Raw genomic sequence first — 55648 nt, 5'->3', positions numbered from 1 at the left:
CGCCGGGCGCAGGAGCAGGTCGATGCCCTCCGGGGTTTCCACCCGATAGCGGGTATCCAGCGGCGGGCACTGCGCTCGGGAGAAACGGGCGACTGGGTCGAGGGGCATTGGCAGACTGCATCGAAGAAAGCCCGATGCTAGCCAGCAGCGGGCAGGGACGCAACCGGGCCGACGAATCGGCCCGGTTGCGCAGGATTCACTGGGCCGGCGGCAGCACGCCGAAAATGGTGCGATAGAGCACACCCATGGCGATGACGAACAGCGGGATGCTCCAGACCAGGCCGATGCCCAGCGGAATGACGCTGACCAGGGTGATCAGGCCGAGCAGCAGGAACAGGCCGAAGGTCTTGAACCAGTGCTGGCTGATGGCCTTGCGCGAGGCTTCCAGCGCCTGCCAGGGCGACAGGCCGCGCTCGACCACCAGCGGAATCGCCAGCATGTAGGCGATGGCCAGGTACAGGCCCGGGATGATCAGCAGGAACATACCGAGATAGATCAGCAGCATCATCACCACCGCGGTGATCACCAGGGGCAGGGTGCGGCCGAAATGGCTGAAGATCTCGTTGAAGCTGATCGGCTGGTCGGCCGCGCGGCGGATGCCGACCATGTTGATCCCGGCCATGAAGGGATAGGCCAGGGCCGAGGCCAGCACACCGATCACCAGCTCGCCGACCATGACCGCGGTCGGGCTTTCGCTGAGGGCGCCGAAGATGCCGAGCATGCCGCCGAGTACAAACGACACGACGAACATCACCGCATAGAACACCAGGAAGCCACCGATAATGATGCCCTTGGTGCCTTTGACGCGCTGCCAGGCTTCGCCGAGCAGTTCGCCGATAGCGAAGTCATAACCGCGGCTCAGGGCTTGCTCGATGCTCGGCGCCTGGCTGTCGTGCGGCGCTTGTTGCAGGCTGCTGGAGGGGGCGGCGTAGGGGTTGGGGCTGGTTGCGTCACTCATGGCGGCGTCCTTGTCTGGGTATAAATGTCCAAGAGAGCATAGTCGCAATGCTGGCAATCGGCCTAGCAAACAAGGCCGTTGCGAGCGCGGCCGGTTGTGCGGCGGGTCAAGGTTTTCAGCCTGGTGGTGTGGGGGCGACGCTTGAAGTGGGGTGCTAGACTGGCGCGGACCCCGCCTCTAGGAAGCCGCCGTGACCTCCAGTCTGTTCTGGTACGACTACGAAACCACCGGTATCGATCCGCGCCGCGACCGGCCGCTGCAAGTCGCCGGGATTCGCACCGACGAAGCCCTCAATGAAATCGGCGAGCCGCTGAACATCTACTGTCGGCCCAGCGACGACATCCTGCCGCATCCGGCTGCTTGTCTGGTCACGGGTATCACGCCCAGTCGGTTGGCGGAGCAAGGCTTGAACGAGGCCGAGTTCATGGCCCGCTTGCATGCCGAAATGGTTCAGCCGGGCACGTGCGGCGTGGGTTACAACAGCCTGCGTTTCGACGATGAAGTCACCCGCTACAGCCTGTACCGCAATTTCTTCGACCCCTATGCCCGCGAGTGGCAAGGGGGCAACAGCCGCTGGGATCTGATCGATCTGGTGCGCGCGGCCTATGCCCTGCGTCCGGATGGCATCGTCTGGCCGGAGGAAGAGGGCCGCGTCAGCCTCAGGCTGGAGCGCCTGACCGCGGCCAACGGCATCGAACATGGCCAGGCCCATGACGCCCTGTCCGATGTGCGCGCGACCATTGCGCTGGCGCGCCTGATTCGCAGTAAACAACCCAAGCTGTACAACTACCTCTACCAAATGCGCAGCAAGCAACGGGTGCTCGAGCAGATTCGTTTGTTACAGCCGCTGGTGCATATTTCCGGGCGCTTCGCCGGTACGCGGCATTACCTGGCGCTGGTATTGCCGCTGGCCTGGCATCCGCGTAATCGCAACGCGCTTATCGTCTGCGACTTGCACGCCGATCCGGCGCCATTGCTCGAGGAAGATGGCGAGTCCTTGCGCCAGCGTCTGTATACCCGGCGCGAGCAATTGGGCGAGGGCGAGTTACCGGTCCCCTTGAAGTTGCTGCACATCAACCGTTGTCCGGTGCTGGCGCCGTTGAATGTACTGCGCGGCGAAGATATTCAGCGTTTGCAGTTGGACATGACCGATCCCTTGTTGCATGTCGATCGACTGGTGGCCGCTCAAGCGCAATGGCGGGATAAACTCGCCCTGATATATGGCGAAGAAGCTTTCGCGCCCAGCGAGGATCCAGAACAACAGCTATATGATGGGTTTGTCGGTGACCGCGACCGACGTTTATGCGAACAAGTGCGCCGTGCCGAACCCGTGCAGTTGGCCCACAATGCCTGGCCGTTCGATGATGCCCGTTTGCCTGAATTATTGTTTCGTTATCGCGCGCGTAACTTTGCTTCCAGCCTGGACGCAGCAGAACAGCAGCGCTGGGTGGGATTTTGTCAGCAGCGGTTAACCCGGCCCGAGTGTGGCGCGCCTAATACCTTGGCGAGTTTTGAGGCGGCGCTCGGTGAAATATTCGCGCAGGCCACGCCCAAGCAACAGGCGTTACTGGCTGAATGGCGTGACTATGCGCAACAGTTGCGCTTGCGTTATGCCCTTTAAATGGGGCTAGGCGGCATATACCGTGGGGCATTGAACTGCTTGGCCTTGACTCGAGGCCTTGATGATTGGCTGTGCCGTCTGGGGTCGGGGGGCGGTATACAGCTCCTGCCGCAGAGCGGTATGGCTATCGCGAGTGGCGCCCCCTGTGCAGGAGCAGGCCGCGCCGGCAAGCTGGACGAGGAGCCCCTTATGTATCGAGCCCGACTGCTCCTACGAAGCACCTCTCGCGCCTGCAGTGCGCGCAACCGCTATTAAATTGGGCATGGCCATAAAAAAACGCCAGCAAGGCTGGCGTTTTTTTATGCGCTGAAATCGGTGACTCAAGCGTAGCGCTTAGTCCAGCAGGGTGGCCCAACCTTCAACAACATCGCCGCCCCACTTGGCTTTCCACTCTTTCAGGGTTTTGTGGTTGCCGCCTTTGGTCTCGATTACTTCACCGGTATGCGGGTTCTTGTACTGCTTAACTTTGCGCGCACGCTTGACCCCGGTGGTCTTGGCGCCGGCGCGCGGTGCCTTGCTGACTTTGGCGTCCGGGTCGAGCATGGCAATGATGTCGCGCAGGGACTTCTGGTATTCGCCCATCAGCGTGCGGAGTTTGCCTTCGAATTCCAGTTCTTTTTTCAGCTTGTCGTCTTGCGACAGATTTTTCAGGCGCTCTTGCAGTTCTTTGATGGCTTCTTCTGTGGCGCGGTATTCGTTGATCAGCGACATGGGGCTTACCTGGGTCTGAGTAGGGGATGGCTAAGTGTCAGTAATAATAGTCAGGCACTTTTAACAAGTAAACCGCTTTGTCAGCATTTGCCACAGTTTATCAAATAAAGATTGCACATCTGCGCGCGCGATAACTCCATGAGTCAACCCGTCGGTAGTTGTCAGTTACCCTGCGAGGTGCGCGCCAGGCCACTATTTTCAACAAGGCCGTATGGAGTGGGGCGGCATGGGTTGTCCGGCAAGACGTGGCGGGCTGGATGTCAGGAATACTGCAGTTTTCTCGCGCTGTGGCTAGAATGAGCGACTTTGCGACTTCTCTGGAGTTTCCCATGCGTACTTTTCGGTTGGTCATCGCCTGTCCGGACCGTGTTGGTATCGTGGCCAAGGTCAGTAACTTTCTGGCTACCTATAACGGCTGGATCACCGAGGCGAGTCATCACTCGGATAATCACAGCGGTTGGTTCTTCATGCGCCATGAGATTCGTGCCGATTCCTTGCCGTTCGATTTGGCGGGGTTTCACCAAGCCTTTGCGCCCATCGCCCGTGAGTTTTCCATGGAGTGGCGGGTCACCGATTCGGCACAGAAAAAACGAGTGGTGTTGATGGCCAGTCGCGAGTCGCATTGTCTGGATGACTTGCTGCACCGTTGGCGCAGCGATGAATTGGACTGCGAGATTGCATGCGTGATTTCCAATCATGACGATTTACGCCGCATGGTCGAGTGGCACGGCATTGCCTATTTCCATGTGCCGGTCGAGCCGCAGAACAAACAGCCCGCCTTCGATGAGGTGGAACGCCTGGTCAACGCGCATGCCGCCGACGTCATAGTACTGGCGCGTTATATGCAAATTCTGCCGGCGCAACTGTGTCGCGACTTCGCCCAGCGGGTGATCAATATCCACCACAGCTTCCTGCCGTCGTTCGTCGGCGCCAAGCCTTATCACCAGGCATCGTTGCGCGGGGTCAAGTTGATCGGGGCAACATCGCACTATGTTACCGAGGAGTTGGATGCCGGTCCGATCATCGAGCAGGATGTCGTGCGCGTCAGTCATCGCGACAGCATCGAGGAAATGGTCCGTCTGGGTAAGGATGTAGAAAAAATGGTGCTCTCCCGTGGGCTACGCTATCACTTGGAGGATCGTCTATTGGTTCATGACAACAAGACAGTAGTGTTCGACTGATTGCCTTATCGGGCATAACCAAGTGCAGGCTGAAGGAGTTCGCTAATGCTCAAATCAATCAAGGTGCGCGATTACATGACTCGTCACCTGGTGACGTTCCGGTCTGACACCGACCTGTTCACCGCCATCAACCGGTTGTTGGAGCATCGTATTGCCGGTGCCCCGGTGGTTGACTCCCAGGGCCACCTGATCGGCCTGCTGTCCGAGGGCGACTGCCTGCGCGGTATCCTCTCGGGGGCTTATTACGAGGCGATCGGTGGTGTGGTCAGCTCCTATATGAACACCGAGATAGAAACCATCTCGCCGGAAACCGACGTGATCGAGGTGTCCGAACGTTTTTTGCGGGGGCGTCTGGGGCGTCTCCCGGTGGTGGAGAACGGGCGCCTGATCGGCCAGATCAGCCGCAGCGATGTGCTGCGTGCGGTCAAGGAGTTCGCCCAGCACGAACAGGGTAAAACCCTTTCGCGTTGAAGGTGTAGCGGCGCCGCGCTGGCCTTGCAGGTTGAGCGGCGAATACCCGGCTGCGCGGTTGGCCTGCCGGCAGCCGCAGGTCGCCCCGACGCCGTGATCTGCAGCCTCGCCTGCGCATTGATTGCGCTGCGGGTAACCTTTGACCCCAGTCGAGGAGCACAGCATGCAAGACCCCCGCGATCGTGCCGCTTCGACGCCGCCTTCTACCCAGGGCGAGGGCTGCGTCAGGCGCTATGACCTGGATACCTTGAGCCCGGAGAGTGGCAGCGAATTTGCCGATGCCGCCGAACTCTGGCGGCAATTGCAGCAGGAAGCTGGCGAGCAGCCGGCAACAGACCCCAGTACATAACAGCTGAAATAAACGGGGCGCCGAATAGGCGCCCTGTTGCTGCCGCCGGTTTCAGATGCGGAAGCTGTCGACCAGTAGCTTCAGGCGCGAGGCCTGTTGTTCCAGGTCGTCGCAGGCGCGCAGTGTGGCCTGCAGGTTTACCACGCCATCCTGGTTGAGGGTATTGATCTCGGTGATGTCCATGTTCAGCGACTCGATCACCGAGGTCTGTTCTTCGGTGGCGGTGGCCACCGACTGGTTCATGCCGTCGATCTCGCCGATGCGCAGGGTCACGCTGCCCAGGCGCTCGCCGGCCTGGTTGGCGATCAGCACGCTTTCTTCGCTGTAGCGCTGGCTCTCGGTCATGGTGGTGACCGACTCGCGCGAGCCGACCTGCAGCTCCTCGATCATCGTCTCGATTTCCTGGGCCGACTCCTGGGTGCGGTGCGCCAGGTTGCGCACCTCGTCGGCGACCACGGCAAAGCCGCGACCGGCTTCGCCGGCACGGGCGGCTTCGATGGCGGCGTTGAGCGCGAGCAGGTTGGTCTGCTGGGAAATGCTCTTGATCACCTCGAGAATCTGGCCGATGTTCACCGTCTTGCCGTTCAGCGTTTCGATGTGGCCGCAGGAGGTGCGGATCTTGCCCGACAGGTCGTTCATCGCCTGGATGGTTTTCTCCACCACCTGGCGGCCATCTTCGGCCTGTTCGCGGGCATCGGAGGCCTGGGTCGAGGCGTCCGCGGCATTGCGCGCGATTTCCTGGGCGGCGGCGCCCAGTTGGTTGATCGCGGCGGCCACGCTGTTGGTGCGGCTGGCTTGTTCGTCGGAGTTGATCATCGAGGAGTTGGAGGCGTTGACCACCAGCTTGGCCACTTCGTTGACCAGTTGGGTGGCCGAGGACACTTCGCGGATCGAGCCGTGAATCCGCTCGACGAACTGGTTGAAGGCTTTGCCCAGGGTGCCGAACTCGTCGTTGGACTGGATCGCCAGGCGTTGGGTCAGGTCGCCGTCGCCCTGGGCGATGTCCTGCATGGTTTTGCTCATCACGGTCAGCGGTTGCAGCAGCAGGCCGATCAGCATGCTCAGCAGGAGGATGATCAGCACCACCGCGATCAGCGTGGCGACCAAGGCCGAGGCGCGGAAGTCGCTGAGCGGCGCATAGGCCTTGGCCTTGTCGATGGACAGGCCGATGTACCAGTTGACCGAGGGCAGGCCCTGGACCGGGGCGAAGGTGAGGATGCGGGTCTGACCGTTGGCGACGGCCTCGCTGAGCTCGCCGCCAATGCGTGGGGTGTTCCCGGGGAAGACATCGGCGAGGCTTTTCATCACCAGGCTCTTGTCCGGGTGCACCAGGATCTTGCCGTCGGCGCTGACCAGAAAGGCGTAACCCAGGCCGTCGAAGTCCAGCGAATTGATGATGTCGACCAGGGTCTTCAGGCTCAGGTCGCCGCCCACCACGCCGGCAGGTTTGGCCGGGGTGGCGATGGTGATGATCAGCTCGCCGGTCGCCGCATCCACGTAGGGCTCGGTGAGGGTGGTGGCGCCGGCAGCCATGGCGTCCTTGTACCAGGGACGCACGCGCGGGTCGTAGTCGTCCGGCATCTTCTCGTCCGGGCGCATGGTGAAGGCGCCGTCTGCGCTGCCCAGGTAACTGAAGGCGAAGGTCGAGGTCAGAGCTTTCTGTTCCAGCAGGCTGACGACCTGCTCGGGGTCGCTGTTTCTGGCAATCGACTGGGCGGCGCTTTCCACCAGCAGGATGCGTCCCGACAGCCAGTTCTGGATGTTGCTGGCGGTGACGCCGCCCATTTCCTGCAGGTAGTTTTCCAGGTTTGCACGGATCGCGTTGCGTTGCAGGTAGTCGTTGTACAGGGTGAACAGGGAGAAGGCGGCGATCACCACCAGCGAAGCGGCCAGGAGAATCTTGTGACTGAATTTCAAATTATTATTCATGGCTTCTTGCGTCCGGTAAGGTCTGGAACCAGTCTTGGGCTGGTGCACGGCACAGGCAGCGCCGGTAAATCGGCGTCAGCAATTATGTCGGCATGGCGCAAGCAAAGCTTTAACTCAGGGGACATATAAATGCCTGCAGCAAACCAGTTGGTTCTTGGCGCCGACCTCGGTGGTCAACCCGTCGGCCAGCTGTTGCGCCTGGCCAATCGTCATGGCCTGGTGGCCGGGGCGACCGGCACCGGCAAGACGGTGACCCTGCAGCGCCTGGTGGAAGAGTTCAGCGATGCCGGTGTGGCGGTGTTCGCCGCGGACGTGAAGGGCGACCTGTGCGGGCTCGGCGCCGCCGGCGCGCCGCAGGGCAAGGTGGCCGAGCGCATCGCCAGCATGCCCTGGCTCGCGCACCGGCCGACGGCCTACCCGGTCACGCTCTGGGATATCCATGGCCAGAGCGGTCATCCGCTGCGCACCACCCTCAGCGAGATGGGCCCGCTGTTGCTCGGGGCCTTGCTGGAGTTGACCGACAGCCAGCAGGCCGCTCTCTATGCGGCGTTCAAGGTGGCGGATCGTGAAGGGCTGCTGTTGCTCGACCTGAAAGACCTGAAAGCCCTGCTGGCCTACCTGAAGAGCAATCCGGCTGTGCTCGGCGAGGACAGCGCACTGTTCACCAACACCTCTGCCCAGGCCCTGTTACGGCGCCTGTCGAGCCTCGAGCAGCAGGGCGGCGAAGCCTTGTTCGGCGAGCCGGCGCTGCAACTGGAGGACATGCTGCAACCGGATCGCGACGGCCGCGGGCGCATTCATCTGCTCGACGCCAGTCGCCTGGTGCATGAGGCGCCGAAGGTCTACGCGACCTTCCTGCTGTGGCTGCTGGCCGAGTTGTTCGAGCAGTTGCCGGAGCGCGGCGATGCCGACAAGCCGCTGCTGGCGCTGTTCTTCGACGAGGCGCACCTGCTGTTCGCCGACACCCCGAAAGCCCTGCAGGAGCGCCTGCAGCAGGTGGTGCGGTTGATCCGCTCGAAAGGCGTCGGCGTCTATTTCGTCACCCAATCGCCCAGTGACTTGCCCGATGCGGTGCTGGCCCAGCTGGGCCTGCGCATTCAGCACGGCCTGCGCGCCTTCACCAGTCGGGAGCAGAAATCCCTGCGCGCGGTGGCCGAGGGTTTCCGCCCCAATCCCTCGCTCGATACCCTGGCAACCCTGACCGAACTGGGCATCGGCGAGGCCCTGGTCGGCACCCTGGAAGACAAGGGCACACCGGCCATGGTTCGGCGCGTGGCCATCGCGCCGCCACAGTCGCGTATCGGCCCGTTGAGCGAGAGCGAGCGCGCGGCGTTGATTCGTCAGTCGCCGCTGGCCGGGCGCTACGATAAACCGCTCGACCGCGAATCGGCCTACGAACTGCTCGGCGCCCGCGCCGCACAAGCCGGTGTCGAGGCGGCGCGGCAGCAAACCACAGCGAGCCCCGCAGGCGGCATCGGCGACATGCTGGGCGGCCTGGCCGGTCAGGTGCTGAAAAGCGCCGTACGCCAAGCCGCCAACCAGTTCGGTCGGCAGTTGGTGCGCGGTCTGCTGGGCTCGTTGCTGGGTGGCAAGGGGCGATAAGGCCATGCACCGCGGTTATCGATTACGCCTGCAGGGCCGTTCTGCAGGGTTCGGTCAGCCGCTGTGCTCGTCGGGTTTGGCTTGCAGGTCTTTCTCGATCTTCTCGATTTCTTTTTCAAATGCTTGGTCAAGAAGGTTGGCCTTCTTGCGCCAGGGCTTGCGCGCGGGATCCGGTTGAGCGGCGTAAGTAATGATTTCTCCGCCTTGTACATCCATGTAACGCTGCGCCTGGCGCTCGAGTTCGGCGCGCAGTTCGTCTTTCGTCACGTGATTACCCGTGGTGTTGAAGGGGGGGGCGATGACAACGTAAGGCATTGGCCTTACTGCTACGGTCATCGATTTATTGGCTGTGGCAATGGCTGATGCAACTCTAGAACAGCGCTCAATGTATTTTCTTGAGAGGGGACATTGTTTAAACAACGGCTTGGTTTGATCGAGCCGCAGCCCTCTGAATATCCATTGCATACAGTTGAATGCAATTATGGCCGACGCCGATTAAAAGTCTAGTGGGGGCTTGAACAGCCCTGGCTAGACGGCTGGCCACTATGAGTTTGATTCGACCGTGAACAAGACCGTTATGTTCAATGCCGCGTTCGATAGTGCAGCAGGCCGGCGTTCAACTGCGGCTCAGTGCTCGGTAGTGCAAGCCGAAGTGCAGGCTGGCGGATTGTCCGTGGCGCAGTAAGCGCAGGCCGGGCCGGCCAGGCAGGTGATGGGCGTTGACCGGATGGGTGACCGGTTCGAAACAGAAGAAGTTCTGCTCGGTTGGACTCTGCTCGGTTGGACAATAGAGCAAGTAATACCGGCTGTCGCTGCAACAGTCGAGTTGGTAGCCGCCATCTTCCTGAATGATCTGGCATTCACCGTTCCAGCCGGCAAAGGCGTTATCCACCTGCTGCGCGGGTAAGTGGCGAGCCTGCTCGAAGTTCCAGGCCGCTGGCAGGGGAGCGAGTTCTGTGGACAAGCGGCGGGGGTCGCAGTGCCAGACCTGTTTTGCCGCGGCGCGCAGGCGGGTGTGCGGGGTGCGCGGGAAGTAGGGGTGCCAGCCCAAGCCATGCCAGGCGGCGCGTTCGTCCAGGTGGGTGACCTGCAGGTCGAGGTCGAGCCGTCCGTCGTGCAGGCGAAAGCGCTGCAGCGCGCGATAGGCAAAGGGTCGCCGGCTGTCGAGTTGCAGGACGATCTCAGTCGCGCTGTGCGCGATCACCTGCCAGGGCTGTTGCCAGGCGCTGCCGTGGATCGGCAAGGGATCGCTGGGGCTGTTGGCGGTCAGGGCGAACCAGCCATCGGGACTGGCAAAGCCGCCGTCGGCGATGCGATTGGACCAGGGCACCAGCGGGTAGCAGGCCAGCCGCCGTGGCGTGGCGGCGTCGAGTGCCTGTTGGTCGCTGGGGCGCAGCAGCGCCTGGCCAGTGGCCGAGACCGACCAGTTGGCGATGCTGCCGCCCAGTTCGGGGGCCAGGCTCAGGCAGGTGATGCCGTCGTCGAGGCTGAGGAGTGTCGCTTTCATGGTGTTCTACCTTCGCCGATAGCGGTCTTGAAAACGCATGTTGTCGTTGTCGCACACGGCCGATGCGTGACCGGGGGTGTCATCGTACAACTGCTGGGATATGATGGCAGCCTAGTCGTCACCCGAGAACGCCCCCGATATGGACACTCAGAACAGCCCACCGCGCGTGCGCAGAAAGCATCGCAGCCTGGCCCAGGAATTGGTGACCGAGCTGTCCCAGCGGATTCGCGACGGTGTGATCAAGCGCGGCGACAAGTTGCCGACCGAGTCGGCGATCATGGAAGAGCAGGGCGTCAGCCGCACCGTGGTGCGCGAGGCCTTGTCGCGTTTGCAGGCGGCTGGCCTGGTGGAAACCCGGCATGGCATCGGCACCTTCGTGCTGGACACGCCAAGCCCCAGCGGTTTTCGCATCGACCCGGCGACCATCGTCACCCTGCGCGATGTGTTGGCGATTCTCGAGTTGCGCATCAGTCTCGAGGTCGAGTCGGCGGGGTTGGCCGCGCAACGGCGCAGTGCGGAGCAACTGACGGCCATGCGTGAGGCCCTGGATGCCTTGAGCCAGAACGTCACCCGCTCCGGCGATGCGGTGGCTTCCGACTTCCAGTTCCACCTGCTGATCGCCGAGGCCACCGGCAACCGCTACTTCACCGACATCATGAGCCACCTGGGCACCAGCATCATCCCGCGCACCCGCCTGAATTCGGCGCGGATCGCCCAGGATGACCAGGAACATTACATGGCGCGCCTGAGCCGCGAGCACGAGCAGATCTTCGAGGCCATCGCCCGCCAGGATTCCGATGCGGCCCGCGCGGCCATGCGCCTGCACCTGACCAACAGCCGCGAACGCCTGCGTCAGGCCCATGAAGCGGCGGAGGCGCAGGCGCTGCACGGTTGATGGCGGCCGATGGTTCAAGTAGGTTCTGCTAGGTTCGGCGCTTGTAAGCCAGCAGGACGATGCCGCTGACCACCAGCAGGCCGCCGAACATCTGCATGCCGTTGAGCAGTTGATCGAGAATCAGCCAGCCGAACAGCAGGCCGGCCACCGGTTCGATATTCATCACCGGGGCATTGCGCGCGATATCCAGGCGGGTGACCAGGATAAACAGCGCGGAAAACGCCACGCCATACAGCAGCACCAGGCAACCCAGGGCGATCCAGCCGGCAGTGGCGTTGGGCAGGTTCATCCCGCCCGGTAGCAGGCCGCCGGCCCCGGTCAGGGCCGATGCGACGAACACCACCAGCATGGTCAGCATGCTGCGCACCGCGCCCGGCATGCCGCTGAGCCGGTATCCGGTGATCCACAGGGCGCAGGCAAATGCCGCCGCCCCGGTCAGGCCGAACAGCACCCCTTCGATCCAGCGCCGGTCGATTGCGGCCGGTCCGGACAGCTGCTGCGGCAGGTCGAGCACGAACACCAGCCCCAGCAGGATCAGCCCCATCAGCCAGGCCGCGCGGCGGGTCGGCCGCGGTCCGCCCAGGGCCCAGGTCAACAGCGCCAGCAGAATGGGCGCCAGGTTGACCACCAGCAGCGCCAGGGCCACCGGAATCCGCGCCACCGCCGAGTAGATGCAGAAACTCTGCACCGCGATCAGCAGGCCCAGCATCAACTGCCAGCCCCAGGTTTGGCGGCGCATCCTCAGCGATTCGCCACGCCATAGCACCAGGGCGGCGAGCGCCAGCAGGGTCACCCCGGAACGGCAGAGCATCGCCAGCAGCAGGCCGGTGTCATGGTCGAAGGCGATCCGCGCGGCAATATGGTTGCCAGCGAAGGAGCAGGCCAGGGTGGCCAGGATCAGCGCGGCGATATGGCGGGGGAAGGGGATGGCGGCAGGCATGGCGGAGGTTATGTCCTTGTACAAGCAAGGAGCCGCCAGGTCGGCGGCTCCAGGGGAACGTGACACATTGCCGCGGCCTGCCAGCCTGTCGGGCTGTCCTACTGTGGAATAGCCGGACTTGCCCTCGCTACGGACGGTCGAGGCCGCCAGGCTACTCGAGCACCACGCTCGGCAGCCACAACGAGATGGCCGGAATATAGGTCACGGCGATCAGCACCATGAACAGCGCGGCATAGAAGGGCAGCAGCGCCTTGATGGTGCTTTCGATGCTGACCTTGCCGATGGCCGCGCCGACGAACAGCACCGCACCCACCGGCGGGGTGATCAGGCCGATGCCCAGGTTGACCAGCATGATCATGCCGAAGTGTACCGGGTCGACACCGATCGAGGTGACTACCGGCAGCAGGATCGGCGTCATGATCAGGATCAGCGGGGCCATGTCCATCAGGGTGCCCAGGCCCAGCAGCATGAAGTTGATGCACATGAGGATCACGTAGCGGTTATCCGACAGGGTCAGGAACAGCGTGGTGATCTTCGAGGGAATCTGCATCAGGGTCATGATGTAGCCGAAGCTGGCGGCGAAGGCGATCAGGATCATCACGATCGACAGGGTGCGCACGGTGCGGTGCAGCAGCTTGGGCAGTTCACTCCACTGGTAGTCGCGGTAGATGAACATGGTGACGAAGAAGGCCCAGAGCACCGCGATGGCCGCCGACTCGGTGGCGGTGAAGATGCCCGAGAGGATGCCGCCGAGGATGATCACCATGGTCATCAGGCCCCAGATCGCGTCAGCGCAGATCTTCAGCGCCTGGCGCAGCGGAATCACTTCGCCCTTGGGGTAGTTGCGCTTTCTGGCGAAGATCAGGCACAGGCCCATCAGGCAGGCGCTCATCAGCAGCCCGGGCATGATGCCGGCAATAAACAACGAGGCGATCGACACGGTGCCGCCCGCGGCCAGCGAGTAGAGCACCGAGTTGTGGCTGGGCGGGGTCAGCAGCGCCTGCACCGAGCCGCTGACGGTGACCGCGGTGGAGAACTCGCGCGGGTAGCCCCTCCTTTCCATTTCCGGGATCAGTACCGAGCCGACCGAGGCGGTATCGGCCAGGGAGGAGCCGGAAATGGCGCCGAAGAAGGTCGAGGCCATGATATTGACCAGCGACAGGCCGCCGCGCACGAAGCCCACCAGTACCCCGGCGAAGGCCACCAGGCGGCGGGACATGCCGCCTTCGGCCATGATCGCGCCGGCCAGGACGAAGAACGGGATGGCCAGCAGGGAAAACTTGTTCACCCCGCCGGCGATCTGGATCATCACGGCGTGGAAGGGGATGTCGATGTACCAGGCCCCGATTAGCGCCGACAGGCCCAGGGAATAGGCCACCGGCACACGGATCAGGATCAGCAGGATAAAGCTGCCGAGGAGCAGTAATGCGTCCATTTACACGGCCTCCTTGCTGTCTTCGAGCAGCTCGAAGTTCACCGCCCGTCTATGGCTCTGGTCGCCGAAAAACAGGCGTTCGAGGATGAAGATCAGGCTGAGGAAACCGCCGATCGGAATGGGCGCGTAGGTCACGCCAACACGCAGGGTCGGCAAGGTGCTCATGAACTGGTTCCAGGTGGCGATGCACAGCTTGATGCCCCAGATGGTCATGAACAGGCAGATGACCGCCATGAGTAGCTGGACCAGCACGCTGATAGTGGGTTGCCAGTGGTCTGGCAGGCGGTCGGTGAAGGTGGTCACCGCCATGTGCGCGCCGGCGCGATAGCTGGCCGCGGCTCCGATGAAGGTGAACAGCACCATCAGCATGATGGACACCGGCTCCGGCCAGCCGGCCCCGCTGCCCAGCACGTAGCGAGCGAAGATGCCCCAGGGAATGATCAGGGCCATGACCGTGATGGCCAGACCGGCGACCCAGATGCAGGTCAGGTAGATCGCGTCGTTGACGCGCAGCAGTGTGTTTTTCATGAGACTTCACCACGCCCGCGGCGCCGGACAAGCGCCCGTCGCCGCGACGTTCTTCAGAGAGACCGGATTACTGGACCGCTTCGATACGCTTGATCAGGGCGGCGTAGGGCGCGCCGTACTTTTCACGGACCGGGGCGGTGGCGTCGTAGAACGGCTTCTTGTCGATCTCGATGAATTCCACACCGGCTTCCTTGAGCTTGGCTTCGCTGCTGGCGGATTTCTCATCCCACAGCTGGCGCTCTTCCAGTTGCGCTTCCTTGGCGTACTTCTTCACCAGCCCCTGTTGCTCCGGGGTGAGCTTGTTCCAGGTGGTCTTGGACATCATCAGCGGTTCCGGCAGGATCAGGTGGCCGGTCAGGCTGTAGTACTTGGCGGACTTATAGTGGTTGTGCTCGAGCATGGTCGGCGGGTTGTTTTCCGCACCATCGACTACGCCGGTCTGCAGGGCGCTGAAGATTTCGCCGGTACCCATGGCGATGCCGTTGGCCCCCATGGCGTTGAGGGTGTCGATAAACAGCGGGTTGCCCATCACGCGGATCTTCATGCCCTTGAGGTCTTCGATCTTGCGCACCGGCTTCTTGGTGTAAAGGTTGCGCACGCCGCCATCCATCCAGGCCAGGCCGACCATGTTGAATTCCGAGTCGGTGATCTTGTCGAGGATTTCCTGGCCAATCTCGCCATCGATGATTGCACGCATGTGCGCGGTGTCGCGGAAGATGAACGGCATGTTGAACACATTGACGTCCGGCACCACCGGGCCGACCGTGCCGAGGCTGACCCGGGTCATCTGCACGGCTCCGATCTGCACCTGCTCGACCACCTCCTTCTCGGAGCCGAGCACGCCACCGGCGAACATGGTGAACTTGAGTTCGCCGTTGCTGGCGGCCTCGATTTTCTTGCCCATGTTTTCCTGGGCGACCACGGTCGGGTAGCCGGCGGGGTGGATCTCTGCGATTTTCAGGGTCATCCCGGCCTGGGCCAGGCCGGACAGGCAGAAGGCCAGGGGCAGGGCGGCGATAAGCAACTTGCGTTTGAAGTTCATGGTGAAGCTCCAGTCTTGTTGTTGTTGGATATGCAGGGTTGCGAAAACCGAGCGCGCGACCGATCGCGAGTCGCCGCTCAGTTGTTGAAGAAGGTTTCCTCCAGACCCTTGACGCCGGGTTGCAGGGCGAACACGCCGCCGGCCAATGGCTGGTCGTCGAGGTCGCCGGCCGGGCGTATCGAGGTGACGAACAGGGTGTCCAGGTCGCGGCCACCGAAGGCGCACATGCTCGGCTTCTGCACCGGTACGGCGAGGGAGCGATCCAGACGGCCGTCCGGGCTGAAGCGGTGGATCAGCCCGGCGTCGTTGCCACAGATCCAGTAACCCCCTTCGCTGTCCACCGCCGCGCCATCGGGGCGGCCAGGGTGCTGGCGCATGTCGACGAGCAGCCGGCGGTTATGCGGTGTGCCGCTGTCGATGTCGTAATCGAAGGCCCAGATGGCCTGTACCGAAGGGTGCGAGTCGGACAGGTACATGGTCCGGCCGTCCGGGCTGAAGGCCAGGCCGTTGGGCACGATAAGGTCGCTGATTTGTCCGGCGAGTGGCTCGCGTTGCCCGGCGCTGTAGCGGTACAGGGCACCGACTGACGCGGCGGCGCTCATGTCGAGCAGCATGCTGCCGGCCCAGAAGCGGCCCTGGCGGTCGCAGCGGCCATCGTTGAAGCGCATACCCGGCCGGGCGTGCGCCACGGCGCTGAGTGGTCGGCTGCGCAGGCTGCCGTCGGCGCCGAGCTGCAGGTGAAACAGGCCGCTCTGCATGCCCGCGATCCAGCCGCCATCGTTGCAGCGGGCAATGCAGGCGAGCATTTCAGGGGCAGTCCAGTGCTGGGTGCGATTGTCCGCTGAGCTCCAGCGGTACAGCTGGCCGGCCGGGATATCGACCCAGTACAGGGCCTGTTCCTCGGCGCTCCACACCGGGCTTTCGCCGGTGGCATTGCGTGCGTCGACAATCAGTTCGGCGTGCATGGCGGCTGGTTTCCCATGGTGGTTCTGCAGCGGATGGGCGCTTCAGGCGTCGCCGAATGGGCCGGCGGCGACGAAGGCACCGCCCTGGTAGAGCATGGCCGGATCGTCGGCGGCGGGCATGGGCTGGTCTTCGACCTGGCTGCGGAACTGCTCGGAGCTGTCCTTGGGCTGGTAGCCCAGGTGCGTGGCGAGGTGGTTGTCCCACCAGACGTTGCGGTTATCGGACATGCCGTAGACCACGGTGTGGCCGACGTTCGGGACGTACAGGGCGCGTTCGATCAGCTGGGTCAGGTCGCTGTAGCTCAACCAGGTGCTGAGCATGCGGCGGTTGTGCGGCTCGGGGAAGGAGGAGCCGATGCGGATGCTCACGGTCTCGATGCCGTAGCGATCGAAGTAGAAGCTGGCCATGTCTTCGCCATAGGCCTTGGACAGGCCGTAGTAGCTGTCCGGCCGGCGCGGCGCGTTGGCGTCGATGAATTCGTTCTGCTTGTAGAAGCCGATCACATGGTTGGAACTGGCGAAGATCACCCGCTTGACGCCATGCCGACGCGCCGCCTCATAGATATGGAACACGCCGCAGATATTGGCCCCGAGGATTTCCTCGAACGAGCGCTCGACCGACACACCGCCGAAGTGCAGGATCGCGTCTACGCCCTCGACCAGTTGATGCACCGCGGTCTTGTCGGCCAGGTCGCAGACCCGGACTTCTTCATGTGCGCCGGTGGCGGGAGCCATCTCGGCGATATCGGACACCCGCAGGATGGTGGTGTAAGGCCGCAGGCGTTCCCGCAGCACCTTGCCCAGACCGCCAGCGGCACCGGTGAGCAGCAGGCGATTGAAGGGAGCTGGGGTGTTGGCTGTTGGGGTCATGGCAGGGCTCTGCTTTGTTGTTATTGGTATGTCATCTGTTGTCGTATGACTTGCATCGATTATCATTAGGCCAGTGGGCAGATGTCAACATGCAAGAGGGGAAGTTGTGATTATTCGTCTGTTCGATGGCAGGATTTGTCAGGCGCTAAACCCCTGGAAATGTGTGGTTTTATTCTGGCATAAGGCCTCTATAACGCCATTCTCAGGGCGGTTTGGCAAGCGCCTGAGCGGCTCTTGCCAGGCTCAGGTCGGTTGTCCGGCAAATGTGCGGTCCGCCACTATCGACTAAAGTTGTATGATAACGTATCTCGCATGAGTCGAGCGGAGGCGCTGGCTAAAGTGCGTGGACTTCCGAGGGGCATGGCATGAGCAGAAAATCTCCCGACTTGCGCGCCGCTGCCGCGCCGACCCTGATCGACGTGGCCAGGGTGGCTGGCGTTTCCCCCATCACCGTATCCCGCGCCCTGGGCCGCCCCGAGGTGGTCAGCGCCGCCACGCGCAAGCGGGTGCTGGAGGCGGTACGCGCCACCGGTTACGTGCCCAACCTCGCCGCCGGTGCCCTGGCCTCCAGCCGCAGCCGCCTGGTGGCGATCTTTCTGCCGACCATCGCCAACTCGATCTTCGCCGATACCGTGCAGGCGCTCACCGACCGCCTGGCTGCAGCCGGCTATCAGACCCTGCTGGGGCTGACCGGCTACGACCCGCAGCAGGAGGAGGTGTTGCTCGAGGCGGTGCTGGGGCGGCGGCCGGATGGCATTGTGCTGACCGGCACCGAGCACACCCAGGCCAGCCGCCAACGCCTGGCGCGGGTGGGCATTCCGCTGGTGGAGGCCTGGGATCTGTGCCCGAAGCCGCTGGATATGCTGGTGGGCTTCTCCCATGAGGCGGTTGGCCAGGCGCTGGCGCACTATCTATTGGGTAAGGGCTATAGGCGTGTGTCGGTGCTCAGCCTCGACGACCCGCGTGGGCTACGGCGTTACCGTAGCCTGGCCCAGACCCTGGCACAGCAGGGTGTCGAGCCACTGGCAGCGCAGATCCTGCCAGCTCCGGCGACCCTGGCAGTAGGGCGCGAAGGTCTCGGCCGACTCTTGCAGGCGGGCCGCGCCGGCGAGGTGGTGGTGTGCAGCTCCGACACCCTCGCCCAGGGCGTGCTGGCCGAGGCCGCCAGTCGCGGCCTGCGGGTTCCGCAGGACCTGGCGGTGATCGGCTTCGGCGACCTGTCCTGCGCGGCACATACCCATCCGCCGCTGTCTACCGTAAGGATCGACGGTCCACGCATCGGCCGCGCCATCGCCGAAGCACTGCTGGCGCGCATCGCCGAACCGGCGCTGGCACGCAAGCCGCTGTGTCTGGATGTGGGCTTCGAGTTGATCGAGCGGGGCAGCGCCTGAGTTTCTAGGGGTTTTTCCCATTTCGGCTCCGGCTCGCGTCAAAAAAGGGAAAAGTTCCAGTGCTTGAATGATTGCGCAATCATCGTAGCCTGACTCGGGCTGTCCCTTTTCCGGCGGCCTTTGGCCGAGCCTGGTTGCGTGATCAGGGCTTGGCCTTGCGGGCCGTCGGCTGTCCATCCCGAGGAGGTTCCATGAATGACCAACCCGCTATCACCCGTGCCGACGACGACCGCATCGCCTGGCTGCGCCTGCGTTCGGTGGCATTGCCGCTGGCCAATCCGATCAGCGATGCCAAGGTGCTCACCGGCCGGCAGAAGCCGATGACCGAGATCGCCATCCTGATCACCGAGATCGAAACCCGCGACGGCCACCAGGGCCTGGGGTTCAGCTATTCCAAGCGCGCCGGCGGCGCCGGGCAGTTCGCCCATGCCCTGGAGGTGGCGCCCAACCTGATCGGCGAGAACCCCAGCGATATCGCCAAGCTATGGGACAAACTGTGCTGGGCCGGCGCCTCGGTGGGGCGCAGCGGCCTGGCGACCCAGGCCATTGGCGCCTTCGACGTCGCCCTGTGGGACCTCAAGGCGCGCCGCGCCGGCCTGTCGCTGGCACGTCTGCTCGGCGCCCAGCGCGATTCGGTGCGTTGCTACAACACCTCCGGCGGCTTCTTGCACACGCCGCTCGATCAGTTGCTGAAGAACACCGAGAGCTCCCGCGAGAAGGGCATCGGCGGCATCAAACTCAAGGTCGGCCAGCCGGACTGGGCGCTGGATCTGCATCGGGTCAGTTCGGTGCGTAAGCATCTGGGCGATGCCTTTCCGCTGATGGTCGATGCCAACCAGCAGTGGGATCGGCCCACCGCGCGGCGCATGTGCCGGCGGCTGGAACCCTTCGACCTGATCTGGATCGAGGAGCCGCTGGACTGTTACGACGCCGAGGGCCACGCCGAGCTGGTGCGCCAGTTCGACACGCCGATCGCCACCGGCGAGATGCTTACCAGCGTCGCCGAGCACTGGGAATTCATTCGCCAGGGTGCCGCCGATTTCCTCATGCCGGATGCGCCGCGGGTCGGCGGCATCACGCCTTATCTGCGTATCCAGACGCTTGCCGAACAGGCCGGCATGACTCTGGCGCCGCACTTCGCCATGGAGCTGCATGTGCATCTGGCGGCCACCCACACGCGCGAGCCCTGGGTCGAGCATTTCGAATGGCTTGAACCGCTGTTCGAGGAGCGCCTGGAGATTCGCGACGGGCGCATGCTGGTACCGAATCGCCCCGGCTTGGGCCTCAGCCTGAGCGAGCGGGTGGCCGGCTGGACGGTGCAGCAGGCCGAGGTCGGCCAGCGCGCCTAGGAGGTCGCAACCCTTAGGGAGGAAGCAAGCCACGCCGCAGGAGTTGGTAGGGTGACGCGGGGCCGCCTAGGTCGTGCGCACCCGTTCTGGCGGCCGATGGCTGGTGCGCGCGGCGCACCCGGGGATGAGCGGCCAGGCGGCGAACAATCGCAGCCTCAACCATCGTATTCGCGGATAAATCCGCTCCTACAAAAAGCATGTCCAGCAGCCTGTCCATCGATCTGTAGGAATGGCGGGGCGGCGAACCGCTGTGCGCATCAACGCCGGTGCCAATGGCTGGTGCCCACGGCGACCCTACGAGCCAGGCGTTAGCCAGGTTGTAGGGGGGACATGCCGAAGGCTGGTCCACCGCTGTGGTCTGTCCGGCGCATGGCGTAGGGTTTTGCGGGGAGGGGCAGGAGGGAGACCCTCACCCCAGCCCTCTTCCGGAGGGAGAGGGGGGAGGAGGGGCGAGCGGTCAGGTACGCAGGATTTCGTTGATCGCGCTCCTCTTCGGCCGCAGGGCGCTGTACACCTGCCACAGCACGAAGGCCAGGGCCAGGCCGAGGAAGGTGGCGGCGATGGGGTTGCCGAGGAAGGCGATGAAGTTGCCGTCCGACAGCATCAGGCCGCGGCGCAGGTTGGTTTCCGCCATCGGCCCTAGGATGAAGCCGATGATAAAGGGCGCCGCGGGCATGCCCGCTTTGACGAAGACGTAACCGAGCAGGCCGAACATCAGGATCGACCAGACGTCGAACAGGCGGCTGGACAGGCCGAAGGCACCGACCACGCAGAGCACCAGGATGATCGGCAGGAGGATGTGCTTGGGCACGTCGAGCAGCTTGATGAATATGCGCAGGCCGTAGAACTCCATAAACAGCATCAGCACGGTGGCCACGATCAGCGCAGCGAAGATGGTGTACACCAGCGGTCCCTGGCTGATGAACAGCAGCGGGCCGGGCTGGATGCCGTGGATCAGGAAGCCGCCGAGCAGGATCGCGGTGACGGTGTCGCCGGGAATGCCCAGGGTCATCAGCGGCAGCATGGCGCCGCCGATGCCGGCGTTGTTGGCCGTCTCGCTGGCGACGATGCCGCCGATATTGCCCTTGCCGTAGGTCTCCGGATTCTTCGCGCGCTTCTTCGAGATGATGTAGGCGACCAGGTTGGAGGTACCTGCGCCGATGCCCGGGAGGATGCCGATACCCAGACCGATCAGGCCGGAACGCCCGGCGTTGGGCAGCTGCTCGCGGAACTCCCTGAGCGAGAAACCGAAGCCCTTGATGTTCTTCATGCTCACCGACTTGGCCTTGCCTTGGTGGGCGTGGCGGCCGCTCTCGGCTACCTTGATGATCTCGGCAACGGCGAACATGCCGATCATCACGGTGAGCATGGCGAAGCCGCCGTTGAGCTCGGCGACGTCGAAGGTGAAGCGGCGGATCGCCTCCACCGGGGCGATGCCCACGGTGGATACGGCAAAGCCCAGGGCGCCGGCGAACAGGCCCTTGACCATGGAACCGGCAGACAGGGTGGCGATCAGGGTCAGGGAGAACACCGCGATGGCGAAGTACTCATGGGGGCCGAAACGCAGGGCGACCTTGGCCAGCTGCGGGGCGATAAACATCAGGGCCACGATGCTGAAGATGGTGCCGAGGAAGGAGAACACGATGCCGACGCCGAGGGCCTTGACCCCATGGCCCTGCTCCATCAGCGGGCCGCCGTCGAAGACCGTGGCGATGGAGGAGGGCGTGCCGGGGATCTTCAGCAGGATCGCCGAGATCAGCCCGCCCGAGGTGGCCCCGATGAACAGCGCCACCAGCAGCGACAGGCCGGCCTGCGGGCCCATGGTGAAGGTCAGCGGCAGGCACAGGGCCACCGCCATGGTCGCCGACAGGCCGGGTACGGCGCCGAAGACGATGCCGACGGCGACGCCGATCACCATCAGCAGCATGATATGGAGCGAGAAGATGGCACCGAAGCCTTGCTGCAATAATTCGAGCATGGTCGATCCTCCTTAGAACGGCAGCAGCCCGGAAGGCAGCATCAGATCGAAGGCCTCGCGGAACAGTAGATAGGTGATGGCCGACGTGACTACGGCGATCAGGGCATAGACGAGGTGGTTGACCCGATGATCGAGCGGGGTCAGCACGATGAACTGCAGGTACAGGTAGATCGCGGTCATGATCGGAAACCCGATCGGGTTGAGCAGGGCGATATAGCCGACGATCAACGCCAGGGTCTTGACCACCGTCTTGATATCGCTGCCGCCCGTCAGCTCGGCTTCGCCATCGGGGTGGTACTCCGTCACGGCTTGAGTACGGTTGCGCACGCTCAGCAGTTGCAGCACGCCGAGCAGGCAGAGCATGGCCGACAGCAGGCTGGGCACGAAGGCCGCGTCGATGCCGTCGTGACGCGGTAACTGGATGGTCATTAACAGGTAGCCGAGACCGGCGCCGAGCATGGCGATGCCGATCAGCAGCTCCTTTTTCTTGGTGGTAGCCATCGGGGAACCTCAGGGGATGGGGCCGGGCACCGGCCAGCAGTCAAGCCGGCCGGCGTCACAGAACCTTACTTGTTGCGCAGAGCATCCTTGTACTGCATGAAATCGTCGCGGGTCTTGCTCAGTACGGCAATGGCTTCTTCGGTGCCATGGTAGGCCACCGGCTGCTTGAAGGACTTCTTCAGCTCCTCGGCGTACTCGGGCATCTCGGTGATCTGCTGCATGATGCCGGCCATCTTGGCCACGATGGCCGGATCGGTGCCTTTCGGGAATGCGACCACATAGGGTTTGTCGATGGTGAAGTCGACGCCCTGCTCCTTGAATGTCGGTACGTCGCCGAGCAGTGCGTTGCGCTCGCTGTTGGGCTGACCGAGGGCGAACATCTGGCCGCCGGTGACGTAGTCCTGCACCGAACCGTAGCTGATCGCGCCCAGACCGATACGACCGCCCAGCAGGGCGACGACCTTCTCCGACACGGTACCGGCGTCGACCATCTTCAGTTTCACCCCGGCCAGCTGTTCGAACATCAGCCCCTGGATATGCGAGAAGCTGCCCATCTCGGTGCCGTAGCTGACGCTGTTGGGGTTGGCCTTGGCCTTGTCGATCAGCTCCTGCAGGGTCTTGATCCCGGCGTCCTGGCTGGCGACGAAGATGGCGCCCTTGTCCACGCCGGCGATGCAGGCAATGTCGAAGGCCTCGAAGCTGTCCTCGGACAGGCCGGCCACCTCGTTGACGATCAACTGGCCGGTGTGGGTGAAGAGGATGGTGTTGCCATCCGGCGCGGCGCCTTTGACCTGCTCGGCGGCCAGGGTGCCGCCGCCGCCGGCGACGTTGGTGACCACCATGTTCTTGCCTGTGATCTGGTTGAAGTACTTGGCCATCATGCGCGCGTTGAAGTCGGTGTCGCCACCGGGGTTGGCGATCACCACCACCTGTACCGGGCGGGTCGGCCAGTTGACGTCGGCGGCGACGGCGGCCGACAGGGCGCTGAGGGCGCCCATGCCGACCAGGGCAGAGAGCAGGGAGGCGCGGATTGTTTTTTTCATTGGAGTTCTCCGGGGTTGAGGGCTGGGTGCTTCAGTTGTCGCGGTCGAGGCTGGGGCGTTTCGGGTGGTACTGCCAGCCTGGAATCAGGTATTGCATGGCCATGGCGTCGTCGCGCGCGCCGCCGGCCACCTTCTTGTACAGCTCGTGGGCGGCCATGATTCGCGGCATGTCGGGCTCGATGCCGAGGCCGGGTTTGTCCGGCACCTCGACCTGGCCGCCGACGATCTGCAGCGGCTCGCGGGTCAGGCGTTCCTTGCCTTCCTGCCAGATCCAGTGGGTGTCGATGGCGGTGATGCGCCCCGGCACGGCGGCCGCGGCGTGGGTGAACATGGCCAGGGAAATGTCGAAGTGGTTGTTCGAATGCGAGCCCCAGGTCAGGCCGAATTCCTCGCACACCTGACCGAGGCGCACGGCGCCCTGCATGGTCCAGAAGTGCGGGTCGGCCAGCGGGATGTCCACCGCCTCCAGGCGCAGCGAGTGGCCCATCTGCCGCCAGTCGGTGGCGACCATGTTGGTGGCGGTGGGGATGCCGGTGGCGCGCTTGAACTCGGCCATGATCTCGCGACCGGAATAGCCGTGCTCCGGGCCACAAGGATCTTCGGCGTAGGCCAGTACCTGGCTCTGGCCCTGGCACAGGGCGATGGCCTGGTCGAGCGACCAGGCGCCGTTGGGGTCGAGGGTGACGCGGGCGTCGGGGAAGCTGGCCTTGATCGCGCGGATCGCATCCATCTCCTCTTCGCCGCGCATCACCCCGCCTTTCAGTTTGAAGTCGGCGAAGCCGTAGCGCGCGTGCGCCGCCTCGGCCAGGCGGGCGATGGCGGCGGGCGTCAGCGCGGCCTGGTGGCGCAGGTGGTACCAGTCGTCGGCCGAGCCCTGGCCGGCCAGGTAGGGCAGGTCGGTGCGTTGACGCTCGCCTATATAGAAGAGGTAGGCGAGCATCGGCACGCGCTCGCGCTGCTGGCCGCTGCCGAGCAGCTCGGCCACCGGCACTTCGAGGTGCTGGCCGAGCAGGTCGAGCAGAGCGGCTTCCACCGCGGTGATCACATTGTCCAGGCGCAGGTTGATCTCGTGCGGCTGCTTGAGCACCCGCGCCTCGGCTTCCGAGGTGACCTGGTGCTGGCTGGTCTGCGGCCCCTTGGCCGGCCCGGCAATGGCCTGGCGCAGGCGGTTGAGCACGCGGTTGTAGCGGCCGACCGGCTGGCCGATAACCAGGTCGCGGCAGCGCTCCAGGGCCTGGCGGATGCCTTCGCCGCCCGGCACTTCGCCGCAGCCGGTGCGTCCGGCGCTGTCCTTGAGGATGACCAGGTTGCGGGTGAAGTAGGGCGCATGGGCGCCGCACAGGTTGAGCAGCATGCTGTCGTGGCCGGCGACCGGGATGACCTGCATGTCCAGCACAACCGGGGTTGTCGTAAGCCCTCGCTCAATCATTGCCATGATGCTCCTGTGACTGGGCGCTATGGCGTCGAGTTGCAGAGCTGATTGCGCTCAGGGGGCTGACGCAGGAGCGGTAGACGGTCTGCGCGTTTGCAGGTCGCCGTGAGTGTGCCGGGGCGGCAGGATGACAGGCCCGTACCTTTGCTCGAGCGTGCAAGACAGAAGGTTGCTGTGTTTCAGCAATACGCAGGGACAGCAGCGGATGCCGCAAGTGCGCGTACGGGCCACCGGTGATGGCGGCGGATAAACAGTGGGAAGGCATGCAAGCCTTGGTGTTCGTAATCATGGCGGGGCCTGATTTTTTGTTTTTAGAGATGTCATACGTTGTCGTATGACTTTGGCGGATTATCAGCAGCGTCTGACAGACTTGTCAACGAGACTTTTGCAGAAAATTGTTGGGGGCGACCGCCGGCATTGCGGCTAAAGCAGGCCGCAGCACCGTGCCCTGCGGCCGTCTTGTCGGTGCTGAAACCCTTATAGCGGTGCGCTTGTGCCTGGGTGGCTAGGAGTGCACGTGTTCGTGCCCTAATCTTCTGGCGTGGATGGCGGCAGAAGGTCAGGTGATAACCGGTCAAGGAAAAGTATGGCATTGCTTAGTGTTGTACGATAACGTATCTCTACAGTTTCGACTGATGCTCCTCTCCACCATTCGCTCTACAGGGTGTTCGCACAATGAATCCACAAGAACTGAAGTCCATCCTCTCTTCCGGTCTGCTGTCTTTCCCCGTGACCGATTTCGATGCTGCCGGCGATTTCCGCGCCGATACCTATGCGCGCCGCCTGGAATGGCTGGCCCCCTATGGTGCTTCGGCGCTGTTCGCCGCCGGCGGCACCGGTGAATTTTTCTCCCTGACCGGCAAAGAGTATTCGGCGGTGATCAAGACCGCCGTCGACACCTGCGCCGGCAGCGTGCCGATCCTCGCCGGTGTCGGTGGGCCGACCCGTCAGGCCATCGAAATGGCTCAGGAAGCCGAGCGCCTGGGGGCCAAGGGCCTGCTGCTGCTGCCGCACTACCTGACCGAAGCCAGTCAGGAAGGCGTTGCGCTGCACGTCGAAGCCGTGTGCAAGTCGGTGAAGATCGGCGTGGTGGTCTATAACCGCAGCGTCTGCCGCCTGACCGCACCGCTGCTGGAGCAGGTGGCCGAGCGCTGCCCGAACCTGATCGGCTACAAGGACGGCATCGGCGATATCGAGCTGATGGTGTCCATCCGCCGTCGTCTGGGCGATCGCCTGAGCTACTTGGGCGGCCTGCAGACCGCCGAAGTCTACGCCGCTGCCTATAAAGCCCTGGGCGTGCCGGTCTACTCCTCGGCGGTATTCAACTTTATCCCCAAGACCGCGATGAATTTCTACCACGCCATGGCCGGTGACGATCACGCCAGCGTCGGCAAGATCATCGATGACTTCTTCCTGCCGTACCTGGCCATCCGCAACCGCTGCGCCGGTTATGGCGTCAGCATCATCAAGGCCGGTGCCAGGATTGTCGGCCATGACGCCGGCCCTGTGCGTACACCGCTGACCGATCTGCTGCCGGAAGAGTACGAGATGCTCGCCGCACTGATCGAAGCCCAGGGCGCGCAATAAACGCCGCTTGACCGATAGCGGCGCGATCACGCGCCGCGCACAGACAGGAGGCTATTCGTGGCCAATCCACAGCGTTACGACAACTACATCGGCGGCCAATGGCTCGCCGCTGCCAGCTATTCGAGCAATATCAACCCGTCCGACCTGGCCGATGTGGTCGGCGAATACGCCCAGGCCGACGCCGCCCAGGTGGATCAGGCCATCGCCGCCGCCCGCGCCGCTTTTCCGGCCTGGTCGACTTCCGGCATCCAGGCGCGCAGCGACGCGCTGGACAAGGTCGGCAGCGAAATCCTCGCCCGCCGCGAGGAGCTGGGCACCCTGCTGGCCCGGGAAGAGGGCAAGACCCTGGCCGAAGCCATCGGCGAGGTGACCCGCGCCGGCAATATCTTCAAGTTCTACGCCGGCGAATGCCTGCGTCAGGCCGGTGAAGTGCTGGCCTCGGTGCGCCCCGGCGTCTCGGTGGAAGTCACCCGCGAGCCGCTGGGCGTGATCGGCCTGATCACCCCGTGGAACTTCCCCATCGCAATCCCGGCCTGGAAGGTCGCCCCGGCCCTGGCCTACGGCAACTGCGTGGTGTTGAAACCGGCCGATCTGGTGCCGGGTTGCGCCTGGGCCATCGCCGAAATCATCTCCCGCGCCGGTTTCCCCGCCGGGGTGTTCAACCTGGTGATGGGCAGCGGCCGGGTGGTCGGTGAAACCATCGTCCAGCACCCGCAGGTCGATGGCGTCAGCTTTACCGGCTCGGTCGGTGTCGGCCGCAGCATCGCCGCCAGTTGCGTGGCGCGCGGTGCCAAGGTGCAGCTGGAGATGGGCGGCAAGAACCCGCAGATTATCCTCGACGATGCCGACCTGAAAACCGCCGTGGAGCTGTCGGTGCAGAGCGCCTTCTACTCCACCGGTCAGCGTTGCACCGCCTCCAGCCGGCTGATCGTCACCGCCGGCATCTACGACCGGTTCGTCGCGGCCATGGCCGAGCGGATGCAGTCGATCACCGTCGGCAATGCCCTGGAGAAGGGCACCGATATCGGCCCCGTGGTGTCCCAGGCTCAGCTGGAGCAGGACCTGCGTTATATCGAGATCGGCAAGCAGGAAGGTGCGCGCCTGGTCTGCGGCGGCGAGCGCGTCAGCTGCGAACAGGACGGCTACTACCTGGCCCCGACCCTGTTTGCCGACTGCACGGCGGGCATGCGCATCAGCCGCGAAGAGATTTTCGGTCCGGTGGCCAATATCATCCGCGTGGCCGATTACGACGAAGCGCTGGCCATGGCCAACGACACCGAGTTCGGTCTGTCCGCTGGTATCTGCACCACCTCGTTGAAGCACGCCAACCACTTCAAGCGTCATGCCCAGGCCGGTATGGTCATGGTCAATCTGCCGACTGCCGGGGTGGATTACCACGTGCCGTTCGGCGGCCGCAAAGGTTCGTCCTATGGCAGCCGCGAGCAGGGCAAGTACGCCCAGGAGTTCTACACCACGGTGAAGACCACGTACGTCGGTTGAGTGCACCTGTAGGAGCGGGCCATGCCCGCGAAGCTTTTCGAGCGCTTGAGCACGCTCCTACCAAGGTTCAGACCCCGGATAACAACAACAGGGCAAGAGCTATGAACACAGAATCCAGGCAAGGCGCCTTCGCCGGCGCCCCGCTGATCACCGAGCTACAGGTCGTGCCGGTTGCCGGCCACGACAGCATGCTGCTCAATCTGAGTGGCGCCCACGGCCCATTCTTTACTCGCAATATCCTGATCCTCAAGGACAACGCCGGGCGCATCGGCGTCGGCGAGGTTCCCGGTGGCGAGGCCATCCGCCAGACCCTGGAAGACGCCCGGCCCTTGCTGGTGGGGCAGTCCATCGGCAACTACAACGGCATCCTCAATAAGGTACGGCAGGCTTTCGCCGATCGCGATGTCGGCGGTCGCGGCCTGCAGACCTTCGACCTGCGCATCACCATCCACGCGGTCACCGCCCTGGAGGCGGCGCTGCTCGACCTGCTCGGCCAGCACCTCGGCGTGCCGGTGGCGGCCCTGCTCGGCGAAGGCCAGCAGCGCGATGCGGTGGAGATGCTCGGTTACCTGTTCTATATCGGCGACCGCGAGAAGACCGACCTCGGCTACCGCAACGAAGCGGATGCCGACGACGCCTGGTTCCGCGTGCGCAACCAGGAGGCGCTGAGCCCCGAGACCATCGTCCGTCAGGCCGAAGCGGCCCATGCGCGCTATGGCTTCAACGATTTCAAACTCAAGGGCGGCGTGCTGCGCGGCGGCGAGGAAGTCGAGGCAATCCGCGCCCTGGCCGAACGCTTCCCCCAGGCGCGGGTGACCCTCGACCCGAACGGCGGCTGGTCCCTGGCCGAGGCCATCGAGCTGTGCCGCGACCTGCACGGTGTGCTGGCCTATGCCGAAGACCCCTGCGGTGCGGAAAACGGTTACTCCGGCCGCGAGGTGATGGCCGAGTTCCGCCGCGCCACCGGCCTGCCGACCGCGACCAATATGATCGCCACCGACTGGCGGCAGATGGGTCACTGCATCCAGTTGCAGTCGGTGGATATTCCGCTGGCCGACCCGCATTTCTGGACCATGCAGGGTTCGGTGCGGGTGGCGCAGATGTGCAACGAATGGGGCCTGACCTGGGGCTCGCACTCCAACAACCACTTCGACATTTCCCTGGCGATGTTCACCCATGTCGCGGCCGCCGCGCCGGGCAAGGTCACCGCCATCGACACCCACTGGATCTGGCAGGACGGCCAGCACCTGACCCGCAACCCGCTGCAGATCGAAGGCGGCCTGGTGCAGGTGCCCAAAACTCCGGGTCTGGGCGTCGAGCTGGATTGGGATGCCCTGGCCAAGGCCCACGAGCTGTACCAGGGCATGGGCCTGGGCGCGCGCAACGATGCCGTGGCCATGCAGTACCTGATCTCCGGCTGGCAGTTCGACAACAAACGCCCTTGCCTGGTGCGTTGAACCGGCGGTCCGACGGCTCGGTGTCTGACGACACCGGGCCCGTTTCACGCGAACCTCTCGATGAGTTGGCCAGATGCAAGCAGTCAAACCAGGCCGGGTGCGTTACTCCATCCTGCTGATGCTGTTCCTCGTCACCACGGTCACCTTTGCCGACCGCTCCAGCCTGTCGATTGCCGGTGCCGCGCTGCAGGCGGATCTGGGCATCGATGCGGTGATGCTCGGCTATATCTTTTCGGCGTTCGGCTGGGCCTATGTCATCGGGCAGATTCCCGGTGGCTGGCTGTTCGATCGCTTCGGTGCCAAGCGCGTCTATCTCATCACGCTGTTCTGCTGGTCGCTGTTTACCCTGTTGCAGGGCCTTGTCGGCATGCTGCCGCTGGCCTGGTCAATCGTCAGCCTGTTTGTGCTGCGCCTGGCGGTAGGCTTTGCCGGCGCGCCGTGCTTTCCGGGCAATGCACGGATCATCGCCGCCTGGTTCCCGACCCGCGAGCGGGCCACCGCCACCGCCATGTCCACGTCGGCGCAGTATGCCGCCACTGCGGTATTTGCCCCGCTGATGGGTTGGGTGGTGCAGGACATGGGCTGGCAGTATGTGTTTTACGTGCTGGGCGGCCTGGGTCTGCTGCTCTGTGGCGTGTGGCTCAAGCTGATGCACAGCCCGCGTGAGCATCCACGTCTGGGCGCTGCCGAGTTCGCCCATATCGAAGACGGCGGCGGTCTGATCGACCTGGCCCCACGGCCTGCCGCTGCGGCGGGCTCGCAGTGGCGCACCCTCAAGTTGCTGCTGACCCAACGCACGCTGATCGGCCTGTACCTGGGCCAGTACTGCAACAACGCCATTACCTATTTCTTCCTCACCTGGTTTCCCGTGTACCTGGTGCAGGCGCGCGGCATGAGCATTCTCGCCGCCGGCTTTGCCGCCTCGCTGCCGGCGATCAGCGGCTTCGTCGGCGGTGTGCTCGGCGGCCTGGTGTCGGACGGTCTGCTGCGTCGCGGCTATTCCCTGACCCTGGCGCGCAAGCTGCCCATCGTCGTCGGCATGCTGCTGGCCAGCTGTATCGTGCTGAGCATCCATGTCGAGAGTGATAGCGCAGTGATCGGCCTGATGGCCCTGGCCTTTTTCGGCAAGGGCTTCGGCTCGCTCGGCTGGACGCTGGTGGCCGACACCTCGCCCCGGCAGATCGTCGGCCTGTCCGGTGGGCTGTTCAATACCTTCGGCAACCTGGCGGCGATCACCACACCTATCGTGGTCGGTTACCTGGTCAGCCACACCGGCTCATTTGACACGGCGCTGATCTATGTCGGTGCCAACGCTTTGCTGGCGGTAATCAGTTACCTGTTTATCGTTGGTCGTATTCAACGGATCGAGTTGAACGATCCGCCAGCCCCGGCTGTTAACGCCGCCGTTGCTGCGCCCAACTCGACACCCTGACCCGTATTAGAGGAGAGCATGTCCATGCAGTTGATTCCCCATCAGGATTCGCCTCGCTATATCCGCCTGCACCCGGCCGACAACGTCGGTGTGGTGGTCAACGAGCAGGGCGTGGCCAAGGGCGGCCGCTTTGCCGATGGCCTGGTGGCCGTCGAAGGCATCCCGCAGAGCCATAAGGTGGCCTTGCAGGACATCGCCTTGGACGGCGAAGTGGTGCGCTACGGCGAGGTCATCGGTTACGCCCTGGAGCCCATCGCCGCCGGGCGCTGGGTCACCGAGGCGCAGCTGCGTATGCCCGAGCCGCCGGCCCTGGACAACCTGCCCAAGGCGACCTTGTCGGCTGTGCCGGTCGAGCCGCTGGAGGGTTACAGCTTCGAGGGTTTCCGCAACCCGGACGGCAGCGTCGGCACGCGCAATATTCTCGGCGTGACCACCACGGTGCAGTGCGTGGTCGGCGTGCTCGACCACGTGGTCGAGCGCGTGCGCAAGGAGCTGCTGCCCAAGTACCCCAACGTCGACGACGTTGTGGCCCTGTCGCACAGCTATGGCTGCGGCGTGGCGATCAATGCGCCAGATGCGGTGGTGCCGATCCGCACCCTCTATAACATCAGCCGTAACCCCAACCTCGGCGGCCAGGCGCTGGTCATCAGCCTCGGCTGCGAGAAGTTGCAGGCCAGCCAGTTGATGGATGGTGACCAGCTGACCAACGGCATGGACGAGGAGGAGTGGCTGTTCCGCCTGCAGGATTCCAGCAACGGCTTCGCCGGCATGGTCGAGCAGATCATGGCGATGATCGAGGCGCGGCTGCAGGTGCTCGATCGGCGTCGCCGCGAAAGCGTGTCGGCCAGCGAGCTGGTGGTCGGTATGCAGTGTGGCGGCAGCGATGCGTTTTCCGGCATCACCGCCAACCCGGCCCTGGGTGTGGCCGCCGACCTGCTGGTGCGCGCCGGGGCCACGGTGATGTTCTCCGAGAACACCGAGGTGCGCGACGGCATCCACCTGCTCACCCCGCGTGCGGCCACGGTGGAAGTGGCCGATGCGCTGATCCGCGAGATGGATTGGTATGACCGCTACCTGCAGCGCGGCATGGCCGACCGCAGCGCCAACACCACGCCGGGGAACAAGAAGGGCGGGCTGAACAATATTGTCGAAAAGGCCATGGGCTCGATCGCCAAGTCCGGCTCCAGCCCCATCGCCGGGGTGGTGTCACCGGGGGAGCGGGTGCGTGGCAAGGGCCTGTGGTTCTGCGCCACGCCGGCCAGCGACTTTATCTGCGGCACCCTGCAACTGGCCGCCGGGATGAATCTGCATATCTTCACCACCGGCCGCGGCACGCCTTACGGCCTGGCCATGGTGCCGGTGATCAAGGTCGCCACCCGTACCCAACTGGCCGAGCGCTGGCCCGACCTGATCGACGTGGATGCCGGGCAGATCACCTCCGGGCGCATGACCCTGGACGAGATGGGCTGGCTCATCTTCCAGCTGTATCTGGACGTCGCCAGCGGCAAGCAACAGACCTGCGCCGAGCGCCTGCGCCTGCACAACGACCTGGTGCTATTCAACCCGGCTCCGGTGACCTGAGATGAGCGGCCTTCCCGAGAGCCTGATCCAGGCACTGCAGGCGGTGGTGGGCGACTCCGGGCTGATCACCGACGCCGAACGCATGCACGGCTACCTGAGCGACTGGCGCAACGCCTACCGGGGCCGCGCCGCGCTGGTGCTGCGACCCGCCACAACCGACGAAGTGGCGCAGGTGGTGCGCCTGTGCCACGAGGCCGGTGTCGCGATCGTGCCGCAGGGCGGCAATACCGGCCTCTGTGGCGGCTCGATTCCCGATGATTCGGGCGCCCAGGTGGTGCTGTCGCTGACCCGCATGGCGCGCATCCGCGCCGTCGACACGGGCAACGAGACCATTACCGTCGAGGCCGGAGTGATTCTCCAGCGTCTGCAGGAGGCGGTCGCCGAGGTCGGCAGGTTATTTCCCCTGTCGCTGGGAGCCGAAGGCAGTTGCACGGTCGGCGGCAATCTGGCGACCAACGCCGGCGGCACCGCCGTGCTGCGTTACGGCAATATGCGCGACCTGGTGCTGGGCCTCGAAGTGGTGTTGCCCGACGGGCGCATCTGGAACGGGCTGCGCGGCCTGCGCAAGGACAACACCGGCTACGACCTCAAGCAGCTGTTCATTGGTGCCGAGGGCACCCTGGGCATCATCACCGCCGCAGTGCTCAAGCTGTTTCCCGCCGTGCGCAGCCTGACCACCGCCTGGGTGGCGCTGCCCAGTGCGCAGGCCGCGGTCGAGCTGATCGGGCAGATGCGCGGCCTGTGTGGCGACCGGCTGACGGGTTTCGAGCTGATGTCGCGCCAGAGCGTGGAGTTCGTGCTGCGGCATGTCGCGGGCGTCAATGACCCCTTCGCCGAGGTGTACCCCTGGTACGTGCTGATCGAGCTGAGCGATACCCAGCCCGATGCGTCGCTGAACGACATGCTCGAACAGGGTCTCGGCGAGGCCTTCGAGCAGGGCGTGGCGCTGGATGCAGTGGTGGCCAGCAGCCAGGCCCAGGTGCAGGCACTGTGGGCGCTGCGCGAGGGCATTTCGCAGGCGCAGAACCACGAGGGGCCGAGCCTCAAGCACGATATCAGCGTGCCGGTCAGCCGCATTCCGGCCTTTATCGAAGCCACTGACCGGCGTTTGCTGAAAGATTTCCCCGGTGTGCGCATCGTGGCCTACGGCCATGTCGGCGACGGCAACCTGCATTACAACATCAGCAAACCGCTGGCCGCCGACGACGCGCCATTCAAGGCGCAGCACGAGGCGATCATGCGGCTTATCTACGACTCGACCGCCACCTTTGACGGCAGCATCAGCGCCGAACATGGCCTGGGGCAGGCCAAGCGCGAGGCGGCCAGACGCTACAAGGACCCGCTGGAGTTGGAGTTGATGCGAGCGATCAAGGCGACGCTGGACCCGACCGGGCTGATGAACCCCGGCAAGCTGCTGTAAACCACGCACTGGAGGCAAGAGTCCCCATGGTTAACTCCCAAGTGTTACAGGTCGGCCCGCTGAGCGAACGCTTCAACGCCAACCTGGCTGGCCGTTACGCGGTTGCGCCGCTATGGCAGCAGCCCGATCCACTGCGCTTTCTCAAGGAGCAGGGCGGGCAGTTCGAACTGCTGGTCTCTTCGGCCCGCTTCGGTTGCAGCGCCGAGCAACTGCAGTGCCTGCCGAACCTGCGTGCCATCTGCAGCTTTGGCGTGGGCTACGACCCCTATCCGCTGGAGCTGCTGCGTGATCGCGGCATCGTCATCAGTACCACGCCGGATGTGCTCAACGATTGCGTGGCCGATCTGGCCATGGGCCTGATCATAGATAGCGCCCGTCAGCTGGCTGCGGCCGACCGCTTCGTGCGGGAAGGGCAGTGGCTCACGGGCAACTACCCGCTGACGCGCAAGGTCAGCGGCAAGAAGCTCGGCATCGTCGGCCTCGGCCGCATCGGCCAAGCCATCGTCCGCCGCGCCGAAGGCTTCGCCATGCCGGTGCGCTACTACAAGCGCCGGCAGGATCCGGGCAGCCCCTATGGCTTCGAGGTGGATTTGTTGGCGCTGGCGCGCTGGGCAGACTTTCTGGTACTGGCCTGCCCTGGCGGTGCGGCTACCCATCACCTGATCGATCGGGCCGTGCTCGAAGCCCTCGGCCCCGAGGGCACTCTGATCAACGTCGCGCGCGGCTCGGTGGTCGATCAGGCGGCGCTGGTTGCGGCGCTGCTGAATGGCAGCCTGGGCGGTGCGGGGTTGGATGTGTTCGGAGGTGAACCCACCGTGCCAGCAGAGCTGTTCGCCCTGCCCAATGTGGTATTGCTGCCCCATGTCGGCAGTGGTACCCACGAAACCCGCTTGCAGATGGAGGAGCTGGTGCTGGCCAATCTGCAGGCTTTTATCGACAAGGGGGAGCTGCTGACGCCGCTCTGACCCCGCCTAAATATGAGGGTTCGCCGCGCGGCGCACCGTCATATCCGGGTCGTTGCCACAAGCGCCGATCCAGTCTCTTACGTCTGTTTAACTGACACCTACGCTGTAGCGGCGCACCACAAGTGCGCCTTTTAAAAATCACCCTACAACAACTATGTAATCACTCTCTGTAAAGAGGGGTAAGCCAACGGGGTCACTGAGGTTTTCATGCTGCTACGTAACTGGAATATCGCCCGCAGGGCCGCGTGTCTATTCGCCCTTCTTGCCCTGATCGTGGCGTCTCTCGGTATGTTTTCCCTGGGAGAAATGACCAGCATCCGCGAGCGCGCTACCACCATTGAGAAGGACTGGGTGCCGAGCATCCGCATCGTCAACAGCATTCGCGAAAATATGCTGCGAATCCGCACCATTTCCCTGCGCATGGCCCTAGATACCGAGATCGGTAGTCTGGACACTTATATCGACCAGTACGAAGTCCGCAACAAAGTGCTGACCGATAACCTCAAGAACTTCGAAGCCTTTATCAACTCCCCGCACGAAGAGCGCCTGTACGGCCAATTCAAGCAAGGCCTCGCCAGCTATCAGCGCGGCATGGCCGACTCGTTTGTGTTGGCCCGTAGCGGTGACAGAGATGCACTGAATAAGCTGTTGCTGGTGGACATGAAACCAGTGGTGGACGGTACCGGCGCGCAGCTGGCATTGCTGGGTGAGATATACGCCAAGGGCATCGAGCAGGAAGGCAAAGCCTCAGCCGAACAATACGACTATTCCCGCTACATCGTTATCGTCTTTATCGTGGTGGCAGCCTTCGCCACAGTGTTGCTGGCCTGGCTGCTGACCCAAAGCATCGTGCGCCCGCTGCGTGGCGCGGTGCAGGCAGCGCAATTTATCGCCGACGGTGATCTGACCAAGCTGATTCAGGTGGATGGCAATGACGAAGTCAGCCAGTTGCAGGATGCCTTGGGCCGTATGCAACAAAAACTGCGGGAAACCCTGGTAGATATCTCTGGCTCCTCCACCCAATTGGCCGCCGCCGCCGAAGAGCTTAATGCGGTCACCGAAGATGCCAGCCGTAGCCTTCTGCAACAAAACAATGAGATCGAACTGGCCGCCACTGCGGTGAATGAAATGAGCGCGGCCGTGGATGAAGTGGCGCGTAATGCAGTGTCCACCTCCGATGCTTCAAAGGCGTCGAATCAATCGGCGCAAGTTGGGAATAGCCGTGTTAGCGAGACCATCAGCGCTATCGGTGGCTTGTCTGCCGAAGTGGAGACTACTGCCGGTCTGGTGCGTCAACTGGCGGGGCAGTCTCAGGATATTGGCAAGGTGCTGGACGTGATTCGCGCCATTGCCGAACAGACCAATTTGCTCGCCTTGAACGCTGCCATCGAAGCGGCCCGTGCTGGCGAGTCCGGGCGCGGTTTTGCGGTGGTGGCGGACGAAGTCAGGGCCTTGGCTTACCGCACGCAGAACTCCACCCAAGAAATCGAGCAGATGGTGTCCACCATGCGCACCGGTGCCACCGAGGCCCTGACCTCCATGCAATGCAGTAGCACCTTGGCGCAATCCACGCGCAATCTGGCCGAGAGTGCAGGCATGGCGTTAGGGGAAATCACCACCGCAATCGGTGAGATGTATGAGCGCAACCTAGTGATTGCCAGCGCGGCAGAAGAACAGGCGCAAGCAGCGCGCGAAGTGGACCGTAACTTGGTGAACATTCGCGACCTGTCTGTGCAGTCAGCTACCGGCGCCCACCAAACGAGCGCCTCCAGCCATGATCTGTCGCGCTTAGCGGCGGATCTGAATCGGCTGGTTAATAGGTTTAGTCTTTAAACGTAAGGAAATCTAAGGTGCAGAGTCGATTAACTTGCTCTCTGACGAGCCCATTTTGCTCAAGCAACTTCTGCGGTCCCTGCATGAACAGGTGTCGGAGAATATAAGCCGATGTTGGTAAAGGGCGTGCAGTCGAGGGCCTGCGCGAGCAAATCACCCTGCCGACACGGCGCCTATTCGGCCGTAAATCCCAGCTCTAGGATGGATTGAGCACAGCGATACCTATCACCCAGCCGCTGGATATCGCTCTGCTCCACTCATCTACAAAACTGGTTGCGGCGCTGCTGGATGGCTGCACTCGGTGGAGGTATTTGCAGACGAGCACCTAAGTGCCGCAAGCACTGTTCGCCTTGCCTAATATCGTGCTCTTGCCCCACGTTGGCAGCGGCACGAAAGAAACCCGCTTGCAGATGGAAGAGCTGGTGCTGACCAATCTGCAGGCTTTTATCGACAAGGGGGAGCTGCTGACGCTGCTCTGACCCCGCCTAAATATGAGGGTTCGCCACGCGGCGCACCGCCATATCCGGGTCGTTGCCACAAGCGCCGATCCAGTCTCTTACGTCCGTTTAACTGACACCTTTGCTGTAGCGGCGCACCACAAGTGCGCCGATTTTTTCGCGTTCCCGCTTGAGCGGCTACAGGCGGATTTTGTCGCCGTTCTCACCAGTACCTGACCAAGCGTTTTTCTGTCATCTGAATCGAGACGCTTTTGCCGGCAGGCGCCATGACTTGCCGGTGAGCCGTCTTGGGGGTGGCATCGACTCGTAGGCTGTGCCATGCGCACCAGGTGCTCACCGCTCATGGCGCGCATACCCCATGGCGCGCGCGGCACAGCCTACGCCGGTCGCTCGGTTGTTCCGCCCCGTTGTCCTCGCCGCCCAGGCGGCCTACGCTGACAGGCGCATCAGCCGAAGGGGGAAACCATGGACGCCGCCGGGGAGCTGCACGAACTGTTGGCCGCTCTTTACCGTGACGAGTCGCGGCGGGTGCTGGCGACCCTGATCCGCCTGCTGGGCGATTTCGACCTGGCCGAAGAGGCGCTGCACGAAGCCTTTCGGGTGGCGATGGAGCAGTGGCCGCGCGACGGTGTGCCGGCCAACCCGCGGGCCTGGCTGGTGTCGGCGGGGCGCTTCAAGGCCATCGACGGCCTGCGTCGTCAGGCCCGTTTCGAACCGCTGGATGCGCGCCTTGCCGACGCCATTGCCGCGTGCGATCAGCCGTTGTGGGGCGGCGACAGCGTCGAGGACGACCGCCTGCGCCTGATCTTCACCTGCTGCCATCCGGCGCTCGCCGGCGACGCCCAGGTGGCGCTGACCCTGCGCGAGATCTGCGATCTCAGCACCGAGGATATCGCCCGCGCCTTTCTCACCCGGCCGAGCACCGTGGCCCAGCGCATCGTGCGGGCCAAGGCCAAGATCCGCGATGCACGCATCCCCTACGAGGTGCCGGGGCGCGGCGAACTGGCCGAGCGTCTGGAGTCGGTGCTGCAGGTGATCTACCTGGTGTTCAACGAGGGCTACTTCGCCAGTTCCGGCGACGCGCTGACCCGCAGCCACCTGTCCAGCGAGGCCATTCGTCTGGGGCGGCTGCTCCTCGACCTGTTGCCCGAACCGGAAGTCATGGGCCTGCTGGCCTTGATGCTGCTGCACGAGGCGCGCCGCCCGGCGCGCACCTCGGCGAGCGGCGAGCCGGTGCTGCTGGACGAGCAGGATCGCTCGCTCTGGTCTGCCGAGCTGATCGCCGAAGGCGACGCCCTGGTGTTGCAGGCGCTGCGCTCGCGGCAATTCGGTGCTTATGCGTTGCAGGCCGCCATCGCCGCCGTGCACGCCGAGGCGCCGGACGCCGCGGCCACCGACTGGGCGCAGATCGTCGGGCTCTACGACGCCCTGCTGCGCATTTCGCCCTCGCCGGTGATCGAACTCAACCGCGCGGTGGCGCTGGCCATGCGCGACGGCCCGGCAGCCGGATTGGCCCCGATCGAAGCCCTGCTCGAACGGGGCGAGCTGGCCGACTACCACCTGGCGCATGCGGCCCAGGCCGATCTCTATCGCCGTCTGGGCCGCAGCGGCGAGGCCCGCGCCGCCTATCGGCGCGCCCTGCACTTGGCCCGGCAGGGGCCGGATCGGCAATTCCTGCAGCGCCGTCTGGACCAGTTGGGCGACGGCTGATGCGTGTTGCGGCCAAGTTTGTTGGTGCGCACGGCGCACCCTAGGAGGTGGCCGTTGGTCGGGCGCGGAAATATTTTTCTGGCGCTGTCGATTGCCGCGCCTGGCGCTCGACTAATCAATACCCAGCCCCATGCAATCTGGAGCACGTCATGAAATACCTCTGCCTGGTCTACTGTAATGAACAGCTGCTGCACGACTCTCCCGACAGTCCGCGGGACGAGGAGTGCTTTGCCTACGCCGAGACGGTGCAGGCGAGTGGCCGCATGCTCGCCGCCGAGGCGTTGCAGCCGGTGCAGACCGCGACCACGGTGCGCATGCGCGGCGGCAAGCTGTCGATCACCGACGGCCCCTTCGCCGAGACCAAGGAGCAACTGGCCGGTTTCTACCTGGTCGATGCCCGCGACCTCAACGAAGCCATCCAGATCGCCGGGAAAATTCCGGCGGCGCGGGTCGGCAGCGTCGAAGTGCGGCCGGTGCGTCAGCTGGACGTGTGAGCGGGCCGCGCCACAACCAATCCATCACTGGGAGTTCACGCCATGAACCGCGATGGCTACCCATTACCCCGTATTGCCAGCCGCGGCGAAGGCTGGGGCGGTATGCCCGATCTGAACGGCCAGGGGCTGAACTGGACCCGCCTGCACGACGAATACCAGCAGCCGGCCGCCCATGCCTGTTGCTCCGTGAATGAAACCTGACCCCCCTGAACAGGAGAGCGACAATGATCATCGATACCCCGCAAAGCCGGATCAAGCAGGCCGTCGACAGCTGGGCGCAGGCCGCACAGTCCAAGGATGTCGAGCGCATCATCAGCCACTACAGCGACGAGGTGGTGGCCTATGACGCCATAGGTCCGTTGCGCTTCGTCGGTCGCGAAGCCTACAAGGCGCACTGGCAAGCCTGCATGGAAATGTGCACGGGCGAGGGCATGTTCGAGGTGCACGATCCGAGTTTCGTGATCGACGACAACCTCGGCGTGGCCCATTACCTGTTGCACTGCGGCGGCACCGACGACAAGGGCCAGACGCAGAGCTGCTGGATGCGCGTCACCCAGTGCTTTCGCAGACAGGGCGAGCGCTGGTTGATCGTCCACGAGCATTTTTCCGTGCCCAGTGACATGGAAACCGGCAAGGCGCTGTTCGACCTCAAGCCGTGACCGCGGCGAAGGGCCGCTAGCCTGCTGTACGGTGTGCGCCTTGCCGCGAACGCCTGGAGGCGGTCTCGCGGCGGTGCTCGTTATGTTCACAGCCGCTGAGCAGTCAATCAGGCCTGGTCGAGCCAGATGTCGCCCCTGGTATTTCATCCGGCGGGTAGACCTGCGATTCTTGCGAGCCCAGGTGCGGCGCACCCTCAGGCTCGCGAGGTATCCATGAACATCGACTGCAACTTCGACAGCGGCAATATCGAGGTGCTCGACGCCAGCAACCCGCAGCAGGTGCTGCTGGCCATGCGCCCCGATCTCAACAGCCATCACTTCCAGTGGTTCCACTTCAAGGTCGACGGCCTGACCCCAGGCCAGCACTACGGCTTCAGCCTGAGCAACGCCGGCCAGTCCGCCTACCGCCATGCCTGGAGCGGCTACAACGCCGTGGCCTCCTACGACCATCGCAACTGGTTCCGCGTGCCCAGCCGTTTCGAGGATGGCGCGCTCAACTTCGCCATCGAGCCGAGCGAGACCCAGGTCTGGTTCGCCTACTTCGAGCCCTACAGCCGCGCGCGCCATGACTGGCTGATCGAGCAGGCGCTGAACCGGGCCGGTGCGGAGCTGTTCGCCTGCGGCAAGAGCATCGAGGGCCGCGACATCCAGTTGCTGCGCGTCAGCCGCAACCCACAGGCCCAGCGCAAGATCTGGATCATCGCCCAGCAGCACCCCGGCGAGCACATGGCCGAATGGTTCATGGAAGGCGTGATCGAGCGCCTGCAGCAGCGCGACGACGCCGAACTGAATGCCCTGCTGCAACAGGCCGACCTCTACCTGGTGCCGAACATGAACCCCGATGGCGCCTTCCGTGGCCACCTGCGCACCAACGCCGCCGGTCAGGACCTCAACCGCGCCTGGCAAGCAGCCAGCGCGACCGAGAGCCCCGAGGTGTTCTTCGTCCAGCAGCAGATGCGCCAGGTCGGCGTCGACCTGTTTCTCGACATCCACGGCGACGAGGAAATTCCCCACGTCTTCACCGCCGGCTGTGAAGGCAACCCCGGCTACAGCCTGCGCCTGGAAAAACTCGAGGAGGAATTCCGCAGCCGCCTGATCACCCTCGGCGCCGAGTTCCAGACCGCATTCGGCTACAAGCGCGACGCCCCCGGCCAAGCCAATACCACCCTGGCCTGCAACGCGGTTGGCCTGGAATTCGACTGCCTGTCCTTCACCATCGAGATGCCGTTCAAGGATCACGACGACAGCCCCAATCCGCTCACCGGCTGGGACGGCCAGCGCTCGATGCGGCTGGGCAAGGATGTACTCAGTGTCGCGGCCGCGATGGTCGGCGGCCTGCGCTCGGGTGAGTAGGGCGGATCGAGCACGTGAGGAGGCTTGGCGGCGAGCGTACGGATAGAACGCGGGCGCTGTGCGAAACGAAAAGCGGCGCCAGGGTTTTTACCCACGCTCAGGGCAACGGCTGTGTCGGTAGAAAACGCTGTGGTTTTGCGCGTCGGCCGATGGCGGTGCTATTGCACGGCGCTTAGCAGGGTATGCCGCAGCCAGGTGTTGGCCGGGTCCGACTCGCGTTCTTTGTGCCAGAACAGGTGCAACTCCACGCTGGGCACGGTTATCGGTAGAGGATGAATCTGGTTGCCCAGGTAGGCATAGCTGGAAATGGCCAGGCTGCGGGGCATGGTTAACAGCAGGTCGCTGCTGGCCACCAAGCGACAGGCCGACTCGTAGTGTTGGCAGCGCGCGGCGATCTGCCGTTTGATGCCCTGCCGGGCCAGCTCGAAGTCTTCGACACTGTACCCCTTGCGCCGGGACGACACGGTGACGTGCTGCGCGGCAAAGTAACTGTCGCTGTCGATGGCGGCGCTCGAACGGCTGACCACCACAAACTCTTCGCGAGTCAGGACGCAATGGAACAGTTCGTCATCAGCGGCCTGTGCCACATCAATGGCGCAATCGAGGCGGCCAGAGGCCAGGTCCGCCTTGAGCGTCGAGCGTTCGATGCGCGCACTGGTGACGCGGATGCTTGGCACCGCGCCCCGTAGCGCTTTGACCAGCGCCGGTAGCAGAGCGGGTTCTATCACGTCGGTCATCGCCAGGGTCACCGTGCTGATATCGCGCGAGGGTTCAAAACTGTGGCTATGGGCTATGGCTCGTTGCAGAAACCCCAAACCTTGCTGGACGTCCGGCCAGATCCGCGTGGCCAGCGGCGTGGGTACAACACCCTGAGCCTCGCGAATGAATAACGGGTCGTCGAGCTGTTGGCGCATACGGGCTAGCGCGTGGCTAACGGCCGACTGGCTGACGGACAGCTGCTCTGCGGCGCGGGTGAGATTGCGTTCGCGATAAATCACGGCGAAGACCCGAAACAGGTTCAAGTCCAAGCGTGTTAAGGGCGATGAGCCATTATTTATGTTCATGTCTTCCAATGAGAAACCATCACTTCTCTCATTGTATGCCGAGCTCTAGCATGGCGACATCAATCGAAGAGCCGGTCGATGCAATGGGCAAGCAAACCCCGTGGCCGTAATCGGCGGACTCGCCAGCATAGCCGCTGAAATCTCGAGGATCACTCCAGCTCGCTACGGCCAGCGCTCTTTTGGCTAAATGAGTACGGGTATTTTCGCGGCAGCCACGAGCATCTACTGACTTGGCACTGAGTGTGTTCGACAACTGGAGAGCAAGACCATGCAACAGCGCAAAACCGTTTTGATTACGGGTGCCAGTTCTGGTTTGGGTGCGGGAATGGCCCGTGAATTCGCCGCCCGCGGCTACAACCTGGGGTTATGTGCGAGGCGCACAGAGCGTCTGCTGGAGCTGCAGGACGAGTTGGTTCAGGCATTCGGTGTACGGGTTGAAGTGCGCGCGCAGGACGTCAACGATCACCCACAGGTATTTGCCGTGTTCGAGGCGTTCGCCGAGAGCTTCGGCAGCCTTGAGCGGATCATCGTCAACGCCGGTGTTGGCGAGGGGCGAAGGATCGGAACCGGGTATTTCGAGATTAATCGACGCACCCTTGAGACCAATTTGATCGCCGGTCTGGCGCAATGCGAAGCCGCGGTGGCGATTTTTCGTAGACAAAATGCTGGGCACCTGGTGGCGGTCTCGTCGATGAGTGCCAAGCGTGGCATGCCTAGGCATCTGACCGCTTACGCCGCTAGCAAGGCGGCGTTGGCTCATCTCGCCGAAGGTATCCGTGCCGACCTGCTGAACACGCCGATTCGCATTACTACGCTATTCCCCGGCTATATCCGTACCGAGATAAATGCCGGCGCGAAAAAGCTACCCTTCGAAGTCAGCGAGAGCGCCGGGGTCAAAGCCATGGTGCGGGCCATCGAGCGTGAACCGGACAATGCCTGCGTACCAGCCTGGCCCTGGTCATTGATGGGCGTGTTGCTGCAGGTGTTGCCGCTGCGCTGGGTAGTCAATTTCGGCTGAGCCAATGCCGTCCGACGTGCCTTGGACACGAAGCAGAGCATGGCTGCGCTCGCCACCTCGCCAGAGCGCATGACCAGACGCCCTCGCGATGGCGCTCGATAGTTTTACAGCCCCTGAGGACTCCCCTCGACTAGATACTAATGAGGACATGCAATGAACAAGACAAACTCAGGCCGAGTCGCTTTGGTCACTGGCGCGGCCAACGGCATTGGTCGCGCCGCCGCGTTGGCCTTCGCCAACAGTGGATACAGCGTAGTTGTATCGGACATCGACAGCCAAGCAGGTCAAGAGACGGTCGCTTTGATCAAGGCGGCAGAGGGCGACGCATCCTTCATTCGCTGTGATGTGTCGTGTGATGCAGACGTACGCTTATTGATTGACGGAACTGTTTCGGCCTACGGCAGACTTGATTGCGCATTCAACAATGCGGGGATCGAGATTGAGCGGTGCAAATTGGCGGATGGAAACAAAGGCGTTTTCGATGCCATTATGAATGTGAACGTGAAGGGTGTGTGGCTGTGTATGAAATATCAAATAGCCGCGATGCTGGCGCAGGGCGGCGGGGCAATTGTTAATACCGCCTCGGTCGCGGGTTTGATCGCTGCGCCCAAACAGGGTATTTATTCAGCCTCCAAACATGCAGTGATCGGTTTAACCAAGACCGCAGCTGTCGAATACGCGCGAATGAACATTCGGGTGAATGCAGTTTGCCCTGCAGTTATTGATACTGAAATGTTCCGTCGTGCCAGCACGGATAACCCCAAACATGTGGCCTTGGCCGTAGCCGCTCATCCGCTCGGACGGATAGGAACCGTTGAAGAAATTGCCGCAGCAGTTCTCTACTTGTGCAGCGATTCGGCTGGCTTTACGACTGGCGTCGCCTTGCCGGTCGATGGCGGCCTCACGGCTTAATCGGCAATAAATAACAATAGGCTCGGGCGTGATTCTGCAGGTGCTTCCAATGGCGGTTGCTGACCGCTCGTCACCGCGCGACCTTGGCTATTCAGGTAGCGGGGGGCTCTTCTGCAACCATTACCGGGCATCGGCTGAGGGTATATTTTCTTCCGGACATACAGCTTAGCCAACACCGGCGTGTCACGTAATTGAGGGCATATGCTGGTTCGAATGACACTAATTCATGACACGAACATCGGTGAGCGGTTTGGGGATCGCTTCAATATTCAAGCACTTAAAGAGGGTAGCCATGAACACGTACAAGAGTTTTACCCGTGAAGACCATGATGGCGTTGCGGTGGTGCGATTTAATCACCCGCCGATCAATCTAGTCGACCGTACTATGGTGATCGACCTGCTTAATTTGGCGAAAGGACTTGAGGGCGATAGCCAGACCAAAGTCGTTATCTTTCGCAGCGACAATCCAGAGTTTTTCCTTGCGCACTATGATATGGGCAGTCAACTTGAGGCCCCGCCCACAACCTTGCCGCCAGGCTTGGCGAGCCCACTCAGCGGGCTCTTCAGTCGTTTTAGTCGTCTTGCGCAGGTAACCATTGGCGAGTTGCGAGGCCGCGCTCGGGGCGCTGGAAGCGAGTTTCTTCTGGCACTAGACATGCGTTTTGCCGCTGGCGAAACCGCAGTGCTTGGCCAGCCGGAAATTGGAGTAGGACTGTTACCGGGCGCAGGCGGAACTGTGCGATTGACGCAACTGCTGGGGCGAGGCCGGGCTTTGGAAGTATGCCTCGGCGGCGCGGATTTCGATGCCAATACCGCAGCGCTGTATGGCTGGGTCAATCGTGCACTGCCGGGCGAGCAGCTCAGCGGCTTTTGCGATGCGCTTGCCCGTCGTATTGCGGGGTTTCCGGCCGGAGGCATCAGCCATGTCAAAGCGGTGGTGGACCGTGTCAGCAAACCTGATGAAGATGCACTGGCAGATGAGTCGCAGCGCTTCATAGGCGACATGCATGGGCCAGAAACAGTCGACCGGGTGAGATGGATGCTCTCGCAGGGCGGCCAAACCCAAGGCGCCATGGAACTTGAACTTGGAGAGCTAATAGGCCGATACCCCCTGCCTATAGACGCATAGCGGTCGGCCCCTCCCTGCAAACGGCTGATTTCACCAGCCAATAGTCGACAACATAGGGATGGATGGGTAATGCCTTACCCATTCACCTGGATCGGCCCACCCCTGTATCTCGGCAGCATTCCGGCAAGAGGGAGTTCCCCGGATTGCATCCGGACTACTCGGTTCGACGGCTGCGGATTATGTTTTTGCTGGTCAGGATCTTAGCCGCGGCGGCGTTTTGCAAAGTAGTAGCGTTGCGGTACAACCCGGGTCTTGGCCACTTTCCTAAGGCAGCAGGACACTAATAAAGAGCTGTCGCGCTACTTGGCAGTTTCCGCTTCGCCTAGGCCGCTCAAGGTTTTACGAATGTTCTCGATCACGGGGCACTAAGATGCTGTGAGAAAGCACTCGCCTACTGCGGCCACCTCCAAACGCCCGCTACGCAGTTTGCCTTGCCGCGAACGCTCTGGGTGTAGTCCAAATCCACGCGAGCTGCCCACTCTTGGGCAAGCGTCAATCAGCGCCGCGATACAGCCAAGCGAATCATCGACCCGACCATGACTGCTGCCAGCGAACCGGCCCAACACCCTTTGAAGATGGCGTATTGCGCAGGGCTGAGTTCGGTAATGTGGCTGACGCTTAGCACCAATAAGCTCGGCGGAACAAAGACCACCATGCCAATCAGGCCGAACAAGATTGCACTGCCGAGTAACGAATGCGGGAATCGTTGCAGTTGGCGGTGCAGCCAGCGATCGTTATCCCATGTGGCCGAAATGGTTCCCTGCCGCACCTTGCGGCGAAAGATCGGGACAACGATCAAGGCGACGATGAACAGCATGATGAATGCGGTGGCCATTAAATCGACGCCAAAGCCTTCGCTACCCCACAGCAAGAGCAGCGGTTTGGTCTTGAACAAATACCAGGCCAAGCCGCCGTTGATTGCGGCGTTCACCAGGCCACTGATGATTCTTTCGCTGCGTATGATGTGTGCAATATCACTGCTCATGTTTCTACCCTTGGTATTTTCAGTTTTTCCTGGCGTCGGCGGCATCGTGCTGCGCGCGCAGTTCGCGTTTGAGAATTTTTCCGGTGGCCGTCATCGGCAGGGCATCGACAATTTCAACAATGCGCGGGTATTTGTAACCAGCAATGCGCTCCTTGCACCATGCGATGATTGCCTCGGGGGTCGTCAATTGCCCTGACTTCAAAATCAGGACCGCCTTTATTTCTTCACCATGGATTTCATGAGGAATACCAATAACCGCGACCTGTGCCACCGCCGGATGTGCACTTAGCACTTCTTCCAATTCGCGCGGGTAAACATTGAAACCGCCTCGAATGATCATGTCCTTAACGCGATCGACAATGTAGATATTGCCATCGGCATCCAGTTTTCCGATGTCGCCCGTATAGAACCAGCCGTTGCGAATCGCTTCAGCAGTTGCCTCCGGACGGTTGTAATAACCCTTCATGACATTGTGACCACGAATCGTAATTTCTCCGCGCTCACCATTCTCGACTTGCGCGCCGGACTCATCCACCAGTCGCACTTCGCAGCCCAGCGACGCCTTGCCAACACTGCCGGCAATGCGTGCGCCGTTCGGATCGGTAAAGGTTGCAGACGGACTGGTTTCCGATAAGCCATAGCCTTCCAGAATCATGATGCCAAACTTGGCTTCAAAATTTGCCATGACCTCCATGGGCATCGCGGCGCCCCCGGATATGCCGAGACGGAGGTGCATGGCGATCATTGCCAGGTCATATTTTTCCGCAGCGCCCGGCAAGTTCAGCAGGGCAATGAACATGGTCGGTACGCCGGCGAATATAGTAACGTTATGTTCCTGCATTGCCTTGAATGCCGCATCGGGATCGAAGCGAGCCAGCAGAACCATGCTGGCTCCGGCCTGTATCGTCGAATTCATCTGCAGCACTTGACCAAACGAATGGAACAGCGGGAGCGTAATCAATTGCACATCGGTACTGTCGATCTTGGCCAGTTGATTGGCCACCGTCATATTCATCGCAATGTTGGACTGACTGAGTTCGGCCCCCTTTGGTTTGCCAGTGGTACCCGAGGTATAGAGAATGACGGCCGTATCGGTTTCAGCGGTCAGTTCATAATCGCTCAGCGGCGATTGGCCAGCCATCAGGCTACCCAGAGTGGTGGCATCTTCAATGGCCGCAGGTTTGCTCGGGTCTGCCGTGATGACAAAAAAATGGGCGCAGGTTCCTGCTTCGTTGAAACCCTTGAGACCTTCACTGCCGAGCGGTAGCTCGGGGCTACCCTCGAAGCAGAAAAATGCCTTGGCTTCTGAATCCTTCAGGTGGTAGGCAATTTCCGAGCCTTTGAGCAGGATATTGATCGGTACCACCACGGCTCCGAGCTTGAGAATCGCGTAGTAGATCATCGGGAAATACGGCAGGTTAGGGCAGGCCAATACCACCTTGTCACCCTTGCCTACACCCATTGTGCGCAGGCCATTGGCGATCTGGTTGACCGCCGCGTTCAATTGCCCATAGGTGATCGTCTGGTCCATGAAATGGATCGCGATCTTGTTAGGAAAATAGCAGGCAGTGCGTTGCAGATTGGCGGCGATATTCAGCATCACGTAACCCTTTATTGAAAACGTTTGATAGTGAAAAGTATCAGTGCGGTCTAAACGGAAAAATTATCCAGCACCTAAATCACGAACATCACTCGTAGACCTGGACTTGGTTCACCGAACAGCGTTGCGGCGGCGCGACGACGTACATCACGCCAGTTGAATCTCTAAACCCGGCGATCTGGGGGCGCGTGAACAGCGTTGTGCGGTCTGGTATCGCTATAAAAATTAAATGCCTGTACTGCCCGCGGGGGGCGTCGACGATGCATGCCCATACCAAACGCGCGATGTTTTCAGTCAGCTCGTACGCGCCGCTGGATATAAATCTGTTGGCCCAGTAAAAGCGTCAGCGTCGAGCCGTTCATGAACGCCGAACTGCAGGTCGCGCAAAGGCAGAATATAGGGTGTCATCAGCGGTCGGTCTTCTGTGCGGGGAGTCTGGTGCGGCGAATTATTCCGCTAATGTTTTCTCCACCAAGTCCACATAGTGTTGTTTGGCTTCGTCTGAACTCATGCCTTCTAGTTGCTCCCATGCGGCGTACTTCGCGGCGTCGACAACCTCGTCGGGCTCGGGCCGCTCGCCCTCAATATCACCAATAGTGGCCTGTTTATAGAGGGCATAGGACTGCAGCAAGACCGCCGTATCTGGCTTGAAGCCGATGTCACGGTTGGCGATTTCTGTCGCGCGTTCGAAGCGTTGATCCAGTTCATTCATTGCAAGTACTCATGTGAAGAAAGACACCAGCAGGCTGTATGGCCGTGCGGCGGCGATGCAAGGTCACGTGGTTTTTTTCGCCTTGGGTTTGGGCAATACCTTGACCAGCGCAGGTGTGCTGTGCTTGACCGGCGCACGAGCTGGCTTGGCTTTCTCGCCAGTGGGTGCTGATGACACGCCCTTGTCGAGAGCATTGTTGCCGGCCTCATCCGCATCCTTTGCCAACTTGCGATGATGGCGCGCGATGGACTTTTTCAAATCCTCATAAGCGGCCAGCATGTCCTCGGCAAAATCTTCCATGTTGGGCAAGGCGCGGCGGCACGCCACCACACCAAAATGCAGCCCGCCGTTGTAGCTTTGCACCGTGATATTCAGCGCCACGCCGTGCATGACGATGCTTACCGGCGCAAAGGTGCGAAGGCGCGCGCCAGCGAAATACAGCGGCATATTGGGTCCCGGCACATTCGAAATGGCGACGTTGGCAAGTGCGGGGGCTTTTTCCGTCAAGCGCGCGCGGGTGACGAAGTTGACTATCATAGGCAACAGCCACGGCAAGCCGACCGATGGAAAATCAGTCAGCGCGAAACCTTTGAATACCGCGTTGTCTTGTTTGAATGCCTGTGAAGACTCCTGAATCGCGCGCAGCCGTCGCATGGGGTCGGCGATGTCGGTACGCAGGCGCATGTAACCCATTGACGACTGATTGGAAATGTCAGTGTTGCCGGCCGCGCGCATCGAGTAGGGCACCGCACCTATCATCGACTTGGCCGGCAACGCGTTGGCATCGCTGAGATAGCTACGCAGCGCGCCGGAACAAATCGCCATCACCATGTCATTGATGGTGGCGTCGACGGATTTGCCTAGCTCTTTCAGCTCGGTCAGATCCAGCGAGAAACTGGTCACCGAGCGCTGATTGGTAATGCTGCCGTTGAACACCGTTGTCGGCGCGAAGCGTTGGCGCTCACGTGGCGGCAGGGTGCCTTTTTTCGTGGCTACGACGGCCAAAGCTTTGCTGTTTTTGAGTAACGCTTTCCACGAAAGGCTGTTTATGACTTTGTCGCTGCCCATTGCCAATAATTGGCCGAACACCGTCGCCACTTTCTTGACTTGGCCCGCCGTATTGCCAATGCCAGCGCTCATCATCTCGGCGGCGCCAAGTTGATCATTGCTACGATACAGCCGCGTGCGCGGTGCTCGCACCGCACGCGGTTCCGGTGTGATGTCCAAAATCATGTTGGCCACCGCCACGCCGCCCTGGCCATCCATCGCGGCGTGGTGAATCTTGTTGAAAACCGCTACCTCGCCATTTTCCAAGCCTTCGATGACGTAGATCTCCCACAGCGGACGACTGCGGTCGAGCAACGATGATTGCAGCCGCGCAACCAGCGCGTGTAGCTGTTGGCGCGTACCCGGTTTGGAGAGCACCATCCGCCGCACGTGGTAATCCAGATCAAGATTTTCGTCTTCAACCCAAACCGGCGTGGTGAGATCGAACGGCATCTGCACCAGCTTGCTGGTGAACACGCTGGCCAGATGCAGGCGTGCTTGCAGCAAGGCTTTTACGTCCTCGAAATAATCACCCTGGTAGCCCTCGGGCAGCGTGCAGCACATCAAGGAACTCACGTGCATCGGCATCTCGGGCGTTTCCACATACAGAAACATCGCGTCCATCGCCGTTAAATGTTTTAAGCCACGCGCCATGTCAACGCCTCTCGATTGCTTGGGTGGGTTTAGTCGAATGCCTGCACTTGCGCCGCTGGCTGGCAAATCCCCGCACTGCAGAAATTGCGCATCAGTCCAGGTTCGAAGAGCGATAGGGTCGCCACGCACCCTCGGGTTGCGCGAGGCGGTCGGCGAGAATGCGCAAGACCATGGGGTTCACGCCCATGCCGACATGGCTGGCATGCACCTCGATATTTTCGGTATGCGGATTGTCGTTTTGGATGCAGCAGGGCCAGGCCACGATGCCGTCGCTGCGGCTGTAAATCGAAGTCGTGGGCATCGATGGCGCCTGATTCAGGTTGGGAAACTCGTTAGCCGCTTCGCCTTTGGGCGGGTTATAGCGTCGATAGATGCCGTTCGCATTGCTGGCGCTTTCAGGCCCGGCAAATGGGCTGCCTAGCGACACCACCATGCGTACATCATCGGGTCGCATTTTCGCCAGCTCACGCGCGAACAGGCCGCCCAGACTCCAGCCGACGAGACTCACTTTGCGTCCATGCTGCGCGCGCAATTCATCGATACGTTTCAGGCAGGCGCCCATCACGCCGGGCTGCGGCCCAAGGTTGCGACCCATTTCCCAGCAATACACCGAGTAGCCCTGTGCTTGCAAAAAGCGCCGCAGCAGAAACGTCGACCGGTCACTGGCGATAAGGCCCGGAAAGACCAACACCGGGTGTCCATCGCCGCGCGCTCTTGCCGTCAGCAGCGGCCACAACGCCAGCGTGGACATTATTTCCAACGGCACACGCAGCTCCATCGCCAGCAAGTGCAGGCCGGGGGCTTTAATAGTTTCGCTGGATTGCTTCTCTATCATGGTTGTTCTCTGTATTGATGACCGTTGCGCCGACATTCATCGGCTACCGATGTAGATGAATGCAGAAAGCCTACCTGCCAAAGCGGCTTCCCCAAAGGCTGAGAACGGCCATACAATTGATAAAAACGGCCAAACTATCGGTTTCATCAGCAAAATGAATCCATTGCAATCGACCTGTCCAATGCCCGCCTTGCTCGCATTTTGCATTCAGCAAATGGTGCGGCGCGGCTACGATCTGGATGAGGTTTTGCGCGACAGTGGGCTCGATGGCCACGCGTATGCGCAGCCGGAAACCCTGCTCAATGGCAACGCCGAACTCGCCGTCTACGCCAATATTCAACGACTGGTCGGCAGCGAGGACATGGATGCGCTCGGGCTGGCCATAGGTGGAGAGGTCAACGTCAATAGTGTCGGTATGCTCGGTGGACTGGTGGCCAATGCCGTCGACTTGAACCATGCGGGTTACTTGTTAAGGCGTTTTCAAGCATTGTCCAATCGCTGGTTTACCCCTGAGCTAATCGGCTCCCTGGCGCCGGGTAACGCCGTGGTGCGCTATCGCCAGACGGCCAATCTGGAGCGGCACCATGGTTTTCTGATCAATCTGTCGATGCGGGGCACACAGCATTTGCTTGGCGAAATATTCGGTGACGCGGCAAAGGGGTTCGTCACGAACGTCGCTTTCGCTTATCCGCAACCGGAAAAACCGCAACGGTATTTAACGCAATTCAATTGCCCGGTCAGTTTCGGCCACGACTTCACCTACGTCACCTTTGATCATGAAGTTGGTCAGGCGATCAACCCGAAACGCAGCGAGTTCAGCTACAACGTTTTCCTGCAACAGTGCCGTGAGTCCGCCACGCGCTTTGCTTCAACATCCTGTAAGCAGCGCGTGCTCAATAGCTTGTCGTGTATGGACGAGTATCCCAGCGCAGCCGCAATGGCGGAGTCCTTGAATTGTTCCGGGCGCAGCTTGCGTCGGCATCTGAATGAGGAGGGCGTGCAGTACTCGGAGTTGATCGACAAGATCAGGTTTGACCGTGCCGTCTACCTGTTGAGTCATTCCGACGATTCCGTAAAAGCCATCGGCTACCAGTTGTCTTACAGCGAACCGGCCGCATTTATTCGCGCGTTTATGCGTTGGTCGGGAACCAGCCCGGCCGAGTTTCGCAAAACCGTTGCACGTGCTCCGCTATAGCTGGCACGTCGACCGAGGCCGTGCGTTCGATGGGACAAAACAGTTACGCGGGGCCGGCCCTGCGGCATGTCTTAGGGCTCCAGATCTATCGCGGCCCGGTAACTGCCATCCATATAAAAGGGCGTCGAGGCGTGTTCATGGACGATGCGCCAGGCGCCGTCGAGCTGCTGCAGGCCCAGGGTGGCGCGTACCCAGATCGCCGGCCGCTCGCCGTCGGTCTTACGCCCGCTGATTCGTTGCAGGCTGGTGCAGAATGCCACTTGCTCGCCCAGGGTAAGGCGCGGTTCGCGAATCTCCAGGCCGATTGGCCCATCCCAGGTGGTGAACCACTGCGCCAGGTCCGCACTGATCCGCTCCCGCCCGCTACGCTGCAGCGGCGGTGCGAGGTCGAATGACAGCACCTCGGCGGCGTAGCAGGCGCTTGCTTCGTTCAGATCCTTGTCGCGAATGGCCTGCGCCCAGCGTTCCAGTCGTGCGCGCACCTCGGTTTGCGGGTTGCTATGCGTCTGTGTCGACATGGCGATCTCCCAGTTGAGTCAGGGCGCGGTGAAATCACGGTGCCCGTTAACTGGTCGTGTGGCGGGGCTGCCGATCGACACTCGGCTAGCGGATCCGGCAGATAAAAAAGCCCGTCATGAGGACGGGCCGAAGGTGCCGTTACCCATGGCGAAAACCATGTGGCGGATGTTGCCAGTTGCTTGCTCAGCCAAAGCTGGCGTCGCGGGTATTGACGTAGAGCGCATACAGCGAATGACAGCTGGCCATGAACAGGCGATTGCCTTTGCTGCCGCCGAAGCACAGGTTGGCGCAGCGCTCGGGCAGTTTGATCTGGCCGATGGCCTTGCCCTGTGGGTTGAACACCATGACGCCATCCAGGTCTTCCGATTTGGCACCCGGCGCGCCGCTGCTGCCCCAGCCGCACCAGAGGTTGCCGTCCTCGTCGCACTTGATACCGTCGAGGGCGCCATGGTCCGTGGCCTCGATGTGTTTGCGCCGCGCGCCCAGGCTACCGTCGTCGTTGACCGGGTAGGCCCAGACCAGGCGGTTGGGTTTGGCCCGGCCTTCGACGATATACAGCACTTTTTCGTCGGGCGAGAAGCACAGGCCGTTGGGGCCGGCAATCTCGCCAACGACCCGGGACACCTTGCCGGTTTCGCCGTCGATCCGATACACCGCATCGGGCTGCTCGGGTACGACCTTGTGGCCCTCATAGTAGTTGGCGGTCTGGAAGGGTGGATCGGTGAACCAGATCGAGCCGTCGCGCTTGACCACGACATCGTTGGGTGAATTGAAGGGTTTGCCCTCGTAGCTGTCGGCCAGCACGCTGATGCTGCCGTCGTGCTCGGTGCGGGTAACCCGTCGTCCCAGCGTGTGAGTGGTCGAGCCTTCGCAGGTGATCAAGCGGCCCTGGCGATCCCGGCACAGGCCGTTCGAGTAGTTCGAACTGTCGCGGAATGGGCTGAACGAATCGCTGATCTCGTCCCAGCGCATGATTCTGTTGTTGGGGATGTCGCTGAGCAACAGATAGCGGCCGTCGCCGACCCAGACCGGGCCTTCCGCCCAGCGCATGCCGGTGGCGAGTCGTTCCACGCTGGCGTTGAACAGGCGGTACTTGGCGAAGCTTTCATCGAAAATTTCCACCAGCTGCTCGGGGTAGCGCTGGGTCAGGGGCTCGGCGTCGACCAGGCGGGGCAGGCTGGCGAAAGAAGCTACGCCGGCGGAGAGTACCAGCGATCGTTTGAGGAACTTCCTGCGAGTGTTTTCTGCTGGGTTAGCGTCGGCAATGGGGTCTGCTGTCAGGGCCATTGGAGTGTCTCCTGTTCATTTCCGCGGGAGGACGCCGATCGTTCAAACCGCTCTATCGGCGTGTTCAAAAAAAAGCCCGTCACCAGGACGGGCGAAGGTGCCGTTACACATGGAGTAAGCAGTCGCAGCCGTGAGTCAGAGAATCGACAGCGGGTAGTTGAAGATCAGGCGGTTTTCGTCGAAGTCGGCGTTGTTGTAGTCGCGGCGAATGCTCGCGTTGCGCCATTTCATTGAGAGGCTCTTGAACGTACCGCTCTGAATCACATAGCTCAGTTCGCTGTCGCGGCCCCATTCCTTGCCGTCGGTCGTGGCCCCAACATGAATGTTGTCGCCGCTGGTGTAGCGGTTCATCAGGGTCAGCCCGGGAATACCAATGCCCGCGAAGTTGTAGTCATAGCGCACTTGCCAAGAGCGCTCCTGGGCATTGTCGAAGCTGGAGTTGAAGCCATCGTTGGCCAGCATGCCGCCGCTGGTGCCGTTGACACGCATCCACTTATCGTCGCCGCTGAGTTTTTGCAGGCCGACATAGAAGGCATGGACGCCAGTCTTGGCGGAGAACAGGCCCGAGTAGGCCTTGTTATCCAGTTCGCCAGCCAGCTCGTTGCCGTCTTCGCTGCCCTGGAAGTAGCCGAGGTTGGCGCCCAGGGTCCAGTCACCCATCGGCTGGTTATGCGTTAGTTGCAGGTACTGCTGGTTGTAGATGTCTTGCAGCTCGGCATTCCACAGGCCGATCAGCGTGCGATCCTGGTTGAAGCGGTATTCGCCACCAACAAAGTTGAAACGGTCGCTGGTAATGCTGGCGCGACCGTTCATTGCCATGTCCTCCATGCTGGCGTCATTGCGCAGGCTGGTCGCGCGCATTTGTCCGCCATAGAGGGTCAGGCCGTCGATTTCCTTGGAGGTGATCAGCCCGCCCTGGAAGGTCTGCGGCAATGCACGGCCATCGTCACTGCGCAAGATGGCTAGCACTGGCGCGAGTTCGCCGACTTTCAGTTCGGTCTTGGACATTTTTACTTTGGCGGCAATAGCCAGACGGCCGAAGTTGTCTGCTGCTTGGCCGTCATCATGAATCGGCAACAGCTGAGTACCGTTAGTGCCGCGACCGCTGTCCAGTTTGAATGCGCTCATGGCCAGGGCATCCAGACCGAAGCCTACGGCGCCTTCGGTGTAGCCCGATTGCAGGTTGAGGATAAAGCTCTGGGCCCACTCTTCGGCTTTGCTTTGAGCGTTGCTCGGGTCGATGAAGTTACGGTTGATGTAGTAGTTGCGCAGGTTGAGATCGGCCTTGGTGTCTTCGACAAAGCCGGCGGCCTGGCTACTGAGCGGTAAGGCGAGGGCCATGCTGCCGGCGCCGAGCAGCGCGAGGGAAAGGGCGTTGCGTGCTGTCATTGTGTCGTGCTCCCATTTTTGAACAAGCCGCTCCCTTGCCGGCCTTGAGAAGCCAACGTCGTGCGAAGGGGGCGTGTGAGTTGCCCTGTGCAGGGCAATAGGTGTGTCCTGTGGACACACCTCTGCGTCGGGCTTAGCCGTCGGCGAATTCGGTG

Annotated in this window: 49 protein-coding genes and 2 pseudogenes; 26 read left to right on the top strand and 25 right to left on the bottom strand. The window is 62.4% G+C overall.

The features are described from left to right. Together ABZE94_RS02335 and ABZE94_RS02330 are read right to left on the bottom strand one after the other, a co-directional pair. A pseudogene (locus ABZE94_RS02335) lies at positions 1 to 108 on the bottom strand (RDD family protein); the annotation flags it as partial. An 88-nt stretch (positions 109 to 196) separates the two neighbouring features. Further along, positions 197 to 958, bottom strand: coding sequence for a hypothetical protein (locus ABZE94_RS02330; protein ID WP_372873921.1), 762 nt, complete (start codon positions 956 to 958; stop codon positions 197 to 199). Between the two features lie 190 nt (positions 959 to 1148). Here ABZE94_RS02330 and sbcB point away from each other — a divergent pair, with 190 nt between their 5' ends. Then, positions 1149 to 2579: an exodeoxyribonuclease I gene (gene sbcB / locus ABZE94_RS02325; RefSeq protein WP_372873920.1), complete on the top strand. Its 1431-nt coding sequence runs from the start codon at positions 1149 to 1151 to the stop codon at positions 2577 to 2579. Between the two features lie 333 nt (positions 2580 to 2912). On the opposite strand, the gene mvaT is transcribed toward sbcB, so the two are convergent. Further along, positions 2913 to 3290, bottom strand: a complete 378-nt coding sequence (gene mvaT / locus ABZE94_RS02320) for a histone-like nucleoid-structuring protein MvaT (RefSeq protein ID WP_372873919.1) — start codon at positions 3288 to 3290, stop codon at positions 2913 to 2915. A 329-nt stretch (positions 3291 to 3619) separates the two neighbouring features. Here mvaT and purU point away from each other — a divergent pair, with 329 nt between their 5' ends. The 3 genes from purU (at position 3620) to ABZE94_RS02305 (ending at position 5291) form a co-directional block, all read left to right on the top strand. Continuing rightward, a complete protein-coding gene (gene purU / locus ABZE94_RS02315; RefSeq protein WP_372873918.1) occupies positions 3620 to 4471 on the top strand; it encodes a formyltetrahydrofolate deformylase in 852 nt (283 codons plus the stop codon). Between the two features lie 45 nt (positions 4472 to 4516). Further along, a complete protein-coding gene (locus tag ABZE94_RS02310) occupies positions 4517 to 4942 on the top strand; it encodes a CBS domain-containing protein (RefSeq protein WP_372873917.1) in 426 nt (141 codons plus the stop codon). A gap of 163 nt (positions 4943 to 5105) precedes the next feature. Continuing rightward, on the top strand, positions 5106 to 5291 hold the full coding sequence (locus tag ABZE94_RS02305; protein WP_372873916.1) for a hypothetical protein: 186 nt from the start codon (positions 5106 to 5108) through the stop codon (positions 5289 to 5291). Positions 5292 to 5342: 51 nt separating this feature from the next. On the opposite strand, the gene ABZE94_RS02300 is transcribed toward ABZE94_RS02305, so the two are convergent. Then, complete coding sequence (locus tag ABZE94_RS02300; protein WP_372873915.1) at positions 5343 to 7220, bottom strand: methyl-accepting chemotaxis protein; 1878 nt, start codon at positions 7218 to 7220, stop codon at positions 5343 to 5345. A gap of 129 nt (positions 7221 to 7349) precedes the next feature. Between ABZE94_RS02300 and ABZE94_RS02295 the strand changes: the two genes are divergently transcribed. Continuing rightward, a complete protein-coding gene (locus tag ABZE94_RS02295) occupies positions 7350 to 8822 on the top strand; it encodes a helicase HerA-like domain-containing protein (RefSeq protein ID WP_372873914.1) in 1473 nt (490 codons plus the stop codon). 54 nt (positions 8823 to 8876) lie between these two features. Here ABZE94_RS02295 and ABZE94_RS02290 read toward each other — a convergent pair whose 3' ends face one another. Next, positions 8877 to 9089 (bottom strand): hypothetical protein, encoded by a 213-nt coding sequence (locus ABZE94_RS02290; RefSeq protein WP_372873923.1) that lies wholly within the window; start codon positions 9087 to 9089, stop codon positions 8877 to 8879. 349 nt (positions 9090 to 9438) lie between these two features. After that, positions 9439 to 10329 (bottom strand): aldose 1-epimerase, encoded by an 891-nt coding sequence (locus ABZE94_RS02285; protein WP_372873913.1) that lies wholly within the window; start codon positions 10327 to 10329, stop codon positions 9439 to 9441. 139 nt (positions 10330 to 10468) lie between these two features. Here ABZE94_RS02285 and ABZE94_RS02280 point away from each other — a divergent pair, with 139 nt between their 5' ends. Next, positions 10469 to 11224, top strand: coding sequence for a FadR/GntR family transcriptional regulator (locus ABZE94_RS02280; protein WP_372873912.1), 756 nt, complete (start codon positions 10469 to 10471; stop codon positions 11222 to 11224). A gap of 28 nt (positions 11225 to 11252) precedes the next feature. Here the strand turns inward: ABZE94_RS02280 and ABZE94_RS02275 are convergent, their stop codons facing one another. The 6 genes from ABZE94_RS02275 to ABZE94_RS02250 all read right to left on the bottom strand — a co-directional run bounded on the left by ABZE94_RS02275 (position 11253) and on the right by ABZE94_RS02250 (position 17004). Then, entirely contained in the window at positions 11253 to 12164 is a 912-nt protein-coding gene (locus ABZE94_RS02275) for a DMT family transporter (RefSeq protein WP_372873911.1), read from the bottom strand. A gap of 151 nt (positions 12165 to 12315) precedes the next feature. After that, positions 12316 to 13599: a TRAP transporter large permease gene (locus ABZE94_RS02270; protein ID WP_372873910.1), complete on the bottom strand. Its 1284-nt coding sequence runs from the start codon at positions 13597 to 13599 to the stop codon at positions 12316 to 12318. Next, the gene (locus tag ABZE94_RS02265) at positions 13600 to 14127 is read right to left on the bottom strand and encodes a TRAP transporter small permease (RefSeq protein WP_372873909.1); all 528 of its coding nucleotides are present in this window, start codon (positions 14125 to 14127) and stop codon (positions 13600 to 13602) included. A gap of 67 nt (positions 14128 to 14194) precedes the next feature. Next, a complete protein-coding gene (locus tag ABZE94_RS02260; RefSeq protein WP_372873908.1) occupies positions 14195 to 15169 on the bottom strand; it encodes a TRAP transporter substrate-binding protein in 975 nt (324 codons plus the stop codon). A gap of 77 nt (positions 15170 to 15246) precedes the next feature. Further along, on the bottom strand, positions 15247 to 16134 hold the full coding sequence (locus ABZE94_RS02255) for an SMP-30/gluconolactonase/LRE family protein (protein WP_372873907.1): 888 nt from the start codon (positions 16132 to 16134) through the stop codon (positions 15247 to 15249). 42 nt (positions 16135 to 16176) lie between these two features. Next, on the bottom strand, positions 16177 to 17004 hold the full coding sequence (locus ABZE94_RS02250) for an NAD-dependent epimerase/dehydratase family protein (RefSeq protein WP_372873906.1): 828 nt from the start codon (positions 17002 to 17004) through the stop codon (positions 16177 to 16179). 365 nt (positions 17005 to 17369) lie between these two features. Between ABZE94_RS02250 and ABZE94_RS02245 the strand changes: the two genes are divergently transcribed. Beyond that, the gene (locus tag ABZE94_RS02245; RefSeq protein ID WP_372873905.1) at positions 17370 to 18395 is read left to right on the top strand and encodes a LacI family DNA-binding transcriptional regulator; all 1026 of its coding nucleotides are present in this window, start codon (positions 17370 to 17372) and stop codon (positions 18393 to 18395) included. 191 nt (positions 18396 to 18586) lie between these two features. After that, on the top strand, positions 18587 to 19744 hold the full coding sequence (locus ABZE94_RS02240) for a mandelate racemase/muconate lactonizing enzyme family protein (protein ID WP_372873904.1): 1158 nt from the start codon (positions 18587 to 18589) through the stop codon (positions 19742 to 19744). 457 nt (positions 19745 to 20201) lie between these two features. Here ABZE94_RS02240 and ABZE94_RS02235 read toward each other — a convergent pair whose 3' ends face one another. The 4 genes from ABZE94_RS02235 to ABZE94_RS02220 form a co-directional block, all read right to left on the bottom strand. Next, positions 20202 to 21722 (bottom strand): tripartite tricarboxylate transporter permease, encoded by a 1521-nt coding sequence (locus ABZE94_RS02235; RefSeq protein ID WP_372873903.1) that lies wholly within the window; start codon positions 21720 to 21722, stop codon positions 20202 to 20204. Between the two features lie 12 nt (positions 21723 to 21734). Beyond that, the gene (locus tag ABZE94_RS02230; protein WP_372873902.1) at positions 21735 to 22223 is read right to left on the bottom strand and encodes a tripartite tricarboxylate transporter TctB family protein; all 489 of its coding nucleotides are present in this window, start codon (positions 22221 to 22223) and stop codon (positions 21735 to 21737) included. 65 nt (positions 22224 to 22288) lie between these two features. Further along, entirely contained in the window at positions 22289 to 23266 is a 978-nt protein-coding gene (locus ABZE94_RS02225) for a tripartite tricarboxylate transporter substrate binding protein (RefSeq protein ID WP_372873901.1), read from the bottom strand. A gap of 31 nt (positions 23267 to 23297) precedes the next feature. Beyond that, a complete protein-coding gene (locus tag ABZE94_RS02220) occupies positions 23298 to 24695 on the bottom strand; it encodes an enolase C-terminal domain-like protein (protein ID WP_372873922.1) in 1398 nt (465 codons plus the stop codon). Positions 24696 to 25373: 678 nt separating this feature from the next. On the opposite strand from ABZE94_RS02220, the gene kdgD reads away from it, so the two are divergent. The 14 genes and pseudogenes from kdgD (at position 25374) to ABZE94_RS02150 (ending at position 41147) form a co-directional block, all read left to right on the top strand. Then, entirely contained in the window at positions 25374 to 26285 is a 912-nt protein-coding gene (gene kdgD / locus ABZE94_RS02215) for a 5-dehydro-4-deoxyglucarate dehydratase (protein ID WP_372873900.1), read from the top strand. Positions 26286 to 26342: 57 nt separating this feature from the next. After that, positions 26343 to 27785, top strand: a complete 1443-nt coding sequence (locus ABZE94_RS02210; RefSeq protein WP_372873899.1) for an aldehyde dehydrogenase family protein — start codon at positions 26343 to 26345, stop codon at positions 27783 to 27785. A 101-nt stretch (positions 27786 to 27886) separates the two neighbouring features. Next, positions 27887 to 29242: a glucarate dehydratase gene (gene gudD, locus ABZE94_RS02205; protein WP_372873898.1), complete on the top strand. Its 1356-nt coding sequence runs from the start codon at positions 27887 to 27889 to the stop codon at positions 29240 to 29242. 73 nt (positions 29243 to 29315) lie between these two features. Then, positions 29316 to 30674: an MFS transporter gene (locus tag ABZE94_RS02200; protein WP_372873897.1), complete on the top strand. Its 1359-nt coding sequence runs from the start codon at positions 29316 to 29318 to the stop codon at positions 30672 to 30674. 24 nt (positions 30675 to 30698) lie between these two features. Next, positions 30699 to 32255, top strand: a complete 1557-nt coding sequence (garD, locus tag ABZE94_RS02195) for a galactarate dehydratase (protein ID WP_372873896.1) — start codon at positions 30699 to 30701, stop codon at positions 32253 to 32255. A 1-nt stretch (position 32256) separates the two neighbouring features. Next, on the top strand, positions 32257 to 33675 hold the full coding sequence (locus ABZE94_RS02190; protein ID WP_372873895.1) for an FAD-binding oxidoreductase: 1419 nt from the start codon (positions 32257 to 32259) through the stop codon (positions 33673 to 33675). A gap of 26 nt (positions 33676 to 33701) precedes the next feature. Beyond that, positions 33702 to 34640: a 2-hydroxyacid dehydrogenase gene (locus ABZE94_RS02185; protein WP_372873894.1), complete on the top strand. Its 939-nt coding sequence runs from the start codon at positions 33702 to 33704 to the stop codon at positions 34638 to 34640. Positions 34641 to 34847: 207 nt separating this feature from the next. After that, complete coding sequence (locus ABZE94_RS02180; protein WP_372873893.1) at positions 34848 to 36473, top strand: methyl-accepting chemotaxis protein; 1626 nt, start codon at positions 34848 to 34850, stop codon at positions 36471 to 36473. A 329-nt stretch (positions 36474 to 36802) separates the two neighbouring features. Next, a pseudogene (locus ABZE94_RS02175) lies at positions 36803 to 36952 on the top strand (2-hydroxyacid dehydrogenase); the annotation flags it as partial. 444 nt (positions 36953 to 37396) lie between these two features. Continuing rightward, complete coding sequence (locus ABZE94_RS02170) at positions 37397 to 38641, top strand: RNA polymerase sigma factor (RefSeq protein WP_372873892.1); 1245 nt, start codon at positions 37397 to 37399, stop codon at positions 38639 to 38641. Positions 38642 to 38790: 149 nt separating this feature from the next. Further along, complete coding sequence (locus tag ABZE94_RS02165) at positions 38791 to 39135, top strand: YciI family protein (protein WP_372873891.1); 345 nt, start codon at positions 38791 to 38793, stop codon at positions 39133 to 39135. 42 nt (positions 39136 to 39177) lie between these two features. Beyond that, positions 39178 to 39336 (top strand): hypothetical protein, encoded by a 159-nt coding sequence (locus ABZE94_RS02160; RefSeq protein WP_372873890.1) that lies wholly within the window; start codon positions 39178 to 39180, stop codon positions 39334 to 39336. Between the two features lie 23 nt (positions 39337 to 39359). After that, positions 39360 to 39794 (top strand): nuclear transport factor 2 family protein, encoded by a 435-nt coding sequence (locus tag ABZE94_RS02155; RefSeq protein WP_372873889.1) that lies wholly within the window; start codon positions 39360 to 39362, stop codon positions 39792 to 39794. A gap of 213 nt (positions 39795 to 40007) precedes the next feature. After that, positions 40008 to 41147 carry a M14-type cytosolic carboxypeptidase gene (locus tag ABZE94_RS02150; protein WP_372873888.1) on the top strand — a complete coding sequence of 380 codons (1140 nt, stop codon included), beginning with the start codon at positions 40008 to 40010 and terminating at the stop codon, positions 41145 to 41147. Between the two features lie 158 nt (positions 41148 to 41305). Here the strand turns inward: ABZE94_RS02150 and ABZE94_RS02145 are convergent, their stop codons facing one another. After that, a complete protein-coding gene (locus ABZE94_RS02145) occupies positions 41306 to 42169 on the bottom strand; it encodes a LysR family transcriptional regulator (RefSeq protein ID WP_372873887.1) in 864 nt (287 codons plus the stop codon). 310 nt (positions 42170 to 42479) lie between these two features. Between ABZE94_RS02145 and ABZE94_RS02140 the strand changes: the two genes are divergently transcribed. From ABZE94_RS02140 to ABZE94_RS02130, 3 genes are all read left to right on the top strand, one after another. Continuing rightward, entirely contained in the window at positions 42480 to 43229 is a 750-nt protein-coding gene (locus tag ABZE94_RS02140) for an SDR family oxidoreductase (protein ID WP_372873886.1), read from the top strand. Between the two features lie 153 nt (positions 43230 to 43382). Then, on the top strand, positions 43383 to 44141 hold the full coding sequence (locus ABZE94_RS02135; RefSeq protein WP_372873885.1) for an SDR family oxidoreductase: 759 nt from the start codon (positions 43383 to 43385) through the stop codon (positions 44139 to 44141). A 292-nt stretch (positions 44142 to 44433) separates the two neighbouring features. After that, entirely contained in the window at positions 44434 to 45270 is an 837-nt protein-coding gene (locus ABZE94_RS02130; RefSeq protein ID WP_372873884.1) for an enoyl-CoA hydratase/isomerase family protein, read from the top strand. Between the two features lie 496 nt (positions 45271 to 45766). On the opposite strand, the gene ABZE94_RS02125 is transcribed toward ABZE94_RS02130, so the two are convergent. From ABZE94_RS02125 to ABZE94_RS02105, 5 genes are all read right to left on the bottom strand, one after another. Further along, positions 45767 to 46255, bottom strand: a complete 489-nt coding sequence (locus ABZE94_RS02125; protein ID WP_372873883.1) for a hypothetical protein — start codon at positions 46253 to 46255, stop codon at positions 45767 to 45769. 19 nt (positions 46256 to 46274) lie between these two features. Further along, a complete protein-coding gene (locus ABZE94_RS02120) occupies positions 46275 to 47855 on the bottom strand; it encodes a long-chain fatty acid--CoA ligase (protein ID WP_372873882.1) in 1581 nt (526 codons plus the stop codon). Between the two features lie 448 nt (positions 47856 to 48303). Further along, positions 48304 to 48567 carry an acyl-CoA-binding protein gene (locus ABZE94_RS02115; RefSeq protein ID WP_372873881.1) on the bottom strand — a complete coding sequence of 88 codons (264 nt, stop codon included), beginning with the start codon at positions 48565 to 48567 and terminating at the stop codon, positions 48304 to 48306. A 63-nt stretch (positions 48568 to 48630) separates the two neighbouring features. Beyond that, positions 48631 to 50268, bottom strand: coding sequence for a wax ester/triacylglycerol synthase family O-acyltransferase (locus ABZE94_RS02110; RefSeq protein WP_372873880.1), 1638 nt, complete (start codon positions 50266 to 50268; stop codon positions 48631 to 48633). Between the two features lie 91 nt (positions 50269 to 50359). Next, entirely contained in the window at positions 50360 to 51103 is a 744-nt protein-coding gene (locus tag ABZE94_RS02105) for an esterase/lipase family protein (RefSeq protein ID WP_372873879.1), read from the bottom strand. A 55-nt stretch (positions 51104 to 51158) separates the two neighbouring features. On the opposite strand from ABZE94_RS02105, the gene ABZE94_RS02100 reads away from it, so the two are divergent. Beyond that, positions 51159 to 52298: an AraC family transcriptional regulator ligand-binding domain-containing protein gene (locus ABZE94_RS02100; protein WP_372873878.1), complete on the top strand. Its 1140-nt coding sequence runs from the start codon at positions 51159 to 51161 to the stop codon at positions 52296 to 52298. A 71-nt stretch (positions 52299 to 52369) separates the two neighbouring features. Here the strand turns inward: ABZE94_RS02100 and ABZE94_RS02095 are convergent, their stop codons facing one another. The 3 genes from ABZE94_RS02095 to ABZE94_RS02085 form a co-directional block, all read right to left on the bottom strand. Further along, positions 52370 to 52816 carry a nuclear transport factor 2 family protein gene (locus ABZE94_RS02095; protein ID WP_372873877.1) on the bottom strand — a complete coding sequence of 149 codons (447 nt, stop codon included), beginning with the start codon at positions 52814 to 52816 and terminating at the stop codon, positions 52370 to 52372. Positions 52817 to 53000: 184 nt separating this feature from the next. After that, entirely contained in the window at positions 53001 to 54104 is a 1104-nt protein-coding gene (locus ABZE94_RS02090; RefSeq protein ID WP_372873876.1) for an SMP-30/gluconolactonase/LRE family protein, read from the bottom strand. Between the two features lie 135 nt (positions 54105 to 54239). Next, positions 54240 to 55493, bottom strand: coding sequence for an OprD family porin (locus ABZE94_RS02085; protein WP_372873875.1), 1254 nt, complete (start codon positions 55491 to 55493; stop codon positions 54240 to 54242). Positions 55494 to 55648 lie beyond the last annotated feature (155 nt).

The organism is Pseudomonas sp. (assembly GCF_041601375.1).
GTDB lineage: Bacteria > Pseudomonadota > Gammaproteobacteria > Pseudomonadales > Pseudomonadaceae > Aquipseudomonas.
This window is presented reverse-complemented; position numbering and strand designations above follow the sequence as displayed.

Bases quoted from the DNA above. Each gene is read 5' to 3' on its own strand.
- ABZE94_RS02330 (WP_372873921.1), bottom strand. From the start codon at position 958: ATGAGTGACGCAACCAGCCCCAACCCCTACGCCGCCCCCTCCAGCAGC.
- mvaT (WP_372873919.1), bottom strand. From the start codon at position 3,290: ATGTCGCTGATCAACGAATACCGCGCCACAGAAGAAGCCATCAAAGAA.
- purU (WP_372873918.1), top strand. From the start codon at position 3,620: ATGCGTACTTTTCGGTTGGTCATCGCCTGTCCGGACCGTGTTGGTATC.
- ABZE94_RS02310 (WP_372873917.1), top strand. From the start codon at position 4,517: ATGCTCAAATCAATCAAGGTGCGCGATTACATGACTCGTCACCTGGTG.
- ABZE94_RS02305 (WP_372873916.1), top strand. From the start codon at position 5,106: ATGCAAGACCCCCGCGATCGTGCCGCTTCGACGCCGCCTTCTACCCAG.
- ABZE94_RS02300 (WP_372873915.1), bottom strand. From the start codon at position 7,220: ATGAATAATAATTTGAAATTCAGTCACAAGATTCTCCTGGCCGCTTCG.
- ABZE94_RS02295 (WP_372873914.1), top strand. From the start codon at position 7,350: ATGCCTGCAGCAAACCAGTTGGTTCTTGGCGCCGACCTCGGTGGTCAA.
- ABZE94_RS02285 (WP_372873913.1), bottom strand. From the start codon at position 10,329: ATGAAAGCGACACTCCTCAGCCTCGACGACGGCATCACCTGCCTGAGC.
- ABZE94_RS02280 (WP_372873912.1), top strand. From the start codon at position 10,469: ATGGACACTCAGAACAGCCCACCGCGCGTGCGCAGAAAGCATCGCAGC.
- ABZE94_RS02275 (WP_372873911.1), bottom strand. From the start codon at position 12,164: ATGCCTGCCGCCATCCCCTTCCCCCGCCATATCGCCGCGCTGATCCTG.
- ABZE94_RS02270 (WP_372873910.1), bottom strand. From the start codon at position 13,599: ATGGACGCATTACTGCTCCTCGGCAGCTTTATCCTGCTGATCCTGATC.
- ABZE94_RS02265 (WP_372873909.1), bottom strand. From the start codon at position 14,127: ATGAAAAACACACTGCTGCGCGTCAACGACGCGATCTACCTGACCTGC.
- ABZE94_RS02260 (WP_372873908.1), bottom strand. From the start codon at position 15,169: ATGAACTTCAAACGCAAGTTGCTTATCGCCGCCCTGCCCCTGGCCTTC.
- ABZE94_RS02255 (WP_372873907.1), bottom strand. From the start codon at position 16,134: ATGCACGCCGAACTGATTGTCGACGCACGCAATGCCACCGGCGAAAGC.
- ABZE94_RS02250 (WP_372873906.1), bottom strand. From the start codon at position 17,004: ATGACCCCAACAGCCAACACCCCAGCTCCCTTCAATCGCCTGCTGCTC.
- ABZE94_RS02245 (WP_372873905.1), top strand. From the start codon at position 17,370: ATGAGCAGAAAATCTCCCGACTTGCGCGCCGCTGCCGCGCCGACCCTG.
- ABZE94_RS02240 (WP_372873904.1), top strand. From the start codon at position 18,587: ATGAATGACCAACCCGCTATCACCCGTGCCGACGACGACCGCATCGCC.
- ABZE94_RS02235 (WP_372873903.1), bottom strand. From the start codon at position 21,722: ATGCTCGAATTATTGCAGCAAGGCTTCGGTGCCATCTTCTCGCTCCAT.
- ABZE94_RS02230 (WP_372873902.1), bottom strand. From the start codon at position 22,223: ATGGCTACCACCAAGAAAAAGGAGCTGCTGATCGGCATCGCCATGCTC.
- ABZE94_RS02225 (WP_372873901.1), bottom strand. From the start codon at position 23,266: ATGAAAAAAACAATCCGCGCCTCCCTGCTCTCTGCCCTGGTCGGCATG.
- ABZE94_RS02220 (WP_372873922.1), bottom strand. From the start codon at position 24,695: ATGATTGAGCGAGGGCTTACGACAACCCCGGTTGTGCTGGACATGCAG.
- kdgD (WP_372873900.1), top strand. From the start codon at position 25,374: ATGAATCCACAAGAACTGAAGTCCATCCTCTCTTCCGGTCTGCTGTCT.
- gudD (WP_372873898.1), top strand. From the start codon at position 27,887: ATGAACACAGAATCCAGGCAAGGCGCCTTCGCCGGCGCCCCGCTGATC.
- ABZE94_RS02200 (WP_372873897.1), top strand. From the start codon at position 29,316: ATGCAAGCAGTCAAACCAGGCCGGGTGCGTTACTCCATCCTGCTGATG.
- garD (WP_372873896.1), top strand. From the start codon at position 30,699: ATGCAGTTGATTCCCCATCAGGATTCGCCTCGCTATATCCGCCTGCAC.
- ABZE94_RS02190 (WP_372873895.1), top strand. From the start codon at position 32,257: ATGAGCGGCCTTCCCGAGAGCCTGATCCAGGCACTGCAGGCGGTGGTG.
- ABZE94_RS02185 (WP_372873894.1), top strand. From the start codon at position 33,702: ATGGTTAACTCCCAAGTGTTACAGGTCGGCCCGCTGAGCGAACGCTTC.
- ABZE94_RS02180 (WP_372873893.1), top strand. From the start codon at position 34,848: ATGCTGCTACGTAACTGGAATATCGCCCGCAGGGCCGCGTGTCTATTC.
- ABZE94_RS02170 (WP_372873892.1), top strand. From the start codon at position 37,397: ATGGACGCCGCCGGGGAGCTGCACGAACTGTTGGCCGCTCTTTACCGT.
- ABZE94_RS02165 (WP_372873891.1), top strand. From the start codon at position 38,791: ATGAAATACCTCTGCCTGGTCTACTGTAATGAACAGCTGCTGCACGAC.
- ABZE94_RS02160 (WP_372873890.1), top strand. From the start codon at position 39,178: ATGAACCGCGATGGCTACCCATTACCCCGTATTGCCAGCCGCGGCGAA.
- ABZE94_RS02155 (WP_372873889.1), top strand. From the start codon at position 39,360: ATGATCATCGATACCCCGCAAAGCCGGATCAAGCAGGCCGTCGACAGC.
- ABZE94_RS02150 (WP_372873888.1), top strand. From the start codon at position 40,008: ATGAACATCGACTGCAACTTCGACAGCGGCAATATCGAGGTGCTCGAC.
- ABZE94_RS02140 (WP_372873886.1), top strand. From the start codon at position 42,480: ATGCAACAGCGCAAAACCGTTTTGATTACGGGTGCCAGTTCTGGTTTG.
- ABZE94_RS02135 (WP_372873885.1), top strand. From the start codon at position 43,383: ATGAACAAGACAAACTCAGGCCGAGTCGCTTTGGTCACTGGCGCGGCC.
- ABZE94_RS02130 (WP_372873884.1), top strand. From the start codon at position 44,434: ATGAACACGTACAAGAGTTTTACCCGTGAAGACCATGATGGCGTTGCG.
- ABZE94_RS02125 (WP_372873883.1), bottom strand. From the start codon at position 46,255: ATGAGCAGTGATATTGCACACATCATACGCAGCGAAAGAATCATCAGT.
- ABZE94_RS02120 (WP_372873882.1), bottom strand. From the start codon at position 47,855: ATGCTGAATATCGCCGCCAATCTGCAACGCACTGCCTGCTATTTTCCT.
- ABZE94_RS02115 (WP_372873881.1), bottom strand. From the start codon at position 48,567: ATGAATGAACTGGATCAACGCTTCGAACGCGCGACAGAAATCGCCAAC.
- ABZE94_RS02110 (WP_372873880.1), bottom strand. From the start codon at position 50,268: ATGGCGCGTGGCTTAAAACATTTAACGGCGATGGACGCGATGTTTCTG.
- ABZE94_RS02105 (WP_372873879.1), bottom strand. From the start codon at position 51,103: ATGATAGAGAAGCAATCCAGCGAAACTATTAAAGCCCCCGGCCTGCAC.
- ABZE94_RS02100 (WP_372873878.1), top strand. From the start codon at position 51,159: ATGAATGCAGAAAGCCTACCTGCCAAAGCGGCTTCCCCAAAGGCTGAG.
- ABZE94_RS02095 (WP_372873877.1), bottom strand. From the start codon at position 52,816: ATGTCGACACAGACGCATAGCAACCCGCAAACCGAGGTGCGCGCACGA.
- ABZE94_RS02090 (WP_372873876.1), bottom strand. From the start codon at position 54,104: ATGGCCCTGACAGCAGACCCCATTGCCGACGCTAACCCAGCAGAAAAC.
- ABZE94_RS02085 (WP_372873875.1), bottom strand. From the start codon at position 55,493: ATGACAGCACGCAACGCCCTTTCCCTCGCGCTGCTCGGCGCCGGCAGC.